Below are 55472 nucleotides of genomic sequence, written 5' to 3'. Positions count from 1 at the left end.
GCGGGACGCCGAAATGGCGCTGGAGCCCCGCGCCCAGGCGCGAGGCCATGGCCAGGTAGCTCAGCAGCCGCTGCTCCGCGCTGAGCCGGCTGCGCATGTTGGGCGCGTCCTGCGCCGTGGAGGTGGTAGCCGAGACGTAAAGCAGCGCGCAGAAGCGCAGGCGGCGTTGGGAGTCGTTGCTCATGCAAAACGGCCGGCGCCGGCATGCGGCCCCGGCCGGGCGCGGCGTGGCTGCAGCCGCCGGCCCCTTGGCGGGACGCGATTCGTGAAGGCGGAAAAGCCGTCGATTGTAGGCAAGGGGGCGTCCCGCACCCTCTTGCGGCAGCCTCAGGCTGCCAGCGTGGCGCGGAAGTAGGCGATGGTTTCCTGGAGCCCGTCCTCCAGGCTCACGCGGGGCTGCCACTGCAGCATGTCCTGCGCCACCGAGATGTCCGGCCGGCGCTGGCGCGGATCGTCCTGGGGCAGCGGCGCGAAGGCCAGCTTGGACTTGCCGCCCACGAGCTTGAGAACCAGCTCGGCCAGCTGCAGCATCGTGAACTCGCAGGGGTTGCCGATGTTCACCGGCCCGGCAAAGTCCGCCGGCGTGTCCATGAGCTTGAGCAGCCCGCCGATGAGGTCGTCCACGTAGCAGAAGCTGCGCGTCTGCTGGCCGTCGCCGTAGATGGTGAGGTCCTGGCCCCGCAGCGCCTGGACGATGAAGTTGCTCACCACGCGGCCGTCGTTGGGGTGCATGCGCGGGCCGTAGGTGTTGAAGATGCGCGCCACCTTCACCTCCAGCCGGTGCTGGCGGTGGTAGTCGAAGAACAGCGTCTCCGCGCAGCGCTTGCCCTCGTCGTAGCAGGAGCGCGGGCCGATCGGGTTGACGCGGCCCCAGTAGTCCTCGGTCTGCGGGTGCATCTCGGGGTCGCCGTAGACCTCGCTGGTGGAGGCCTGCAGGATGCGCGCCTTCACGCGCTTGGCCAGGCCCAGCATGTTGATCGCGCCGTGCACGCTGGTCTTGGTGGTCTGTACCGGGTCGTGCTGGTAGTGGATCGGGCTCGCCGGGCAGGCCAGGTTGTAGATGCGGGCCACCTCGACGTAGAGCGGGAAGGTCACGTCGTGGCGCATCAGCTCGAAGTGCGGGTTCGACAGCAGGTGGCGGATGTTCTGCTTGCTGCCGGTGAAGAAGTTGTCCACGCACAGCACGTCGTGGCCGGCTTCGAGCAGCCGGTCGCACAGGTGGGAACCCAGGAAGCCGGCACCGCCGGTGACGAGGATGCTTTGCATGCGAAGAAATCCTTGAGGGGGCTGATGCACCAGCAGGCGCAGTGCCGGGTTCCCCCGGGATTTCTTCTCAGTCAGGCTCGCCAGTGGTCGGCGATCCAGGGCGCCGGCCTGGCGTGGCGCCAGTTGCCGTTGCTGCGCCCGGCCAGGGCATCGGGCGGGTTCATCACGCCGTGGAAGATCAGGATGCGCGCGCCTTCGGGCTTGGCCGGCGCGCGGAAGTAGTTCAGCGGGAAGCGCGGGATGCAGTGGTACTTCCAGCTCGCGCACCAGGCGGCGGGCCAGTAGTCGAGCTTGCCCTGCTTGTGCAGCACGTCGGAGAGGTAGGCCTGCTCGTTGCGGAAGTTGGCGCGCGCCTCCTCGGGCCGGGCCCGGAACTGCGCCAGCACGTCCGCGTGCGCGCCCAGCTCGAAGCGGTAGACCGAGGAGTTGCCGGTAACGCGCCAGGGCCGCTTCCAGTCGTGAATGATCAGGAACTCCCCCGGCTGCTCGAAGAAGGGCGTGATGTCGTCCACGATCACCACGTCCAGGTCCAGGAACAGCGCCGTGCCGCGCAGGCCGTACAGGTCGGCCTCGAAGGTGGTGAGCTTCTTCCAGCCGCGCTCGGGAATGCCCGCGGGCAGCGCCAGGTCGGGAATCGGCAGGCAGCGCACGTCCGGGTGCACGCCGGCGCCGTCGTCGGTCAGGCACACGAAGGTGAAGTCGCCGCGCAGGTGGCGGCGCACCATGGCGTGGAGCCGGTTGACGTACTCGGGGCCGTACTTGGTGCCCCACTTCATGCAGAGGATGACGCGCTGCGGGCTGCTGCTGCTCATGGCGGTTCGGTTCAGGTGGTCGGGCAGGGCGCCGGCTCGGGTCAGAGGTCTTCGATGCGCCGCGGCGGGTAGGTGTCCCAGCTCTGGCAGCCCGGGCATTGCCAGAAGTAGTTGCGCGCCTCGAAGCCGCAGGCCGCGCAGCGGTAGCGCTGCAGGGGCTGCGCCGCGCGCGCCACGCTGGCCTGGACGCGGGTGCGGATGTCCTCGGCCCACTCCGCGGGCGGCAGCTCCAGCACCTGCGCCGCCACCGACAGCGCGGGCTGCTGGCGCAGGTGCGCCTGCAGGCGCTGCGCCGCCGTGGCGGGGTCGTCGAGCCGGCGCAGCGCGCCCAGCAGGTCGGTGTCGGGCTGCTGGTCGTAGAGCGCCTGGATCTGCTCGCGCGCCGGCGCGGCCTGGCCCAGGGACGATGCCGCCTGGGCGTAGGCCGGCGCCACCAGCGAGAACACGGCCGGGTGGCGCACGCGCAGGGCGTCCCAGCTCTGCAGCGCCTGCGCCGTGCGGCCGGCGCGCAGCTGGCGCTCGCCCTCCTGCAGCCAGGGACGCGGCGCGTTGGGCGCAGCCTCGCGCGCGCGCTGCAGCGCGGCCTCGGCGGCGTCGGCGTCGCCGCGCGCGTCCGCCTCCTGCGCCAGCTCGCACCAGTAGTGCGAGATGCGCGTGGCGAAGGAGCCGATGCCGCTCTTCTCCAGCCGCGCGGCCACCTCGGCGGCCGCGCGCCAGTCGCGCGAGCGCTCGTGCAGCGTCAGCAGCGCCAGCCGCGCCTCGGTGTCGAAGGGCGTGCCCTCCAGCGCGCGGAAGGCCTCCTCGGCGCGGTCGAACAGCCCCGCCTTCATGAAGTCCTGCGCCAGCGCGTGCTGCGCGCGCTCGCGCTCGGCGCCGGGCAGGTCGCCGCGCTGCAGCAGGTGCTGGTGCACGCGCACCGCGCGCTCGAACTCGCCGCGGCGGCGGAACAGGTTGCCCAGCGCGAAGTGCAGGTCGGCGCTGTGCGGGTCGTCCTGCACGGCCTCGATGAAGGCGTCGATGGCCTTGTCCTGCTGCTCGTTGAGCAGCAGGTTCAGTCCCTTGAAGTAGGCCTTGGGCGCGTCGCGCTGCTCGCGCACCCATTCCCGCATTTCCAGTCGCGAGCCCAGCCAGCCCAGCGCGAAGGCCACCGGCAGCGCCAGCAGCAGCCATAGCGGATCGAGCACCATGGCTTACAGCCCCTCGCGCGGCGGATGCTCGGGCAGCGGCTCGGCGCCCTCGGCCGCCGCCGGCGCAGCGGCCGTGGCGCCGGGCGCCGGGCGCGCGGCCTGGCGGCGGTGGTGCCACCATGCCGGCACCATCGCCAGCACGCCCACGGCGCAGCCCCCGGCAAAGGCGGCCAGCACCACGATCACCAATGGCGCGTTCCATGACTGGCCGAAGAACCAGTGCACGGTGGCGGTGTGGCGGTTGTTGAGCGCGAACGCGAACAGCGCGAAGAAGAGGAAGGCCCGCAGGAGCCAGACGAGGAAGCGCATGGGCGGGCGATTCTAGCGAGGGCACACCCCGGTCCCGGGGGCGCGCGGCCGGCGCGGCGCGGCTTTCACGCCCGCGCGGCGCCCAAAAGGAAGCGGCGCCACGAGGGCGCCGCTGCGGAGATCTCCACGGACCAGGACCGGGAGCTTCAGGAGGTGCCGAGCTCGGCGGGCTCCGGCGCGACGGGGACGTTGGCGTCCACCGCCTCGCGCAGCGCCTTGCCGGGCTTGAAGTGCGGCACCAGCTTCTCCGGGATCAGCACCGGCTCGCCGCTGCGGGGATTGCGCCCCATGCGCGGCGGACGGCGGTTGATGGAGAAGCTGCCGAAGCCCCGGATCTCGATGCGGTGCCCGCGCGCCAGGGCGTCGGACATCGCGTCGAGGATGGTCTTGACCGCGAACTCGGTGTCGCGGTGCGTGAGCTGGCCGAAACGCTCGGCCAGCTCGGCCACGAGGTCGGAACGGGTCATGACCGCCGGGCCCCTTCAGTCTCAGCCGTTGTCGCGGTTGTCCAGCTTGGCGCGCAGCAGGGCGCCCAGGCTGGTGGTACCGGCGGTCTCGCGCTCGTTGCTCTGCGACAGGCGCTGCATGGCTTCCTGCTGCTCGACGTTGTCCTTGGCCTTGATCGACAGCTGGATCGAACGCGTCTTGCGGTCGATGTTGATGATCATGGCGTTGACGTCGTCGCCTTCCTTGAGCACGTTGCGCGCGTCTTCGACGCGGTCGCGGCTGATCTCGGAAGCGCGCAGGTAGCCCGTCACGTCCTCGGTCAGCTGGATCTCGGCGCCGCGCGGGTCGACGGTCTTCACCTTGCCGCTGACCAGCGAGCCGCGGTCATTGAGCGTGGTGAAGGTGGCGAACGGGTCGCCGTCGAGCTGCTTGATGCCCAGGCTGATGCGCTCGCGCTCCACGTCCACGGCCAGCACGACCGCTTCGACTTCCTGGCCCTTCTTGAAGTTGCGCACGGCGGCTTCGCCGGGCTCGTTCCAGGACAGGTCGGACAGGTGCACCAGGCCGTCGATGCCCTGGGCCAGGCCCACGAACACGCCGAAGTCGGTGATCGACTTGACCGGGCCCTTGACCTTGTCGCCGCGCTTGACGGTCTCGGCGAACTCTTCCCAGGGGTTCGGCTTGCACTGCTTCATGCCCAGGGAGATGCGGCGCTTGTCCTCGTCGATCTCCAGGACCATGACTTCGACTTCCTCGCCCAGGGACACGACCTTGGCGGGAGCGACGTTCTTGTTGGTCCAGTCCATCTCGGAGACGTGCACCAGACCTTCGATGCCCGGCTCGATCTCGACGAACGCGCCGTAGTCGGCGATGTTCGTGACCTTGCCGAACAGGCGGGTGCCGGCCGGGTAGCGGCGGGCCACGCCGTGCCAGGGGTCATCGCCCAGCTGCTTCAGGCCCAGCGAGACGCGGTTCTTCTCGGCGTCGAACTTCAGGACCTTGGCGTCGAGCTCCTGGCCCACCTGGACCACTTCGCTCGGGTGACGCACACGGCGCCAGGCCATGTCGGTGATGTGCAGCAGGCCGTCGATGCCGCCCAGGTCCACGAAGGCGCCGTACTCGGTGATGTTCTTCACCACGCCGTGGACGATGGCGCCCTCGGTCAGCGTCTCCAGCAGCTTGGCGCGCTCTTCGCCCATCGAGGCTTCGACCACCGCGCGGCGGCTCAGCACCACGTTGTTGCGCTTGCGGTCCAGCTTGATGACCTTGAACTCCATCGTCTTGCCTTCGTAAGGAGTCAGGTCCTTGACGGGGCGAGTGTCGATGAGCGAGCCGGGCAGGAAGGCGCGGATGCCGTTGACCAGGACGGTCAGGCCGCCCTTGACCTTGCCGGAGACGGTGCCGGTGACGAAGTCGCCGGACTCCAGCGCGTTCTCCAGCGCCAGCCACGAGGCCAGGCGCTTGGCCTTGTCGCGCGACAGGATCGTGTCGCCGTAGCCGTTTTCCAGGGCGTCGATGGCCACCGACACGAAGTCGCCGACCTGCACTTCGACCTCGCCCTGGTCATTCTTGAATTCTTCGATGGGAACGTAGGCCTCGGACTTGAGGCCGGCATTGACCACCACGAAGCTGTGCTCGATGCGCACCACCTCGGCAGAGATCACCTCGCCGGCGCGCATGTCGCGCTGCTGCAGGCTTTCTTCGAACAGGGCGGCAAAAGACTCGCCGCCCTGGGTGGCGGTTTGGGTATCCATCATGTGGGTGTTTCCTGGCCGGCGGGCCGCAAGGAAGGCGGGGCCGGCGTTTCGTGCAACTGCCGTTGCTGGGTTAGGTTGCGAATCCGCTGCCCCGGCGCGCCTTGCGGTGCGGGGAAACTGCCCAGGCGGTGCGAAGGCAGCGGGACAGCGGTCCCGGGGTGCTCCGGCGTTCAGGACTGCGGCGTGCCGCCGTCCCCGAACGGTCCGCGCTGCGCCCACCACTTCAGCACGATGTCGGTCGATGCCTCCACCGTCTGTGCCGAGTTGTCCAGCAGCAGCGCGTCCTCGGCCGGCTTCAAGGGAGCGATCAAGCGGTTGCGATCCCGCTCGTCCCTGGACTCAAGGTCGGCCCGGAGCTCGTCGATGCTAGCAGAAATTCCTTTTGAAATCAATTGCTTATATCGGCGCTCGGCGCGCATGGCCGGACTGGCGGTGAGGAACACCTTCAGCGGCGCGTCCGGGAAGATGACGGTGCCCATGTCGCGCCCGTCGGCCACCAGCCCCGGGGCGCGGCGGAAGGCCAGCTGCACCGCGTACAGCGCCGCGCGCAGCTCCGGCAGCGCGGAGATGCGTGAGGCGGTGGTGCCCACCTCCTCGCGGCGCAGCTCGCCGCTGACGTCCCGGCCGTCCAGCCACAGCCGCTCGCCCTCGAAGCGCAGGTTCAGCCCGCGCGCCAGCGCAGCCATCGCCGGGCCGTCGGTGGTGTCCACGCCGCGGGTGAGGGCAGCCAGCGCCGTGACGCGGTAGAGCGAGCCCGAATCCAGCGTGTGGTAGCCCAGCGCCTGCGCCACCGAGCTCGCCAGCGTGCCCTTGCCCGAGGCGGTGGGGCCGTCGATGGTGATCACGGGCACCAGCGAGCGCTCGGTGGTGGAGAGGCTGAACAGCGTCTCGAAGTAGTCGGGGAAGGTCTTGGCCACGCAGCGCGGGTCCAGGATGCGCACCGGCACCACCGGGTCGGCCGAGGCCAGCGGGTTGAACGCCGCCAGCGACAGGCACATCGCCATGCGGTGGTCGTCGTAGGTGTGGATGGCGCCGGCCTTCCAGCCCGAGGCCGGCGGCGGCGACACCTCGATGAAGTCCTCGCCTTCCACCACCGTGGCGCCCACCTTGCGCAGCTCCGCGGCCATGGCGGCGATGCGGTCGGTCTCCTTGACGCGCCAGCTCGCGATGTTGGTCAGCCGCGTGCTGCCGCGCGCGTACAGCGCCATCACCGCCAGCGTCATGGCCGCGTCGGGAATGTGGTTGCAGTCCAGGTCGATGGCGCGCAGCGGCCATGCGCCGCGCTGCACCTCGATGTAGTTGGGCCCCAGGTGCACCGAGGCGCCCATGGCGCGCGCGGCGTCCACGAAGGCCACGTCGCCCTGGATCGACTCGCTGCCCACGCCCTCGATGCGCACCGGCGCGTCGGTGGCGGCGATCGCCCCCAGCGCCACGAAGTACGAGGCCGAGGAGGCGTCTCCCTCCACCCACACCTCGCCCGGCGAGCGGTAGGCGCTGCCCTGCGGGATGGTGAAGCGCTCCCAGCCCTCGCGCTGCACCTCGATGCCGAAGCGCGCCAGCAGCTTGAGCGTGATGTCGATGTAGGGCTTGGAGATGAGCTCGCCCTGCACCTCGACCGTGATCGCGCCGTCCGCGCTCACCAGCGGCAGCGCCAGCAGCAGCGCGGTGAGGAACTGGCTGGAGACGTCGCCGCGCACGCGGATGGGCGCGGCCGTGTCCACCCGGCCGCCGGCGGCGCCCGTGAGGCGCAGCGGCGGGTAGCCATCCTGGCCCAGGTACTCCACGCCGCAGCCGAGCTGGCGCAGCGCGTCCACCAGGTCGCCGATGGGGCGCTCGTGCATGCGCGGCACGCCCGAGAGCTCGAAGTTGCCGCCCTGCGTGGCGGCCAGCAGCGCCAGCGCCGCGGTGAGCGGGCGCATCGCGGTGCCGGCGTTGCCCAGGAAGAGCTGCGCTTCGTGCACCTGCAGCCGTCCGCCCAGGCCCGTGACGCGCAGCGGGCCGCCGGCGGTGCCGGGCTCCACGCCGCAGCCCAGGCGGCCCAGCGAGTCCAGCATCACGCGCGTGTCGTCGGAGTCGAGCAGGTCGTGCACCAGCGTCTGGCCTTCGCACAGGCCGGCCAGCAGCAGCACGCGGTTGGAGATGCTCTTGGAGCCCGGCAGGCGCACCGTGCCGGCGGCGCCGGTGAGCGGGGGCAGGTCGAGGAAGGGAAGGTCGTACATGCGTGGGTCGCGTGGGCCGCGCGCCGCACGGGAGCGGCACGCGAGGGTGTTCAGCGGGACTGTGAGGGCGGCGCGCCCAGATGCCAGCGCGCGCGCGCCTGCGCCACCTGGCGGATATGGTCTTCCAGCGGCGCGGCGTCGCCCGCGCGCAGCTGCTGCTCGAAGCCGTCCAGCGCCTGGCGGAAGTGCTGCAGCTGGCTCAGCACCTCGTCGCGGTTGAACAGCAGGATGTCGCGCCACATCACTGGGTCGCTGGCGGCGATGCGCGTGAAGTCGCGAAAGCCCGGTCCGGCCAGGGCCAGGAAGTCGGCGCCCTCGGCCTGGTGCGCCACGCCTTCGAAGTAGGCATAGGCCAGCAGGTGCGGCAGGTGGCTGACGGCGGCGAAGGCGGCGTCGTGCGCCTGCGGGTCCATGCAGCGCACGCGCGCGCCCAGGGCTTCCCACAGCGCCGTGGCGCGCTGCACCAGCTCGGCCGGGTTCTCCGGCAGCGGGGTGAGGATGGCGTGGCGGTTGACGTAGAGCGCCGCGTCGGCATGCGCCACGCCGGCCGTCTCCTTGCCGGCGATGGGGTGCGCGGGCACGAAGCGCGCCAGCCGCTCGCCCAGCACGCGCCGCGCCGCGGCCACGGCGTCGCGCTTGGTGCTGCCGACGTCCATCAGCAGCGCATCGGGGCCCAGCACCGGCGCCACCGCGGCCAGCACGCCCTCGGTGGCCGCCACCGGCACCGCCACCAGCACCAGGTCGGCGCCCTGGGCCGCCTGGGCCGCCGAGTCGGCGACCGCGTCGATGACGTTGAGCCGCAGCGCCTTGTCCAGGGCGGCGGCGTCGGGGCCGCAGCCCACGACCTGGTTCACCAGCCCGGCGCGGCGCAGCGCCAGGGCGAAGGAGCCGCCCATGAGGCCGCAGCCCACCAGCGCCAGCCGCTCGAAACGCATGGTCAGTGCCGGTCCAGCGGGTAGCCGCCCAGCAGCTTGAAGAAGCTGCAATGCGCGCGCAGCGTCTGCAGCGCCTGCGCGACGTGCGGCTCCTCGGGATGGCCCTGCAGGTCGACGTAGAAGTAGTACTCCCACTGGCCCGAGCGCGCCGGGCGCGACTCGAAGCGGGTCATCGACACGCCGGCGGCCTTGAGCGGCACCAGCAGGTCCACCATCGCGCCGGGGCGGTTGGCCACCGCCACCACCAGGCTGGTGCAGTCCATGCCCGACGGGGCGGGCAGGCTCTGGCACTGCGGGTCGGCCACCATCACGAAGCGGGTGCGGTTGCGCGGGTCGTCCTGCACGCCGGGGGCGACCAGGTGCAGCCCGAACTCGTTGCCCGCGCGCACGCTGGCCAGCGCGGCCAGCGACGGGTCCTGCGCCGCCAGGCGCGCGCCCTCGGCATTGCTGGCCACGGGGCGGCGCTCCACGCCCGGCAGATGCTGCGACAGCCACTCGTGGCACTGCCCCAGCGCCTGCGGATGCGCGCACACGGCCTGGATGCCGTCCAGGTCCTCGCGCAGGCGCAGCAGGTTGTGGCGCACCAGCAGGCTGGTCTCGCCGACGATGGACAGCGGCGTGGTGAGGAACAGGTCCATGGAGCGCGCCACGGCGCCCTCGGTGGAGTTCTCCACCGGCACCACGCCGAAGTCGGCCGAGCCGGCGCTGGTGGCGCGGAACACCTCGTCGATGCTGGCGCAGGGCACGCGCACGATGGAGCTGCCGAAGTAGTTGAGCGCCGCCTCCTCGCTGAAGGTGCCCGCCGGGCCCAGGAAGGCCACGCGCGTGGGCGTCTCCAGCGCGCGGCAGGCCGACATCAGCTCGCGCCAGATCGGCGCCAGGTTCTCGTTGCGCAGCGGCCCGGGGTTGACGGCCTTGAGGCCCTCGATCACCTGCTGCTCGCGCTCGGGGCGGAACACCGGCGAGCCTTCCTTCTTCTTGATCTCGCCCACCGCCTGCGCCAGCGCGGCGCGGCGGTTGATCAGCGCCAGCAGCTCGCGGTCCACCGCGTCGATGCACACGCGCAGGCCCGGCAGGTCCTGGGGCAGGGAGGTGTGGTCGTCAGCCATGGCGCGCCTGGAACTCGGTCATGTAGGACACCAGCGCCTGCACGCCTTCGAGCGGCATGGCGTTGTAGATGGAGGCGCGCAGGCCCCCGACGGACTTGTGGCCCTTGAGCTGCAGCAGCCCGCGCTCCACGGCACCCGCCAGGAAGAGCGCGTACAGCCGCTCGTCGGGCATGAAGAAGGGCACGTTCATGCGCGAGCGGCAGTCCGGCGCGACCTTGTTGCTGTAGAAGCCCGAGGCGTCGATGGCGCCGTAGAGCAGCTCGGCCTTCTGCACGGCGCGGCGCTCCAGCTCGGCCACGCCGCCCTGGCGCAGCAGCCACTGGAACACCAGCCCGGCGATGTAGATGGCGTACGTGGGCGGCGTGTTGAACATCGAGCCGTGCTCGGCCACCGTCTTGTAGTCGAAGGCCGAGGGGCACGCGGGCAGCGCGTGGCCCACCAGGTCCTCGCGCACGATGACGATGGTCAGCCCGGCCGGGCCGATGTTCTTCTGCGCGCCGGCGAAGGCCAGGCCCACGCGCGACCAGTCGATGCTGCGCGAGAGGATGTGCGAGGAGCAGTCGATCACCAGCGGCGCGTCGCTGCCCAGCGCCTTGAGGTCGGGCAGCTCTTGGAACTCGACGCCGTGGATGGTCTCGTTGCTGCACACGTGCAGGTAGCGCGCGCCGCGGCGCAGCTTCCAGCTGGCCGGGTCGGGCAGCGTGGTGTGGCTGCCGTCGTCGGCGGTGTTGGTCGCAGCGAGCTGCGCGTCGCAGTACTTCTTCGCTTCCTTGAACGACTTCTGCGACCAGCTGCCGGTGACCACGAAGTCCACCGCCGCGCCGCCCGAGAGGTTCAGCGGCACGATGGCGTTCTCGGCCAGGCCGCCGCCCTGCATGAACAGGATGTGGAAATTCGGCGGCACCGCCAGCAGGCGGCGCAGGTCGGCCTCGGCCTGGTGGGCGATGGAGATGAACTCCTTGCCGCGGTGGCTCATCTCCATGACGCTCATGCCGCTGCCGTGCCAGTCGAGCATCTCGGCGGCGGCCTGCTCCAGCACCTCGGCCGGCAGGGCCGCCGGGCCGGCGGAGAAGTTGTAGGGGCGCTGCTTCATGGCTTCACTTCTTGGCGGCGGGGGCGCTGGCGGCCGGCACGGGCACGCCGGCGGCTTCGAAGCGCTTGCGCATGGCCTGCTCCATGCGCTGGATCTTCGGGTCGAGCGTCGGGGCCAGATCCGCGCCCAGCTTCTGCGCCAGCGACTGCTCCATCTCGGGCATGAGCTGCTGGAACTTGCGGTTCACGGGCGATTCCATCCAGGCGATCACCTGCTTGAGCTCGTCCTCGCTGAACTTCTCCTCCAGCAGCGCGCCGACGGTGGAGGGCGCGAGCTTGACCACGCGCTCGCGCGCCGCCGGCACGGCCTCCTCGGCGTACTTCTTGGCCTCGGCCTGGAGGTCCTTGGCCAGCGCCTCGCGCTTCTCGGGCGCCACGCGGGCCTGCACCAGCTGGCCGGCCTGCTGCAGCATCAGCAGCGCCGGGCGCTCGGCCAGGCTGCGCGCCATGCCTTCGAGGCTGGGCTGCTGCAACTGCAGCACCTTCTGCACCAGCTCCTTCTTGGTCTGGGCGTGTGCACCGCCGGCCACGGCCAGCGCCGCGGCCAGCGCGATCGACTTCCACATGTCAGTTGTTCTCCTCGCCGGCCTCGGGTGCGACGGCGTTGTCGTTCGCTTCGCCAGCTTCGGGTGAAGCAGCGCTTTCCACGTTGGCATCGTTCTCGACGATGCGTTGCAGGCCGCCCAGGCGCGCGCCGTCGTCCAGCGCGATCAGCGTCACGCCCTGCGTGGCGCGGCCCATCTCGCGGATCTCGGAGACACGGGTGCGCACCAGCACGCCGCGGTCGGTGATGAGCATGATCTCGTCGGCCTCGCGCACCAGCGTGGCGGCCACGACCTTGCCGTTGCGCTCGCTTTGCTGGATGGCGATCATCCCCTTGGTGCCGCGCCCGTGGCGCGTGTACTCGGTGATGGGCGTGCGCTTGCCGAAGCCGTTCTCGGTGGCGGTGAGCACGCTCTGCGACTCGTCCTCGGCCACCAGCATCGCGATCACGCTCTGGCCCGGCTCCAGGTTCATGCCGCGGTTGCCGCGCGCGTTGCGGCCCATCGGGCGCAGATCGTCCTCGGGGAAGCGCACCGCCTTGCCGCCATCGGAGAACAGCATCACGTCGTGCTGGCCGTCGGTGAGCGCCGCGCCCACGAGGTAGTCGCCGTCATCGAGCGTGACGGCGATGATGCCGGCCTTGCGCGGGTTGCTGAACTCGTCCAGCGGCGTCTTCTTGACCGTGCCCAGGGCCGTGGCCATGAACACGTAGTGGTCGCCGGGGAAGGTGCGGAACTCGCCCGTGAGCGGCAGCACGACGGTGATCTTCTCGTCGGGCTGCAGCGGGAACATGTTGACGATGGGCTTGCCGCGCGAGGCGCGCCCGCCCTGCGGCACCTCCCAGACCTTGAGCCAGTACACGCGCCCGCGGTTGGAGAAGCACAGGATCCAGTCGTGCGTGTTGGCGATGAAGAGCTGGTCGATCCAGTCGTCTTCCTTGGTCTGCGCCGCCTGCTTGCCGCGCCCGCCGCGCTTCTGTGCGCGGTACTCGGCCAGCGGCTGGCTCTTGATGTAGCCCGTGTGCGAGAGCGTCACGACCATGTCGGTGGGCGTGATCAGGTCCTCGGTGCCGAGCTCCTGCACGTTGTGCTCGATGGTCGAGCGCCGCGCGCCGACCTTGGTCTGGCCGAACTCCGTGCGCAGCGCCTTGAGCTCGTCGCTGATGATGGTCGTCACGCGCTCGGGCCGCGCCAGGATGTCGAGCAGGTCGGCGATGGTGGCCATCACGTCGCGGTACTCGCCGATGATCTTGTCCTGCTCCAGGCCCGTGAGGCGTTGCAGCCGCATCTGCAGGATCTCGCCGGCCTGCTCGTCGGAGAGGCGGTACAGCCCGTCGGGCTGCAGCCCGTAGTGCGAGGGCAGGCCCTCGGGGCGGAAGGCCTCGCGGCCGCCGATGGCGCCGGTCTGGGCGCGGGCAAGCATCTCGCGCACCAGCGACGAGTCCCAGCTGCGCGCCATCAGCTCCGTGCGCGCCAGCGGCGGCGTGGGTGCCGCCTTGATGATGGCGATGAACTCGTCGATGTTGGCCAGCGCCACGGCCAGGCCTTCGAGCACGTGGCCGCGCTCGCGCGCGCGGCGCAGCTCGTACACGGTGCGGCGCGTGACGACCTCGCGCCGGTGCTCCAGGAAGATCTCCAGCAGCTGCTTGAGGTTGCACAGCTTGGGCTGGCCGTCCACCAGGGCGACCATGTTGATGCCGAAACTGTCCTGCAGCTGCGTCTGCTTGTAGAGGTTGTTGAGCACGACCTCCGGCACCTCGCCGCGCTTGAGCTCGATCACCACGCGCATGCCGGACTTGTCGGACTCGTCCTGGATGTGGCTGATGCCTTCGAGCTTCTTCTCGTTGACGAGCTCGGCGATGCGCTCCAGCAGCGTCTTCTTGTTGACTTGGTACGGAATCTCGTCAACGACGATGGCCTGGCGCTCACCGTTCTTGCCGATGTCCTCGAAGTGGCAGCGCGCGCGCATCACCACCTTGCCGCGGCCGCTGCGGTAGCCCTCGCGCACGCCGTTGAGGCCGTAGATGATGCCGGCGGTGGGGAAGTCCGGCGCCGGGATGATCTCCATGAGCTCGTCGAGCGTGGCCTCGGGCGCGCCCAGTAGGTGCAGGCACGCGTCCACGACCTCGTTGAGGTTGTGCGGCGGGATGTTGGTGGCCATGCCCACGGCGATGCCGGCGCTGCCGTTGACCAGCAGGTTGGGCAGCCGCGTGGGCAGCACCAGCGGCTCCTTCTCGGAGCCGTCGTAGTTGGGGCCGAAATCGACGGTTTCCTTGTCGATGTCGGCCAGCATCTCGTGGGCAACTTTCGACAGGCGGATCTCGGTGTAGCGCATGGCCGCGGCGTTGTCGCCGTCCACGGAGCCGAAGTTCCCCTGGCCGTCCACGAGCATGTGGCGCAGGCTGAAGTCCTGTGCCATGCGCACGATGGTGTCGTACACCGCGCTGTCGCCGTGCGGGTGGTATTTACCGATCACGTCGCCGACGATGCGGGCGGACTTCTTGTACGGGCGGTTCCAGTCGTTGTTGAGCTCGTGCATGGCGTACAGCACGCGCCGGTGCACAGGCTTGAGGCCGTCGCGCGCATCGGGCAGGGCGCGGCCCACGATCACGCTCATGGCGTAATCGAGATACGAGCGCCGCATCTCCTCTTCGAGGCTAATGGGCAGGGTTTCCTTGGCGAACTGGGTCATGAGACGACGGGCACGACCTTCGCGCGCGGGCGCGGAGCCGGCTCCGCGTAAAGCAGCGGATCGACCATTCTAAGCGGCACGGCCTGTAGCTCCGGCGCAACAGGGGAAGGCGCCACGCCGGGGCGTCCGGGCCAAAATGGGCGGGTCAAGAAACCCCCGATGGCACAATGGGTCGTCGGTGGTGATCGCTCGCGAGACCGGGTGTTTGCCGGGTTGTCTTGCTTCCGATTCGGACGTTTCGCAGAGTCCTGCGGCTTTCCTTGAGAGGAGAATCAATGAAGAAACTGAACGCCGTGGCGGTGCTGTTTGCATCCGCCGCGCTTGCTGCCCCGCTGTCGAGCGCGTTTGCCCAGACGGTCGACAACTGGCGTGCCACGGACGGCACGGTCGTCAAGAACGGTACCAACGAACTGTGCTGGCGCGATTCCTCCTGGACGCCGGCCACCGCCGACAAGGCCTGCGACGGCGCGCTGAAGCCGCCCGCGCCCGCCCCCGTGGCTCCGCCGGCCGCTGCCCCGGCCCCGGCTCCGGCGCCCGCCCCGGCCCCGGCCGTCGTGCCGCCCGCTCCGGTGAGCGAGAAGGTCACCTACGCCGCTGACGCGTTCTTCGACTTCGACAAGGCTGTGCTGAAGCCCGAAGCCCGCGCCAAGCTGGACGACCTGGTGGCCAAGACCGGTGGCGTGAACCTGGAAGTCATCATCGCCGTGGGTCACACCGACTCCGTCGGCACCGATGCCTACAACCAGCGTCTGTCGGTGCGCCGCGCCGAAGCCGTCAAGACCTACCTGGTGGGCAAGGGCGTCGAGAAGAACCGCGTGTACACCGAAGGCAAGGGCGAGAAGCAGCCCGTGGCCGACAACAAGACCGCCGACGGCCGTTCCAAGAACCGCCGCGTCGAGATCGAAGTGGTCGGTACGCGCGCCAAGTAAGCCGTCGGGTCTTCGGACCGATGCGTCAGCAAACCCCGCCCCGGCGGGGTTTGTGCTTTTCTGTAGGGCTACGATGGGCGCCATGATCAACGCCGACCCCCAGGAGCTGGCCAAGTTCAGCGAGCTCGCCCACCGCTGGTGGGACCCCGACAGTGAATTCCGTCCCTTGCACCAGATCAATCCGTTGCGGCTGCAGTGGATCGAGTCGCTGGTGCCTTTGGCCAACAAGCAGGTGCTCGACGTGGGCTGCGGCGGGGGCATCCTGGCCGAAGCCATGGCACAGCGCAGCGCGCAGGTGCTGGGCATCGACCTGGCCGTCAAGCCGCTGAAGGTCGCGCAGCTGCACGCGCTGGAGTCCGGCGTGCACAACGTGGACTACCGCGAGGTACCCGTGGAAGCGCTGGCGGCCGAGCAGCCGGCGCGCTTCGACGTGGTGACGTGCATGGAGATGCTGGAGCACGTGCCCGCGCCGGAGTCCGTGGTGGCCGCCTGTGCCGCGCTGGTCAAGCCCGGCGGCTGGGTCTTCTTCTCCACGCTCAACCGCAATCCCAAGGCCTTCCTGTTCGCCATCGTGGGCGCGGAGTACGTGCTCAAGCTGCTGCCGCGCGGCACGCACGAGTACGAGAAATTCATCCGTCCCAGCGAGCTGGCGCGCTGGTGCCGCGAGGCCGGGCTGGAGCTGCAGCGCACGCGAGGGCTGGAATACAACCCCTTCACGCGCCATTACTCGCTGACGCAAGACACCAGCGTCAACTACCTCTTCGCCCTGCGCAAGCCGGCCTGACGAACGTCCGGCGCCTGCGCGCCGGCTGCTGTTGCCCATGACCGCCTCTATCCGTTGCGTGCTCTTCGATCTTGACGGCACGCTCATCGACAGCGCCCCAGACCTGGCCGGTGCCGCCAATGCCATGCGCGTGGCGCGCGGCCTGCCCGAAGTGCCTTACGAGCGGCTGCGCCCGATGGTGGGTACGGGCGCACGCGGCATGGTTGGCGCGGCTTTCGGCAGCGCGCCCGGCGACGCCGGCTTCGAGGCGCTGCGCGACGAATTCCTGCAGCGCTATGCCCAGGGCCTGCTGCAGCGCACGGCCGTGTTCGAGGCCATGGTGCCGGTGCTGCAGGCGCTGGAGCGCGCGGCGCTGCGCTGGGGCATCGTGACCAACAAGCACGAGCGCTTCACGCTGCCGGTGGTGCAGGGGCTGGGCTTGCAGGAGCGCGCCGCCGCCCTCATCTGCGGCGACACCACGGCGCACTCCAAGCCGCATCCCGAGCCGCTGCTGGAGGCGGCTCGCCGCGTGGGCGTGGCGCCACAGGCCTGCGTCTACGTCGGCGACGACCTGCGCGACGTGCAGGCCGGGCGCGCCGCGGGCATGGCCACGCTGGCCGCCGCCTGGGGCTACTTGGGCGAGAGTGAGCCGATTCACGAGTGGGGCGCCGATGCCGTGATCGAAAATCCCCTTGGGCTCTTGAAGTGGCTTGAACTGGCTTAAAATAGATGCTTCCTCAGCAAAGGGGCCGACCCGGTTTCGACGTGGGTGCGGATCCGGCGCAGGGCATGTCGAGCACCAGTTCGCTCGTAAATCCACTGGAACAAAGTAACTGCGAACGACGAACGTTTCGCCCTCGCCGCTTAACACCGGTGAGCCTCTCAACGGCAGGCCGATGGGCCGGGCCCGCAAGGGCTGAGAGGTCATTCACATCGGCTGGTTGCTGACCGGGTCACTCGGTCGGTAGCGAGATCAAGTGACTGGCTCCACGGGTAGCGTGCTGCTGCGCGACCCGCGGGGTGAGACTCAAATCAGTCAGCTAAACATGTAGAACTGTCCGGTGATGGCTTGCGGACGGGGGTTCAATTCCCCCCGGCTCCACCAATCACAGCAAAAAGCCCTGTCGCGCAAGCGGCAGGGCTTTTTCATTGGTACGCCCGCTCAGCCCCGGCCCACGTAGGGCATGCCGGTGGCCATCACGGTCATGGTCAGCACGTTGGCTTCCAGCGGCAGCCGCGCCATGGCCAGAAAGGTGCTCACCACGGCGTCCATGCGCATGCGCGGCTCGGAGCGCACGCTGCCGTCGGCCTGCAGCGCGCCCTGCGCCATCAGCTCCGTCATGTCGGTGGCGACGTTGCCGATGTCGATCTGCCCCACGGCGATGTCGAAGGCCCGCCCTTCCAGCGCCGCGGCGCGCGTGAGGCCGCTGATGGCGTGCTTGGTGATGGTGTAGGCCGCCGACAGCGGCCGCGGCACGTGCGCCGAGATCGAGCCGTTGTTGATGATCCGCCCGCCCCGCGGCGACTGCTGCTTCATCAGCCGGAACGCCTGCTGCGTGCACAGGAAGGGCGCGTGCAGGTTCACGTCCACCGCCGACTGCCAGCGCTCCAGCGGCAACTCCTCCAGCGGCGTGGGCGCGGTGAAGGTGCCGGCGTTGTTGAACAGCAGGTCCAGCCGCCCGAAGCGCTGCTGCAGCGTGTCGAAGAGCCGCTGCACGGCCGCGGCGTCGGACACGTCCGCGCTCAGCGCCAGCGCGCGCTGCCCGATGTCGCCCCAGGGATCGCCCGCCGCCACGATGGCCTCTTCCAGCGGCTGCAGCCGCCGCCCGGCGAAGACCACGCGCCAGCCGTCGCGCAGCAGCGCCTGCGCGCACGCGCGCCCGATGCCGCTGCCCGCGCCGGTGACGAGGGCGACCTTGTCGTGAGGAGTGCTGCTGTTCATGGGGATGTCTCGTGGAAGAGTTGGTTGAGAAGTCGACGCCCGGGACGGCGGCCGCGCCGGCCCGGGCCGTGCCCGGGGACGCGCAGTATGTCGCAGCCCCATGCAGGCCTCCGGAGCAGGTTCGGGGCGCGGCCACAATCGCGCCATGAACACCTTTACCCAAGTCCAGCTCTTCACCGACGCCGACGGCCGTGCCCGCTTCCGCGAGGTGGAGATTGCCCTGTCCGAAGGCACGCCCGCGTCGCGGCTGTCGCAGCTCATGCCCGCGGCCGCGCTGCAGTTGCGCGAGAGCCCGGTGGGCTTCAAGAGCGACTTCCACTGCACGGGCAACCCGCAATGGCTGTTCGTGCTGCGCGGACGCATGGAGATCGGGCTGCAGGACGGCAGCACCCGCGTCTTCGGCCCGGGCGAGCATTTCTACTCCGCCGACACGCTGCCCGAAGGCGCGGTGTTCGACCCCGCGCTGCACGGCCACCGCAGCCGCCAGCTTGGCGACGAGCCGCTGGTGACGCTGTTCGTGCGCGCCTGAGCCAGACCGTTCCGCGAAGAACGATCGCGGCTCGCGGCGCGGGCCACGACCTGTACCGGGCACGTGCGTTGCCGACTCCTCAAGGCCAGGACGCGACGCCCGATGGCACGGAACTGCATGTTCCGCACCATCAGGCGCCGACGTCGGCTTAACTCATCAGGAGTCGATCACATGAGCATCGTTCGCAAGAGCCTTTTGGCCGCCGCCCTCTGTGCGGCCACGGCTTCCGGTCTGGTCTACGCGCAGTCCACCACCGGCTCGGGTACGACGGACAGCCCCAGCAGCACGGGCATGGGCGGCGCAACCCCGGGCGTGCCGGCGCCTACCGGCCCCAACTCGGCCACCAGCCCCAGCGTCACTGGCGCGGGCACGGGCAGCACCTCCGGTTCTTCCGCGACTGGCGCCACCGGCTCCAGCATGGGCAGCACCACCGGTGCGGGGACGGGCAGCACCAGCTCCGGCAGCATGGGCACCACCGGCTCGGGCACGGGCTCCAGCACCACTGGCGCCACTGGCAACAGCACGTCGGGCAACATGGGCACTACCCCGGGCACCATGGGCAACAACGCGCCCAGCAGCACCACCGGCAGCGGCTCGACCTCGTCGGGCATGAGTGGTTCCTCCTCGGGCACGGGCATGTCCGGCAGCAGCTCCACCGGCAGCAGCATGGGCACCGGCTCGACGGGCAGCAGCTACGGCAGCGGCAGCAGCACCCGCGCACCGCGCACCGACCGCAACTGAGTCCGCAGCGGGGCTTCCACGCGAAGCCCTTGTGCTGCAAGACAAAGGGACCGCCTCGGCGGTCCCTTTCTGCTTTGGCCTCCAGGGCGGGGTCGGGCTTAGGGCAGCAGGGGCTTGGTAGCGCTGCTGCGGCCGGCGCCGTTCGAGGCCTGGGCCAGCGCCGTCGCGTAGGGCGGCAGGCGCAGGAATACCTCGCGCAGCGGACGCACTTCCGGCAGGACGTACACCACGGGCGCGGCGCCGCTGCGGCTGACCGGCATCAGCACCTTCTCGAAGAAGGCCACCGGCACGTTGATGCAGCCGTAGGAGATGCGGTTGTCATCCGCGCGCGGCGTCGCCAGGCGCTGCAGCCGGCGCTCCTTCGGGTTGGTCGTGAGCACGCGGTGCATGGAGACCGCGGCCTCGTAGTCCACCCACAGCACGTCCTCGCCGCGCATGTTGTGGCCGATCTCGCCCTGGAAGCGCCCGGCCGGCGTGGTGCGCTCGTGCGGCAGCACCTGCGCCAGCGGCCGTTCGCCGATGCCGGGCACGGTGTCATCGCCGCGCGCCGAGCCCAGAAGCACCGGCGAGGCGCCGCGCAGCTTGCCGGCCGCATCGAACACGTACAGCCGCGCCTTGCGCTTGTCCACGAGCAGGAAGGGCTTCGACTGCGCGTCGTCCGTGGACACGACCCAGTCCGCCATGCGGCGCGTCTCGCTGGTGGGACGCTGCGTGCCGAAATCCGCCCGCGGCGCCCCCAGCGCCGCACCGGCGAGCGTCAGCCCCGCCAGCAGCATCGATAAACGCCTGCACCCGTTCAAGACCGTTCTCCCGTTGCCCTGGTTGCACGGCTGCAGGCAAGGCGAGTTCCCGGCGCCGCGCCCAGGCCTTTCACCGGGGGAGGGCCTGAGGCCGCCGTCCCGGCATCCCGATTGCGAAACGCCAGCCAGAGCGCCGGAGCGGCTGGCCGGCGGCGGAGCCTGTGCAGCGGGCACGTCGCGCAACGGCCTCAGCGGCTCCTGGTTTTGTCCAAAGCCCACATGCCCGGCGCCATGTCGCCGAAGGAGTCCCGTCATGGAAAGCCGCGCCCGCCTGCTGGGCCATCCCGTGCACCAGCAACTCATCGTCTTCCCGCTGGGGCTGCTGGCCACCGCGCTGCTGTTCGACCTGGTGTACCTGGTCGGCGGCAACGGCACGATGGCCTTCGTCTCCTATTGCCTGATCTCCGTGGGCCTGCTCACCGGGCTGGTGGCCGCGCCCTTCGGCACCATCGACTGGCTGGCCATCCCTGCCGGCACGCGCGCCAAGCGCATCGGGCTGCTGCACGGGGTGGGCAACCTGGTGGTGATGGGCGTCTTCCTGGGCAGCTGGCTGCTGCGCCGCGGCACGCCCGAGGCGCCCGAAGCCGGCGCCTTTGTGCTGTCCTTCGCCGCCGGGGCGCTGGCGCTGGTGACGGCGTGGCTGGGCGGCGAGCTGGTCAGCCGGCTGGGCGTGGGCGTCTCGGACAACGCCGGGCTGAATGCCGGAAGCTCGCTGCGCGACCACAGCTCCGAGAGCGGCCGCGCGCCGCTGAAAGGCCGCTGAGCGCCTGACCGAGGCCCGCCGGCAGCCCGCTTGAGGCGCCGGCCGCTTGCCGAAGGAATTACAGCCGCGCCGTCCGCCGGGCCGCTGCCCGGCGCCGCGGCTCAGCGCGGCTTGGTGTTGCGCAGCACCACCAGGCGCGACAGCCCGAACAGGTTGACCGACTGCACGGCCTGCAGCTGCCAGTCGTGCGCGAGGATGTGCTCCTCGAAACCGAAGTCGGAGCGAAAGCCCACCCGCTGCGCCATGGAGCGCACGGCGCGCTCCATGAGCCACCAGAAGCGGCTGCCGCTGAAGTGGTTCACCACCAGGATGGTGCCGTCGGCGCGGCACACGCGGCGCACCTCGGCCACCAGCCGCGACGGTTGCGGCGTCACCGACAGCACGTAGGGCATGGTCACGCAGTCGAAGCTGTCGTCCTCGAAGTCCATGGCCTCGGCGTTCATCAGGTGCAACGAGATGTCGCGGCCCGGCAGCGCTGCGGCGCGCTGGCGCGCGCGTTCCAGCATCTCGGCCGAGAGGTCCACGCCCACCACACGCGTGTGCGCCGGGTAGCCCGCCAGCGTCAGGCCCGTGCCCACGCCCACCTCCAGCACCGAGTCGGGCTGCAGCGCCGCGGCGGCCTGCGTCATGGCGCGTCTGCCTGGCTCCAGCACGCTGCCGAACACCAGGTCGTAGAGGGAGGAGAAGCGGTCGTAGGTGCGCTCGACGCTGTGCGCCGGCATGGCCGCCGGCGGCGCCGTGCCGTCGTGCCGGGAGGAGGGGGCATGCTTGCCGCGCCGGGCGGCTTCGGGCGTGGAGCTCATGAGCGGTGGGCCTCCTGCGGTTGTCCTGCGCGAGTGTTCGCGGTGAACGGACGGTGGTGCAACCGGGGTGCCCGAGTCCCGGGCCCCGGGGTTACAGCGCCGCCAGGAAGGCGCGGCGCACCTCGGAAGCGCCCGTCAGGCTGGGCTCGATGGTGCGGGTGAACCACGAAGGATCCCCGCGCAGGAAGTGCGCGTGCAGGTCCACCAGCCGTCCGTGGCGCGCGGCCAGGGCGCCGATCACCTCGTTGACGCGCCGGTGGTTGGCCCGCGCCAGGCGTGCCGGCACGCCCAGGAAGTTGCGTGCATCGTCGCCAAAGGTGGGGTCGTACACCGTGCCCAGCAGCACCGGGCGCACCGGCAGCGCGCGCAGGAAGGCCTCCAGCGCTCTTTCGAACGCGCGCAGGCCCGTGCCCGTGTCGGCCGCCAGGCCGCGCAGCAGGTCGTTGCCGCCCACGGTCAGCAATGCTGCCGCCGCACCGGCGGGCGGGCGCAGCCCGCGCGCCTGCGCGTCCAGGCCCGCCACCGTGGCGCCGTCCATCGCGCGGTGCTCCAGCGCCGCCGTGCCGTAACGCCGTGTCAGGTCCCGGCCCTGGAATTCGGGAAACAGCCTGTCGTCGTTGCGCACCAGCAGCGCCCCCGGCGTCACGCCGTGCGGGTTGTAGTGCCCGCAATCCAGGATCGAGTCGCCGAAGGTCAGCAACGTGAAGGGCGGTGGCGCGGCGCGGGCCGCCGTGCCCAGCAGCGCCGCGGAAGCCGCGCACAGCCAGCGCCGGCGCGCGCTCGGGAAATGGTCCATGCGCCCGGTGCGGCAGGTCGCATGCCCCGCGCCCGAATCATGTTGGTGCGCACTTCGCTTGCCCGCGCCGCGGCACCGGCAATGTTGCCGTTGCCCTTGAAAGGATCGCCATGACCCAGCAGAAGAGCGGCTCGAGCCAGCAAGGTCAGGACAAGCCGCCTCAGAAGCAGCAGGACCGGAAGAGCCAGCAGAAGCAGCAGAAGTAAGGGCTGCCGTCACTGGTTCCAGCGCGCCTTGAACCGGCCCGCACGGGTGCCGACGCTGGTACCCGGACGGGTTGGCCGGCGGTTGCCGGCTTCAGGCGTGCCGCGGCGGCGCCGCCGGTGCGGACGGCGGAGCGGCGCGGGCCCGCTCAGCGCGCAGGCTTGCCTGGATCCCGCGCCGGGCCGAAGGGCTGCCACCAGCCCGTGGCCAGGCTGGTGCCCAGCAGGATCACCGCCCCGCCGGCCAGCATCGACAGCGTCACTGCCTCCTGCAGTGCCAGCGCGCCCCACAGCACCGCGAACAGCGGGATCAGGTACGTCACCGTCGTCGCGTTGGCCGGTCCCACCCGCGCGATGAGCCGGAAATACAGCACGTAGGCCACGCCCGTGCTCAGCACCCCCAGCGCCAGCGCCGCGGTCCAGGCCGTGGCGCCAATGGGCTGCGCCGGCCAGGCCAGCGCAGCCGGCAGTGCCAAGGCCAGCGTGGCCACCATCTGGCTGCCGGTGGCCAGCGCCAGCGCCGGCACGCCCGTGAGCCAGCGCCGCGTGGCATTGGCCGCGATGCCGTACATCAGCGTGGCCGCCAGGCAGGCCAACACCGCCAGGCCCGTGTCCGTCGCGCCGCCCTTGAAGCTGGCCTTGTCCCAGGCCAGTCCTAGCACGCCGGCGAAGCCCAGCGCCAGGCCCAGCAGGCGCTGCCCGTTCAGCCGCTCGCCCAGCCACAGCCACGCCACCAGCGCGCCCCACAGCGGCGTGGTGGCGTTGAAGATGGAGGCCAGCCCGGCGCTGATGGACTGCGCCGCGTAGCTGTAGCAGAGGAAGGGCAAGGCCGAGTTCAGCAGCCCCACCACCGTGAGCGCCCTCCAGCGCCCGCTCCAGGCGGCCAGGGGCCGCGGCAAGGTGAACAGCAGCAGCGGCAGCAGCACCGCGCTGGCCACGGCCACGCGCAGCGCCGCCAGCGCCGAGGCGCCGAAGGCCGGCACCGCCAGCCGCATGAACAGGAACGAGCCGCCCCACAGCGCCGCGAGCAGCACCAGCTCCAGCCGGTCACGGCCCTTCATGCCGGCCTCCCCGCGCGCAGCGGGCCGGGCGGCACGGGCCGGGTATGGTGGGAGGCCCGGGAAGCGGCGCGGGGTGCGCGGGCACGGCAATGGCCCCTGGGGGCCGCGATCGATGTGAACTGCATCGTTCGATCATAGGCAGCCGCCGGCTGCGCTCCGGTGCGCGGGCACCGGCCGCACGGGCCGCGGGAGGCCCATGGGGGCTGCCTACAATCGCCCGCCAGGAGGACATCCATGCAAACAGCCGCATCCGCGTTCAAGGCCTACGACATCCGCGGCGTCGTGGGACAGACGATCGACGAGACCTTTGCCGAGCACCTGGGCCGGGCCTTCGGCACCGAGGCGCTGGCCGCCGGCGAGCGCGCCGTGGTGGTGGGCCGCGACGGCCGTGTCTCCGGCCCCGGCATGGCCGCGGCGCTGATGCGCGGCTTGGCCTCCACCGGCCTCGACGTGGTGGACATCGGTGCCGTCACCACGCCCATGCTCTATTACGTGGCCGCCACGCGCGGCAAGTTCGGCTGCCACAGCGGCATCCAGGTCACCGGCAGCCACAACCCCAAGGACTACAACGGCTTCAAGATGGTGCTGGCCGGCCGCGCCATCTACGGCGAGGAGATCCAGGGCCTGCGCAAGCGCATGGAGGCCGAGGACTACGCCCAGGGCAAGGGCCGCATCGCCGCCATGGACATCGTTCCCGAGTACACGCACCGCATCGTCAGCGACTGCCAGCTCGCGCGCCCGATGAAGATCGTGGTGGACTGCGGCAACGGCATCCCCGGCGCCACCGCCCCGGCCATCCTGCGCGCGCTGGGCTGCGAGGTGATCGACCTCTACAGCCGCGTGGACGGCGACTTCCCCAACCACCATCCCGACCCCAGCAAGCCCGAGAACCTGGCCGACCTGATCAAGGTCGTGAACGCCACCGAGGCCGAGCTGGGCCTGGCCTTCGACGGCGACGGCGACCGCCTGGGCGTGGTCACGCGCGACGGCCAGATCATCTACCCCGACCGCCAGCTCATGCTGTTCGCGCGCGACATCCTGCAGCGCCACCCCGGCGCGCAGATCATCTACGACGTCAAGTGCAGCCAGCGCCTGACCGAGATGGTGCGCGAGGCCGGCGGCGAGCCGCTGATGTGGAAGACCGGGCACTCGCTGGTCAAGGCCAAGCTCAAGGAGACCGGCGCGCCCATCGCCGGCGAGATGAGCGGCCACATCTTCTTCTCCGAGCGCTGGTACGGCTTCGACGACGGCATGTACACCGCCGCGCGGCTGCTGGAGATCCTCTCGCGCGAGCAGGACCCCAGCGCCGTGCTCAACGCGCTGCCGCAGAGCTTCAACACGCCCGAGCTCAACGTCGCCTGCGAGGAGGGCGAGCCGCACGCGCTGATCGAGAAGCTGCGCGAGACCGCGCAGTTCCCGGGCAGCGAGCTGGTCACCATCGACGGGCTGCGCGCGGACTATCCGGACGGCTTCGGCCTCATCCGCGCCTCCAACACCACGCCGGTGCTGGTGATGCGCTTCGAGGGCCACACCAGCGAGGCGCTGGAGCGCATCGAGGCGGACTTCATGGCCGCGCTGCGCGCCGTCAAGCCCGACGCCCGGATCGCCGCGGCGGCGCACTGAGCGCACGAAAGCCCGAACGGCAGTGGCTGCGCTCACGCGCTCGCTCTACGGCAGTCTGCTGTGGACGCTGACGCCGGCCTACCTGTTGCGCCTGTGGCGGCGCGGCGGCAAGGAGCCGGCCTACCGTGAACGCCTGGGCGAGCGCCTGGGCCGCTACGAGTACCCGGCGCCGCCGCCGCGGCGGCTGCTGTGGCTGCACGCGGTGTCGCTGGGCGAGACGCGCGCGGCCGCGCCGCTGATCGCTGCCTTGCGTGCGCTGCGCCCGGACCTGCGGTTGCTGCTGACCACCAGCACCGCCACCGGCTGGGCTGCCGGGCACCCGCTGCTGCATGCCGGCGACGTGCACACCTGGCTGCCCTACGACACCAAGGGCGCGGTGCGCCGCTTCCTGCGCCATCACCGCCCGGTCATGGGCGTGCTGATGGAGACCGAGGTCTGGCCCAACCTGCTGCACGTCGCCCAGCAGGAGGGCGTGCCCATGGTGCTGGCCAACGCGCGGCTGAGCGTCAAGAGCCAGCGCAAGGGAGAGCGCTACGCGTCGCTGATGCGCCCGGCCGCCGCAAGCTTCCTGCGCGTGCTGGCGCAGACGCAGGACGACGCGCAGCGCCTGCGCGACATGGGCGCGCCCTCGGTGGAGGTGTGCGGCAACCTGAAGTTCGACATCGCGCCCCCGCTGGCGCTGCTGGAGCGCGGGCAGCGCTGGCGCGCGCGGCTGCAGCGCCCGGTGGTGCTGGCCGCGAGCACGCGCGAGAACGAGGAGGCGCCGCTGCTGGCGGCCTGGCGCGAGCTGCCGCAGCCGCGCCCGCTGCTGGTGCTGGTGCCGCGCCATCCGCAGCGCTTCGACGAGGTGGCGGGCCTGGTGGCGCAGGCCGGCTTCAGCTGCGTGCGCCGCGGCAGCTGGGGCGAGGGCGATCCGCCGGAGGAAGCAGCGCAGGCCGACGTGTGGCTGGGCGACTCCATCGGCGAGATGGCGACCTACTACGCCTGCGCCGACGCCGGGCTGCTGGGCGGCAGCTTCGAGCCGCTGGGCGGGCAGAACCTGATCGAGGCCGCGGCCTGCGGCTGCCCGCTGGTGCTGGGGCCGCACACCTTCAACTTCGCCGAGGCCGCGGAGCTGGCGGTGCAGGCGCGCGCGGCGATGCGCGCGGCCGACATCCGGCAGGGCGTGGTCTATGCGGCCATGCTGGCCATCGACCCGCAGCGCAACGGCTGGGTCGAGCGGTCTCTCACGTTCGCCAGCCGCCACCGCGGCGCCACCGAGCGCATGGCCGAACGCATCGTGGGGCTGCTGCCGGCGGTGATCTGAGGGACGGCGTCCGCCCCGGCCGATCCGGTCAGGGCGCCGTCCCTTGCAGCATCCCCTCCACCGGCCGCAGGTCGCCCGGCTCCAGCAGGCCCGCGGCCTGGCGCAGCTTGAGCGCGCCCACCAGCAGGTCGTAGCGGGCGCGGTAGAGGTCGCGCTGCGTGGTGTAGAGCTGGGTCTGGGCGTTGAGCACGTCCAGGTTCACGCGCACGCCCACGCGGTAGCCCAGCTGCGTGGCCTCCAGCGCCAGGCGGCTGGAGTTCTCCGCCGCCTCCAGCGCGCCCACCTGCGCGCGGCCCGACTGCACCGCGCTCCAGAGCTGGCGCGTCTGCAGCGCGATGCTGCGTTGCGCGGCTTCGAGGTCGTTGCGCGCCTTCTCTTCCAGGCGCAGCGTCTCCTCGACACGGTTGCTGATCGAGCCGCCGGCGTACAGCGGCAGGTTGAGCTGCACGCCGACGCTGCGCGTCTGCAGCGTGCCGTCGCTGGTGGTGCCGGAAACGCCGGCGCCGTTGGTGTTTCCGCGCGCGACCGAGCCCACCAGGTCCACGGTGGGCAGTGCGCCGGCGCGGGCCTTCTCGGTCTCCAGCCGCGCGATCTCCAGCGCGGCCTGCGCGCGCTGCACCTGCGGATGCAGTGAGCGGCTGGCCTCGACCCAGCGCTCGACGTCTTCGGGCGCCAGCTCCGCCGGCAGCTGCACCGGCTGGCGCAGCGGCAGCGGCTGCACGCCGCTGCGGCCCACGAGCTGGTCCAGCGCGGTGCGCTTGGTGCGCAGGTCGTTGTCGGCCGCGATCTCCTGCGCCGTGGCCAGGTCGTAGCGCGCCTGCGCCTCGCGCGTGTCGGTGACGGTGGCGGTGCCGACCTCGAAGTTGCGCTTGGCCGAGGCCAGCTGCTCGGCGATGGCTTTCTTGCTCGCGCGCGTGGTGCCCAGCGTGTCCTGCGCCGACAGCACGTCGAAGTAGGCCTGCGCCACGCGCACGAGCAGGTCCTGCTCGGCCACCTGCAGCTCCGCCAGCGAGCCCTCCAGGCTGCGCTGGGACTGGGCGATGGTGGCGCTGTTGGCGCGGTTGAACAGCGGCTGGCGGGCGTTGATCGCCAGCTGCTTGGCGTTGGAGTCGCGCGAGCGGCTGAACGTGTCGCTGCTCAGGTGGCCGTCGGTGCGCGTGGTGCTGCCGGCCAGGCCGATGCTGGGATGGTTCAGCGCATTGCTCTGCGCCGCGCGGTAGGGGGCCGACTCGGCCAGCGCGCGCGCGCTGAGGTAGGTGGCATCGAAGCCGCGAGCGGCCTGGTACAGCTCGGTCAGCCCCTGCGCTTGCGCCGCGCCGGCCAGTGCCAGCAGCAGGCCAACCAGACGGCGGAGTTTCTTCGGAGACGGCATGTGGGGCAGGGGAGTATTGGCGGGCCGCCGCCGGGCGGCCCGGGAGTCTTGTTTCGTCAGCCAGGGCGCGGCACGGCCGCCCGGGATTTCAGTAGCGCGGCAGCGCGCGGTCCATCTCCAGCGACCAGGCGTCGATGCCGCCGACCACGTCCCAGACCTCGTCGAATCCGTTGCGCTCCAGCCAGGCCGCCACGTGGGCGCTGCGCACGCCGTGGTGGCACAGGCACACGATGGGCGCGTCGTCGGGCAGCTCGTTCAGGCGCGAGGTCAGCTCGCCCATGGGGATGTCCAGCGCGCGTGCGCCCGGCAGGCGCAGCGCGGCGCGCTCGATCTCCCAGGGCTCGCGCACGTCCAGCAGCACGGGCTCGCGCGCGGACTGCGCCTGCAGGAAGTCCTGCAGCTCGGTGACGCGAAGGCGCGGCATCGCTCGGCCCGTGGCTCAGAAGGCGAAGCGCGTCGGCTCGGGGAACTTGAGCAGGCGCGGCGCGACGGTGTCGAACAGGCGCACCTCGCCGAACTCGCGTTCGCCGGTGCGGGTGAAGAGCGTGGCGCGCATCACCGGCTCCTGGCCCACGACGGCCACCAGGCGGCCGCCGATCTTGAGCTGGTCCAGCAGCGCCTGCGGCACCGAGGCCACCGAGCCCGACAGCACGATGGCGTCGAAGGGCGCCTCGCCGGGCAGGCCCTGCGAGCCGTCGGCCTTGCGCACGGTGACGTTGCTCACGCCGGCACGCTTGAGGTTGGCCTGGGCCAGGTCCGCCAGCTCCGGCACGATCTCCAGCGTGAACACCTGCTGCGCGCGGTGCGCCAGCAGCGCAGCCATGTAGCCCGAGCCGGTGCCGACTTCCAGCACCTTCTCGTGGCGCTGCAGGCGAAGCTCCTGCAGCAGCCGGGCCTCGACCTTGGGCTCCAGCATGCACTGGCCGGCGGCGCCGCCTTCGCGCAGCGGCACCATCATGTCCACGAAGGCCAGGGCCCGCTGCGACGCGGGCACGAAATCCTCGCGCTTCATCACGCCCAGCAGCGTGAGCACTTCCGGATCCAGCACATCCCAGGGGCGGATCTGCTGCTCGATCATGTTGAAGCGGGCTTGTTCGACGTTCATGGTTGTGTGGGTGAGACGGCGTGAATCGACGGCGCGGATTCTAGGCGGCCCCCATGTCATGGGGCTTGCGGCGGCGCCATAAGGGTTGCGCGCGACTGCCTAGAATTTCTCCATGACCCTCTCGCGCCGCCGTCTGCTGCTCTCCGGCCTCGCGCCGCTGGGCTTCGCGCTGGCGGGCTGCGGCAGCCTCGGGCTGCCTTCGCAGCTCACCTTTTCGCAGTCCGACCTCGACGAGCGCCTGGCGCGCCGCTTCCCGCGCACGCAGCGGGTGCTGGAGGTGCTGGACCTCACGCTGAGCGCGCCGCACGTGGCGCTGCTGCCGGACCAGAACCGGCTGGCCTGCGACTTCGCGCTGCAGCTGCGCGAGCGGCTGTTCGACTCCAATCACGCCGGGCGCATCGGCTTCGACAGCGCGCTGCGCTGGGAGCCGCAGGACGCCACGCTGCGCCTGTCGCAGGTGCGTGTGCAGCGGCTGGACTTTGACACCCTGCCGCGCGGGCTGCCGGCCTCCTCGCAGCGCGTGGGCCGGCTGCTGGCGGAGCAGCTGCTCGAAGGCCTGGCGCTGTGGCAGATGCCCGAGGAGCAGCGCGGGCGGCTGCAGCGCGCGGGACGGGACGTGGGGCCCATCGACGTCACCGCGCAGGGGCTCGTGGTGCATTTCACGCCCGTGCCGGCACGCTGAGCGTTGCCGCGGCAACCGTCGCGGGCGCGCAACGAGCGGCGGCTAACATCACCGGCTTTGCGTTGAGCGGAGCTGACGTGGACTGGATGCTGCTGTTGAAGGCCGCCGTGATGGGCGTGGTCGAGGGTCTGACGGAGTTCCTGCCGATTTCCTCTACCGGACACCTGATCCTGGCCGGCTCGCTGCTGAATTTCGGCGGCGAGACGGCCAAGGTGTTCGAGATTGCAATCCAGACCGGCGCCATGTTCGCCGTGGTCTGGGAGTACCGGCAGCGGCTGCTGGGCACGGTGCGCGGGCTGGGCAGCGACCCCGTGGCGCGGCGTTTCGCGCTCAACGTGTTGGTGGCCTTCATCCCCGCGGTGGTGCTGGGCCTGGCGCTGGGCAAGACCATCAAGGCGCACCTGTTCAAGCCGGTGCCGGTGGCGATGGCCTTCATCGTGGGCGCGCTGCTGATCCTGTGGATCGAGCGCATCCACCGTGCCCGCTACGGCCAGTCCGATTCCGAGGGCCAGCGCCTGGCGCGCGTGGAGACGGTGGACCAGATGAGCGGGCTGGACGCGCTCAAGGTCGGGCTGCTGCAGTGCCTGGCGCTGATCCCCGGCACCAGCCGCTCCGGCGCCACCATCATGGGCGCGATGCTGCTGGGCTTCTCGCGCAAGGCCGCGACCGAGTTCAGCTTCTACCTGGGCATCCCGACGCTGATGGGCGCCGGCGCGTACTCGGTGTGGAAGCAGCGCGACGCGCTGCACCTGCACGACCTGCCGATGTTCGCGGTGGGCACGGTGGTGGCCTTCGTGAGCGCGCTGCTGTGCATCCGCTGGCTCATCCGCTACGTCTCCACGCACGACTTCGTGCCCTTCGCCTGGTACCGCATCGTCTTCGGTGCCATCGTGCTGGTCACGGCCTACACGGGCTGGGTCGAGTGGGTGGATTGACCAAAAAGCTTTCCAACACGAAGGAGTCCTGAAATGCGTCTGGTGATCGGCAACAAGAACTACTCCTCCTGGTCCATGCGGCCCTGGGTGCTGATGAAGCACTTCGGCATTGCGTTCGAGGAGGTGAAGCTGCGGCTCGACTTCACGCCGGGCTCGGACTTCTACCGGCAGCTCGCCGCGTTCTCGCCCGTGGGCAAGGTGCCGGTGCTGGTGGACGGTGACCTCGCGGTCTGGGACACGCTGGCGATCGCCGAGTACCTGGCCGACCGCTTCCCCGAGCACGCGATCTGGCCGCGCGACGCGAAGGCGCGTGCCCGGGCGCGCTCGATCTGCGCCGAGATGCACGCCGGCTTCGGCGCGCTGCGCAGCAAGTGCGGGATGAACATCGAGGCGCAGCTGGCCGAGGCGGGTGCGCAGGCGATGGCCGACGCGGCCGTGCAGCGCGACGTGGCGCGCATCGTGGCGCTGTGGCAGGACGCGCTGCGCACCAGCGGCGGCCCGTTCCTGTTCGGCGAGTTCTCGGCGGCCGACGCCTATTACGCGCCCGTGGTGAGCCGGCTGCGCACCTACGCGCTGCCGGTGCCACAGGACGCGGCCGACTACATGGCCCGCGTGTGGGCCTCGCCCGGCGTCGCGGCCTGGGTGCAGGACGCACTGGCCGAGCAGGACTTCATCGCCGAGGAAGAGCCCTACCGCGCCTCGCGCGGCTGAGGCCCGGTTTCAGGCCTGCAGGCCGCGCGCTCGCAGAGCTCGCGCCCTTCGCCGCCCGCGCGTCCGTGCACAGGCACGGACGCTGGTGGCGTCTCAGCGCTTCTTGAACACCAGGTCCCACACGCCGTGGCCCAGGCGCAGGCCGCGGGCCTCGAACTTGGTCAGCGGCCGGTAGTCGGGGCGCGGCGCGTAGCCTTCGGCGGTGTTCTGCAGGGTGGGCTCGGCCGACAGCACCTCCAGCATCTGCTCGGCGTAGGGCTGCCAGTCGGTGGCGCAATGCAGGTAGCCGCCGGGGGCCAGTCGCGTGACCAGCTTGGCCACGAAGGGCGACTGGATCAGGCGGCGCTTGTTGTGCTTCTTTTTGTGCCAGGGGTCGGGGAAGAAGATGTGCACGCCGGCCAGCGAGGCGGGCGCGATCATGTGTTCCAGCACCTGCACCGCGTCGTGCTGGACGATGCGAAGGTTCGTGAGCTCCTGCTCGCCGATGCGCTTGAGCAGCGCGCCCACGCCGGGGGTGTGCACCTCCACGCCGATGAAGTCGTGGTCCGGCAGCTTGGCGGCGATCTGCGCGGTGGCGTCGCCCATGCCGAAGCCGATCTCCAGCACCAGCGGCGCCTGGCGGTCGAACACGGCGCCGGGGTCCAGCGGCGTGTCCTGGTAGGGCAGCACGAAGCGCGGGCCCAGCTCGGCCAGCGCGCGCTGCTGGCCCGTGCCCATGCGGCCGGCGCGCAGCACGTAGCTGCGGATGGCGCGCTCGTGCGTGGGAGTGGAGGGCGTCGGGGCGGAGGCGTCGTCGGTCGTCATGGCGGAAAGCGGGGATGAAACGCGCCGCAGCCGGAAGGCGGCGCCGAAAGGGGCCGCATTGTGCCGTGCGCGCCACACGTGGCCGGCGCGGGACGAAAGAAGCGCCGGCCGGGGCGAAAGCCCCGATCCGAGTGCTTATAATAGGCGGCTGCGCGGGCGTCGTATAACGGCATTACCTTGGCTTCCCAAGCCAAAGACGAGGGTTCGACTCCCTTCGCCCGCTCCAGAGAACCACTCCTTCCAGGGCCGCCTCGTGCGGCCCTGGTCGTTTGTGCGGCGGTCGTACCATGCGGCGCATATGCCAGCGCCTGGAGGAGGCCGCCATGAATCCCTTGCGCGTGATCGTCGTCGGTGCGCAACCGACCGGGCTGGAAACCGCCGGCTGGGGTGACTTCCAGCTCCGGTCCTGCGGCGACCTGGACACCGCCGCCGCGCTGCTGCAGCAGTCGCCGGCCGATGCGCTGTGGGTGGCGCTGCCCGATGCGGCGGCGCTGCAGGCGCTGCTGAACTGGTCCTCGCTGTCGTCCACGGTGCTGGACTGCGCGCTGGTGGCGGGCCTCGCACGCCCCGAGGACGGCCTGGCGCTGGTGCGCCGCGGCGTGCAGGACCTGCTGCCGCTGGGCGCGCCGGCCGGCGAGGTGGCGCGCGCGCTGCGGCTGGGCGTGGAGCGCCAGCGGATCCAGCACGCCGAGCGCGGCGCCTGGACCACCGACGTCGCCACCGGGCTGCCCAACCATGCGCAGCTCATCGAGCACGTCAGCCACCTGCTGGCGCTGCGCGAGCGCGAGCCCGCGCCGATGGCGCTGCTGGCCGTGCGCGTGGAGGGCTTCGCCACCGTGCAGGCGCGGCTGGGCGGCGAGTCGGCCCACGTGCTGCGGCGCAAGGTGGCGGTGCGGCTGCGCGCCGGGCTGCGCGCCAGCGACGTGGTGGCCTCCATCGGCCCCGACAGCTTCGCCGTGCTGCTGGCCTGGATCGACGCCCCGGGCGACGCCCGCAAGGTGGCCGACAAGCTCATCGCCGCGCTGCAGCGTCCCTTCAGCCTGCAGGGCGAGGCGGTGGCGGTGGGCGTGGCCCTGGGCATCAGCCTGAGCCCGGAGGACGGCAAGGACGCCCACGAGCTGCTGCGCCGCTCGGTGGCGCTGGCCGCCGCGGCGCCCGCGCTGGGCCGCGCCGGCTACGCCAACTTCAGCGAGCGCGGCGCGGTGCCGGCGGCCAACGACGAGGAATAGCGCGGCGTCCGCCGCGCCATGAAAAAGGGCCGCGACTGCGGCCCTCGTCGTTCATGGCGGCTGAAGCTCACCAGAACAGCGCCCACAGCGCGCCCAGGATCAGCGCCCACTTACCCACGTAGTAGGTCGTGCGGCTGCGCGCCTTGAGGTCCTTGGCCTTCTTGCGCACGGCATAGAAGCCCTGGAAGAAGCGGTTCAGCGCGCCCACGTGCTCGCCGGGCACGTTCTGCGTCGCCGCGGCGGACATCACGTGGCGCGCGAAGAGGCGGTTGAACCAGCGTGCCGGCGCGAACCACAGCGGCCGCTCCACGTCGCAGAACAGGATCACCCGCTGCTGCTGCGTGGTGTTGGCGGCGTGGTGGATGTAGGTCTCGTCGAACATCACCGCCTCGCCGTCGCGCCAGTGGTAGCGCTGGCCGTCCACCTCGATGTAGCAGCCCGCGTCGTTGGGCGTGGCGAGGCCCAGGTGGTAGCGCAGCGAGCCGGCGTAGGGGTCGCGGTGGCGCACCAGCGTCGCGCCCGGCGGCAGCGAGGCGAACATCGCCGCCTTCACCGACGGGATGCTCTTGAGCAGCTTCACCGTCTGCGGGCACTGCTGCTGCGCCGAGGGCAGGTCCTGCCCGTACCAGCTCAGGTAGAAACGCTTCCAGCCGGTGCGGAAGAAGCTGTTGAAGCCCAGGTCGGTGTGCCCTTCGGCGGCGCGGATGGCGCCGCCCTCGTTCAGCCGCATCGCCTCCTCGCGGATCAGCGGCCAGTTGTCGGTCAGCACCTTCATCTCGGGAAACTCGCGCGGGTCGATGTAGGCCCCGCGCGGCGTGCGCGAGAACAGGTACATCAGCGCGTTCACCGGCGCCAGCAGCACCTGGAAGTCCAGCAGCGCGCGCACCATGCCAAAGCGCACGCGGCCACGGAAATGCGCATACAGCGCCGAGACGATGAAAACCAGCAGCACCCAGTGCCGCGTTTCAAGAGCAAGTTTCATGGGAGTCAAAGAGCAGACCGGCCGGGGGCCGCGCCGGGCGCGCGGCGACTCCCTCGGCCGGGGTCTGGGCGGGCGCGATTATTTCTGAATGTCCCCCAGGCAGAGGTATTTCATCTCCACGTAGTCGTCGATGCCGTGGTGCGAGCCCTCGCGTCCCAGGCCCGACTGCTTCACGCCGCCGAAGGGCACCTCGGCAGTGGAAATGAGCCCGGTGTTCACGCCCACCATGCCGTACTCCAGCGCCTCGCCGACGCGGAAGATGCGGCCGATGTCGCGGCTGAAGAAGTAGCTCGCCAGGCCGAACTCGGTGGCGTTGGCCAGCTCGATGGCCTCGGCCTCGGTGCTGAAGCGTTGCACCGGCGCCACGGGGCCGAAGGTCTCCTCGCGCGTGCACAGCATCTCGCGCGTGACGTCGGCCAGCACCGTGGGCGCGTAGAACAGGTTGCTGCCCAGGCCCTGCACGCGCGCGCCGCCGCCCATGAGCCGCGCGCCCTTGTCCAGCGCGTCGGCCACGTGCGCCTCCACCTTCTCCAGCGCCGCGGGCTCGATCAGCGGGCCCACCTGCACGCCGGGCTCGAAGCCGTTGCCCACCTTGAGCTGCGCCGCGCGCTCGGTGAGCTTGGACACGAAGGCCTCGTAGATGCCGTCCTGCGCGTACAGCCGGTTGGCGCAGACGCAGGTCTGGCCGGCGTTGCGGTACTTGCTCGCCAGGGCGCCCTCGACGGCGCTGTCCAGGTCCGCGTCGTCGAAGACGATGAAGGGCGCGTTGCCGCCCAGCTCCAGGCTGAGCTTCTTGACCGTGGGCGCGCACTGCTGCATCAGGATGCGGCCGACCTCGGTGGAGCCGGTGAAGCTCAGGTGGCGCACGGTGTCGCTGTCGCACAGCACCTTGCCGACCTCGATCGAGCGCTGCGCATCGGCGGTGACGATGTTGAGCACGCCTGCGGGCATGCCCGCGCGCTGCGCAAGCTCGGCCACCGCCAGCGCGGACAGCGGCGTGGCCTCGGCCGGCTTGATCACCACGGGACAACCGGCTGCCAAGGCGGGCGCGACCTTCCTCGTGATCATCGCAATGGGAAAATTCCACGGCGTGATGGCCGCGCACACGCCGATGGGCTGCTTGAGCACCAGGTAGCGCTTGTTGTTGTCGGTGGTGGGCACCGTCTCGCCGTAGACGCGCTTGGCCTCCTCGGCGAACCACTCGATGAAGCTGGCGCCGTAGGTCACCTCGCCGCGCGCTTCCGCCAGCGGCTTGCCCTGCTCGGCGGTCATGAGGCGCGCCAGGTCCTCGGCGTTCTGCAGCAGCAGCTGGTACCAGCGCATGAGGATGGCGGCACGCTCCTTGGCAGTCTTGGCACGCCACGCCGGCCAGGCCTTCTCGGCGGCCTGGATGGCCGAGCGCGCCTCGGCGGCGCCCAGGTTCGGCACCTCGGCCAGCACCAGGCCGGTGGCAGGGTCGCGCACCTCGAAGCGCGCCTCGGCGCCGACCCACTCGCCGCCGATGAGCGCGTCGGTCTTGAGCAGGCTCGGGTCCTGCAGCTGGGCCAGCGGGGTGGAGCTCGTGTCCATGGTTGTCGTCCTCTTGGTGATGGCGGTGGGCGGCGCGCCGGGTCGGCGCCGCCCGTGGGTCGATGACTCTAGCGTGCGGGGTTGGCCGGCGTCGCCGGCGCGGCTTGCGCTGGCGCAGGGGCGCGCCGATGAAGTCCGCGGCGCCTGCTCAGCCGCGCCGTCCGCGCAGCCACTCCAGCGCCAGCATCAGCGCGGTGGTGAAGAGCGTCAGCAGCGTGGCGACGGCGGCGATGGTCGGATTGATGTTCTCGCGGATGCCCGCGAACATCTGCCGCGGCAGCGTGACCTGCTCCGGACCGGCGATGAACAGCGTCACCACCACCTCGTCGAACGAGGTGGCGAAGGCGAAGAGGGCGCCCGAGATCACGCCCGGCGCGATCACCGGCAGCGTGACGCGGAAGAAGGTCTCCAGCGGCGAGGCGCCCAGGCTCAGGCTGGCGCGCACCAGGTTGTGGTTGAAGCCCTGCAGCGTCGCCAGCACCGTGGTCAGCACGAAGGGTGCGCCCAGCGCCGCGTGCACCACCACCAGGCCCAGGTAGCTGTCGGCCAGGCCGATGCGGGCGAAGAACAGGTAGCAGGCCACGCCCACCACGACGATGGGCACCACCATCGGCAGGATCAGCAGGCTCATCAAGAGGCCCTTGCCCGGGAACTGCACCCGCGCCAGGCCTACCGCCGCCAGCGTGCCCAGCACGGTGGCCACCACCGTGGCCGCGGGCGCGACGATGAAGCTGTTCTTGGCGGCGCGCGCCCAGTCCGAGCTGCTGAAGAGCTGCTCGTACCAGCGCAGGCTCCAGTCCGGCACCGGGTAGGCGAGGAAGGAGCTGGAGGAGAAGGACAGCGGCACGATCACCAGGATCGGCAGCAGCAGGAACAGCAGCAGCGCCACGCCGAAGGCGCGCAGCGCGAACCAGCCCAGCTTGTCCAGCAGCGTGTAGTGGGCCGGGAAGGCCGGCAGGGAGAGGGTGGACATCAGGAGTCTCCTTGCGGGTTCAGCCCAGGCTCAGCTCGGCGCTCGCCAGGCGCCGGTACACGCCGTAGAGCAGCAGCGTGGCGGCCAGCAGCACCGCGCCCAGCGCGCAGGCCATGCCCCAGTTCACGTCCACGTTGGTGTACTGGGCGATGTAGTAGGACAGCATCTGGTCGTCGGCACCGCCCAGCAGCGCGGGCGTGACGTAGTAGCCCAGGGCCAGGATGAACACCAGCAGCCCGCCCGCGCCCACGCCCGGCAGCGTCTGCGGCAGCACCACGCGGAAGAAGGCCGCCAGCGGCGGGCTGCCCAGCGAGATCGCGGCGCGCAGGTAGCTCGGCGGCACGGTGCGCATCACGCTGTAGAGCGGCAGGATCATGAAGGGCAGCAGGATGTGCACCATCGCGATCACGACGCCGGTGCGGTTGAACAGCAGCTCCAGCGGGTCGTTCACCACGCCCAGCCCCATCAGCGCGCTGTTGACCAGGCCCTCGCGCTGCAGCAGCACGATCCAGGCAGCCACGCGCACCAGGATGGACGTCCAGAACGGCACCAGCACCAGGATCATCAGCATGTTGGCCCGGCGCGCCGGCAGCGTGGACAGCCACCAGGCCAGCGGGTAGGCCAGCAGCGCGCACAGCAGCGTCACCACCGCGCCGATGCCCAGCGTGCGCGCCAGGATGCGGCCGAACACGCGCTGCTCGGGCTCCACGCGCGCGATGCCGCCCTCGGGATCGCGCCGCAGGTCCACGGCGGTGAGCAGGTAGTCGGGCGTCCAGCGCGCGGCGTTCTTGGCGATGGCCTGCCAGTAGCGCTCCTCGTTCCAGCGCGTGTCCAGCGTCAGGAGCTTCTCGCGCACCGCGGCGGCGTCGGCGGGCTGGCCCCATTCCTCGCGGTCGTGCACGGCGCGGTAGGCGCCCATGATCAGCGAGCGCGAGCCCGAGGCCTCGCTGTTGAGGCGCCGGGCCAGGGCGCCGGCTTGCGAGCGGTCCTCGATGGCGGCCAGGTCCTGCGCCAGCGCGGCGTAGGCCGCGGCCGGCGGCTCGCCATGGCGCCAGCCCTGCAGCGCCTCGCCGGTGCGCTGCAGCGTGGTGGCGACCTCGGGGTTCTCCACCGCGCGCAGCAGCAGCGCGCCGATGGGCACCAGCAGCGTCGCCAGCAGGAACAGCAGCAGCGGCAGCGTGAGCGCCAGCGCGCCCAGGCGCCGGCGCGCGCCGGCACGGCGCAGCTGCGCGCGCAATGCGGCGGAGCCCGGCGGCGGCGGGGAACCGTAGGAGTGGGCCGCGTCCAGCGTGGCGCTTGGGCTGGTGGTCATGGGGTCAGGTGATGAGGGTGAAGGTCGTCTTGCGTTTCCCGAGGACGACCCGAACGACTCCGTCACACCCGCGCAGGCGGGTGTCCACGAACACCGGGCGGCATCCCGGCCGGCGTGGATGCCCGCCTGCGCGGGCATGACGGGGTTCTTTCAGCGGCAGTCGCGAGCTGGAATCACTGCGCCGCCCAGGCCGCGAAGCGCTTCTCCAGCTCCTCGCCGGCGTCGGCCCAGAACTTCACGTTGAACTGCAGCGCGTCCTTGGCGTTGGCCGGGGCGGTGGGCAGCTGGTCCAGCGTCTTGGGATCGACCTTGGGCATGGCCTTCACGTTGGTCGGGCCGTAGTTGATGTGCCGCGTGTACTCGGCCTGCGCGTCGGGCGAGGAGGCGTGCGCGATGAACTTGTAGGCCGCCTCCTTGTTGGGCGAGCCCTTGACGATGGTCCAGTAGTCCAGGTCGTAGATGCCGCCGGTCCAGGTGATCTTGAGGTTCTTGCCCTCGCGCTGCGCGGCGTCGATGCGGCCGTTGAAGGCGGTGGCCATCACCACGTCGCCGGCCACCAGGAACTGCGGCGGCTGCGCGCCGGCCTCCCACCACTGGATGCTGGAGCGCAGCTCGGTGAGCTTCTTGAACGCGCGGTCGGCGCCTTCCTTGGTCGCCAGCAGCTTGTACACGTCGGCGGACTTCACGCCGTCGGCCATGAGCGCGAACTCCAGGTTGTAGCGCGCGCCCTTGCGCAGGGCCCGCTTGCCCGGGTACTTCTTGGTGTCCCAGAAGTCGGCCCAGGTCTTCGGGGCGTCCTTGATCTTGTCGGCGTTGTAGGCCATGACCGTGGACCAGATGAAGATGCCCACGCCGCACTCGTGCACGGCCGCCGGCTGGAAGTCGGCCTTGGGCGCGATCTTCGAGTAGTCCAGCTTCTCGAACAGCCCTTCGTCGCAGCCGCGGGCCACGTCCGGGCTCTCGACCTCGACCACGTCCCAGGTGACCTTCTTGGTCTCGACCATGGCCTTCACCTTGGCCTGCTCGCCGTTGTATTCGACGCCCTGGATCCGGATGCCGCTGCTCTTCTCGAAGGGCTCCACGAAGGCCTTCTTCTGCGCCGCGCCGTTGGCGCCGCCGAAGTTGACGACGGTGAGCTGGCTCTGCGCCAGCGCCGGCAGGGCCAGCGCGGTCAGGGTCGAGGCAAGGGACTTCTTCATGCGGCGCTCCTTTGGTGGAGTTGTGGTGCTGCCCAGGGGGCGGTCGGGGCCGTTGCGGCCGCGGTGGCCGCAGGCGGCGAGGGGAATCGTTTCAGGCGTAGACGCGCAGGTACGGCGTGGGGAAGTGCAGCCAGACGGTCTGCCCGGCCACCGGCTGCTCGTTGCGCGACAGCGGCAGCTTGACGGTGGCCTGCGCCTGGCCCGGCAGCGCGCAGCGCAGGCGCAGGTGGTCGCCGAAGTAGATGACGTCGTTGACGGCGGCCTTGAGCGTGTTGGACTCGTTCGCGGGCGGCGTGAACAGCGCCTCGATGCGCTCGGGCCGCACCGAGGCCATCACCGCGTCGCCGGGCAGCGCGCCGTTGACGTTGATGCCCGCCAGCCGCTCGCCGCCGGGCAAGACCAGCTCGCAGCTCTCGCCGCTGGCGGCGCCCACCACGCCCTGCAGCAGCGTGCTGTCGCCCACGAAGCCGGCGACGAAGCGGTTCGCGGGCGTCTCGTACAGCCGCTCCACGGGGTCGATCTGCTGGATCGCGCCGTCGTTGAACACCGCCACGCGGTCGCTCATGGTCAGCGCCTCGCCCTGGTCGTGCGTGACGTACACGAAGGTCACGCCCAGCTGGCGGTGCAGCTCCTTGAGCTCGATCTGCATGTGCTCGCGCAACTGCTTGTCCAGCGCGCCCAGCGGCTCGTCCATGAGCACCAGCTGTGGCTCGAACACCATGGCGCGCGCCAGCGCCACGCGCTGCTGCTGGCCGCCGGAGAGCTGCTGCGGGTAGGCCTTGTCGCGGCCGTCCAGCCGCACCATGGCCAGCGCCCGGGCCACGCGGGCCGCGATCTCGGCCTTGGGCACGCGGCGCACGGTCAGCGGGTAGGCCACGTTCTGGGCCACGGTCAGGTGCGGGAACAGCGCGTAGTTCTGGAACACCATGCCGAAGTTGCGCTTGTGCGGCGGGGTGCGCGTGATCGGCTGGCCGTCGAGGAGGATCTCGCCGGCGGTGGGCGACTCGAAGCCGGCGAGCATCATCAGGCAGGTGGTCTTGCCCGAGCCCGAGGGGCCCAGCAGCGAGAGGAACTCGCCGCGGCGGATGTCGAGGTCGAGGTTGCGCACCACCAGCGCGTCCCCGTCGTAGGTCTTCTGCACGCCGCGGAAGCGCACCAGCACGTCGTTGGGGGCCGCCGCGCCGGCGGGAGCGCCGGCGGCCGCGGGATGCGGCAGCACGGTGGCGGAGAAGCGTTGGGCTTTCTGTACGGCAGCGAGCATGGGCGGGCCTCGTGTTCGGTCGGTGGCGACTCTATCGGCGGGGGTGGCCGCGGGACCATGTACAGACAGCGGGCGCTGCTCGCTCGCTGTATCGGCCTGAACCCCGGTACAGCCGGCCGCGCTGGTGCGGGGTGGGGAGCGATGCGGTGCACGGGATGCACCAGGCAGGGGCGTGGGGGAGGACGCCGTGCTCGACCCGTGCCGGCCGAAAAAAAGCCGCCATGCCGCTTTCGCGCGCATGACGGCGTTTCGTCGTGGGGCCGGTGCTTCAGTACGCCGATTAGCCCCTGCCGTCCCGCCCCGGCCACCCCCGGCCCGCGGCCAGCGCGGCGCGCACCGCGTCGCCGTGCTCGTCTAGGGCCGGCGGCGGCAGCGGCGCCGTGGGGCGCTCGCCGTCGATGCGCATGGGCGTGCCCACCATCGGCACGCCATCCACCGCCACCTGCATTCCGCGGTGCAGCACCTGCGGGTGCGTGAACACCTCCGGCACCTCCAGGATCGGCGCGCAAGGCACCGCGTGCGGCTCCAGCAGCGCCATCCAGCCCGCGGTGTCGCGCTCCAGCATCCAGCCGGTGATCTGCACCACCAGCGCCGCGCGGTGCGCGTTGCGGGCCTCGTTGGTGGCGTAGCGCGCGTCGCGCGCCACCTCCGGGTGGCCGGCGAGCTCGCAGAAGCGCGCGAACTGGCCGTCGTTGCCCACGGCCAGCACGATGTGGCCGTCACGGGTGGCGAACACCTGGTAGGGCACGATGTTCGGGTGCGCGTTGCCCATGCGCTTGGGGCGCAGGCCGCCCACCAGCCAGTTGCTGGCCTGGTTGGCGAGCATCGCCACCTGCGTGTCCAGCAGCGCCGCGTCGATGTGGCAGCCCAGCCCCGTGGCGTCGCGCCGGTGCAGCGCCGCCAGCACCGCGGTGGCGGCGCAGGCGCCGGTGAAGAGGTCGGCCACCGCCACGCCCACCTTCTGCGGCTGCGTGCCCGGCGTGCCGTCGCGCTCGCCGGTGATGCTCATCAGCCCGCCGGTGGCCTGGATCGCGAAGTCGTAGCCCGCGGCCTGCGCATAGGGCCCGTCCTGGCCGTAGCCGGTGATGGAGCAGTAGATCAGCCGCGGGTTGAGCGCCGAGAGGCTGGCGTGGTCCAGCCCGTACTTGGCGAGCTGGCCGACCTTGTAGTTCTCCAGCAGCACGTCGGCCTCGGCGGCGAGCTGCCGCACCATCGCCGCGCCCTCGGCGCTGGCCAGGTCGATGGCCACCGAGCGCTTGCCGCGGTTGGCGCTGAGGTAGTAGGCCGCCGTGCGCCGCTCGCCCTCGCCCCACCAGGGCGGGCCCCAGCCGCGCGTGTCGTCGCCGGCGCCGGGGCGCTCGACCTTGATCACGTCGGCGCCGTAGTCGGCCAGCAGCTGGCCGCACCACGGGCCGGCGAGCACGCGCGAGAGGTCCAGCACGCGCACGCCGTCGAGCAGGGCAGGGCTGCTCACGAGAAGGCCTGCAGCCCGGTTTGCGCGCGGCCCAGGATCAGCGCGTGGATGTCGTGCGTGCCCTCGTAGGTGTTGACCACCTCCAGGTTCACCAGGTGGCGCGCCACGCCGAACTCGTCGCTGATGCCGTTGCCGCCCATCATGTCGCGCGCCAGGCGGGCGACGTCCAGCGCCTTGCCGCAGCTGTTGCGCTTCATGAGGCTGGTGATCTCCACCGCGGCCGTGCCCTCGTCCTTCATGCGGCCCAGCCGCAGCACGCCCTGCAGGCCCAGCGTGATCTCGGTCTGCATGTCGGCCAGCTTCTTCTGGATCAGCTGGTTGGCCGCCAGCGGCTTGCCGAACTGCCGGCGGTCCAGCACGTACTGGCGCGCGCGCATCCAGCAGTCCTCGGCCGCGCCCAGGGCGCCCCAGGCGATGCCGTAGCGTGCGGAGTTCAGGCAGGTGAACGGGCCCTTGAGGCCGCGCACCTCCGGAAAGGCGTTCTCCTCGGGGCAGAACACGCGGTCCATCACGATCTCGCCGGTGATGCTGGCGCGCAGCCCCACCTTGCCGTGGATGGCCGGGGCCGACAGCCCCTTGAAGTCCTTCTCCAGCACGAAGCCGCGGATGGCGCCGTCGTCGTCCTTGGCCCAGACCACGAACACGTCGGCGATCGGCGAATTGGTGATCCACATCTTCGAGCCCGTGAGCTCGTAGCCGCCCGGCACCTTGCGCGCGCGGGTGGCCATGCTGCCGGGGTCGGAGCCGTGGTCGGGCTCGGTCAGGCCGAAGCAGCCGATCCACTCGCCGCTGGCGAGCCTAGGCAGGTACTTCTGCTTCTGCGCCTCGGTGCCGAAGGCGTTGATGGGCACCATCACCAGCGAGGACTGCACGCTCATCATCGAGCGGTAGCCGCTGTCCACGCGCTCGACCTCGCGCGCGATCAGGCCGTAGGCGACGTAGTTCAGCCCGGCGCCGCCGTATTGCTCGGGGATGGTCGGGCCCAGCAGGCCGATCTCGCCCATCTCGCGAAAGATGGCCGGGTCGGTGCGCTCGTGGCGGAAGGCTTCGAGCACGCGCGGCGCGAGGCGCCCCTGCGCGTAGGCGCGCGCGGCGTCGCGGATCGCGCGCTCGTCCTCGGAGAGCTGCTGCTCCAGCAGCAGCGGGTCGTCCCAGTGGAACTTGGCGTGGGCGTTGGGCATCGGCGGGTCCTTTCTCAGGCTTGGGCCAGGTGGTCGAAGACGCTGCCGATGATTGTCAGCCCCTCGTCCAGCACCGCGTCCGAAGCGGTCAAGGGCACCAGGATGCGCACGACGTTGGCGTGGGTGCCGCAGGACAGCAGGATCAGCCCTGCCTCGGCCGCGGCCTTCACCACCTTCTGCGTCAGCGCGGCGGCCGGGCGTTTCACATTGCCGTCCTCGAACAGCTCGACGGCCACCATCGCGCCCAGGCCGCGCACCTCGCCGATGACGCTGTGGCGCGCGGCGATGGCCTGCAGGCCGGCCACCAGGCGCTCGCCCACGGCGCGGCTGCGCGCGAGCAGGTCCTCGCGCTCGAAGGCGTCCAGCACCGCCAGCGCGGCGGCGCAGGCCAGGGGGTTGCCGGCGTAGGTGCCGCCCAGGCCGCCGGGGCCGGGGGCATCCATGATCTCGGCGCGGCCGATCACCGCCGACAGCGGCATGCCGCCGCCCAGCGACTTGGCCATGGTGATGAGGTCCGGCACCACGCCGTCCCACTGCTCGCAGGCCAGGAAGGTGCCGGTGCGCCCGGCGCCGGTCTGCACCTCGTCGGCGATCAGCACGATGCCGTGGCGGTCGCAGATGTCGCGCAGCGCGCGCACGAAGGCCGGCGGCGCGACGTAGAAGCCGCCTTCGCCCTGCACCGGCTCCAGGATGATCGCCGCCACGCGGGCGGGCTCCACGTCGTACTTGAACAGCGCCTCGACCGAGGCGACGGCGTCCTCCACGCTCACGCCGTGCAGCGGGCAGGGGAACTTGGCGTGGAAGATCTCCGCCGGCATCGGCCCGAAGCCCACCTTGTAGGGCACGACCTTGCCGGTGAGCGCCATGCCCAGCAGCGTGCGGCCGTGGAAGGCGCCGCCGAAGGCGATCACGGCCGAGCGCTTGGTGTAGGCGCGGGCGATCTTGACTGCGTTCTCCACGGCCTCGGCGCCGGTGGTGAGGAAGAAGCTCTTCTTGGCGAAGTCGCCCGGCGCCATCGCGTTGAGCCGCTCGGCCAGCTCGACGTAGGGCTCGTAGGCCAGGACCTGGAAGCAGGTGTGGGTGAAGCGCTGCAGCTGCTCCTGCACCGCCGCGACCAGGGCGGGGTGGCGGTGGCCGGTGTTGAGCACGGCGATGCCGCCGGCGAAGTCGATGTAGCGGCGGCCTTCGACGTCCCAGACTTCGGCGTTCTCGGCGCGCTGCACGAAGATTTCATGCGCCTGGCCCATGCCGGCGGGCAGCGCGGCGCGGCGGCGGGCCATCAGGTGGGCGTTGGTGTTGAGGTGCGGGTCGCGGTGCATGCGGCTTCTCCAGGAGAGCGTTCGGACGGGGTGAGGGGCCGGCCTGCCGCGCGGGACGTCGGCGCGGCGGCGGCACGATGAGGAATGGCCCACTCTAGGCAGCCACCGCCGACGCAGCCATGTACAGCCCCGCCACCGCGCCGGGTGCACTGTGCAGGCCCGGGCACCGGTACAGCACGGGTTTGCCTCTTTCAAAGCCCCGCCGAAGCGTCTGCGGCGCCCGCCGGCGCGGTACGCTCGCCGCCGCCGTCAATCCCCCTTTCCCAGGCCGTCCGCGATGTTTGCTCTCCATCCCCAATCGTCCACGCCGCTGGTGGTGCAGATCGTCGAGGGCATGCGCCGGCTGATCGAGGAGGGCTCGCTGCGCGCGGGCGCCAAGGTGCCGTCGATACGGCAGTTCGCGCAGGCGCACGAGGTCAGCGTCTTCACCGTGGTGGAGGCCTACGACCGCCTGGTGGCCCAGGGCTGGCTGGTGTCGCGCCCGCACTCGGGCTTCTTCGTGCGCCGCCGCGTGGTGGATGCGCAGCGCCAGCCCGCCGGCGCGGCCGGGCCCGGCTCGGCGGCCTTCGACGCCATGTGGTACCTGCGCAAGATCTTCGAGAACCGGCACCTGTCGATGAAGCCCGGCTGCGGCTGGCTGCCGCACGACTGGCTGTTCGAGGACGGCCTCAAGCGCAGCGTGCGCGCGCTGGCCGTGGGCGAGGTGGACCTGGCCGGCTACGGCGACCCCAAGGGCTTCGTGCCGCTGCGCCAGCTCATCCGCGACATGCTGGCCGAGCAGGAGGTGGCGGTCACGCCGGAGCAGGTGCTGCTCACCCACGGCTCCAGCCAGGCGCTGGATCTCGCGGCGCGGCGCCTGGTGCGCCCGGGCGACGTGGTGCTGGTGGACGACCCCGGCTACGCCAACCTGCTGTTCAGCCTGCGCTACCTGGGCGCGCAGCTCGTGGGCGTGCCGCGCACCCCCACCGGCTGGGACCTCGCGGCGCTGGAGGCGCTGCTGGCCGAGCACCGGCCGCGCGTGTTCTTCACCCAGCCGCGGCTGCAGAGCCCGACCGGCTCGGTGGCGACGCTGTCGCAGCTGCACCGCGTGCTGCAGCTCGCGGAGCGGCACGACCTGGTGATCGTGGAGAACGACCTCTACGCCGACCTCGATCCCGACCCGCGCCCCTCGCTGGCCGGGCTGGACCAGCTCGCGCGCGTGGTGCACATCGGCAGCTTCTCCAAGACCGTCTCGCCCAACCTGCGCGTGGGCTACCTGGTGGCGGACCCGGAGCTGGTGGAGGACCTGGCGCAGCTCAAGATGATCGCGGGGCTGACCTCCTCGGAGTTCAGCGAGCGGCTGGTGTATGGCGCGCTGACGGAAGGGCGCTGGCGCAAGCACCTGAAGGCGCTGCGCGAGCGGCTGGCGCAGGCGCACGAGCGCGTGGCCGGGCGGCTGGACGACCTGGGCTTCGAGCTCTTCGCCGAGCCCAAGGCCGGCATGTTCCTGTGGGCGCGGCACCCGGACATGCCCGACCCGGCGCTCACCGCCAACAAGGCCACCGAGCAGGACATCCTGCTGGGCCCCGGGCACCTGTTCTCGCCCGGGATGCTGGCTTCGCCGTGGATGCGCTTCAACGTCGCGCACTGCAGCGACGAGCGGCTGTTCGCCTTCCTGGACGCACAGCGCTTCGCGGCCTGAGCACGGTCTTCCTCTACCGCACAAGCAGAAGCGCCGCGCTCAAGAGCTTAAGCGCGGCGCTTCTATAATCGAAAGTTTCGGCCGGGCAAGGACTTACGCAAGTTCAGGCAGCGCGCTCACCGCGCGCAGCGCCCCGGTTCGAGACCCCAACACCTTCGAGAAAGCCGCCGGGATGAAAGCCGCCGAGATCCGCCAGTCCTTCCTGAAGTTCTTCGAGTCCAAGGGCCACGCCATCGTGGCGTCCAGCCCGGTGGTGCCCGGCGACGACCCCACGCTGCTGTTCACCAACGCGGGGATGAACCAGTTCAAGGACGTGTTCCTGGGCTTTGACAAGCGCCCCTACAGCCGCGCCACCACGGCCCAGAAGTGCATCCGCGCCGGCGGCAAGCACAACGACCTCGACAACGTGGGCTACACCGCGCGGCACCACACCTTCTTCGAGATGCTGGGCAACTTCAGCTTCGGCGACTACTTCAAGCACGACGCCATCAGCTACGCCTGGGAGCTGCTGACCAAGGTGTTCAAGCTGCCCGAGGACAAGCTGTGGGTGACGGTCTACGCCGAGGACGACGAGGCCTACGAGATCTGGAACAAGACGGTGGGCGTGCCGGCCGAGCGCATCGTGCGCATCGGCGACAACAAGGGCGCGCGCTACGCCAGCGACAACTTCTGGATGATGGGCGACACCGGCCCCTGCGGCCCGTGCACCGAGATCTTCTATGACCACGGTCCCGAGATCGCCGGCGGCCCCCCGGGCAGCCCGGACGAGGACGGCGACCGCTACATCGAGATCTGGAACAACGTGTTCATGCAGTTCAACCGCGACGAAGCGGGCGTGATGCACAAGCTCCCCAAGCCCAGCGTCGACACCGGCATGGGCCTGGAGCGCATCGCGGCGGTGCTGCAGCACGTGCACTCCAACTACGAGATCGACCTGTTCGTCAGCCTGCTGCAGGCGGCCAAGAAGATCGTGGACGCGGCCGGTGCCGGCGACTGCGACCAGGACTCGCCCTCGCTGAAGGTCATCGCCGACCACATCCGCGCCTGCGCCTTCACCGTCACCGACGGCGTGATCCCCGGCAACGCCGGCCGCGGCTACGTGCTGCGCCGCATCACCCGCCGCGCCATCCGCCACGGCTACAAGCTGGGCGCGCGCACCCCGTTCTTCCACAAGCTGGTGGAAGAGCTGGTGTTCCAGATGGGCGACGCCTATCCCGAGCTGCGCCAGGCGCAGCTGCGCGTGACGGAAGTGCTCAAGCAGGAGGAGGAGCGCTTCTTCCAGACCATCGCCAACGGCATGGAGATCCTGGAAAGCGCGCTGGCCCAGAAGCCCGCCGTGCTCGACGGCGAGCTGGCCTTCAAGCTGCACGATACCTACGGCTTCCCGCTCGACCTCACGGCCGACGTGTGCCGCGAGCGCGGCCTGACCGTCGATGAGGCCGGCTTCAACGCCGCCATGGCGCGCCAGCGCGAGCAGGCGCGCGCCGCGGGCAAGTTCAAGATGGCCCAGGGCCTGGAGTACAGCGGCGCCGAGACCACCTTCCGCGGCTACGAGCAGCTGCTGGTCGAGGAGAGCCGCGTGGTGGCGCTGTACGTCGACGGCAGCCCGGTGCAGCGCGCCGCGGCCGGCGACGACGTAGTGGTGGTGCTGGACCACACGCCCTTCTACGCCGAGAGCGGCGGCCAGGTCGGCGACCGCGGCGAGCTGCGCAACGCGCGCTCGCACGTGATCGTGGACGACACGCTCAAGATCCAGGCCGCCGTGTTCGGCCACCACGGCCGCATCGTCGAGGGCGAGGTGGAGGTGGGCGACGTGTTCACCGCCCGCGTGGATGCCGAAGTGCGCGCGCGCACCGTGCGCAACCACAGCGCCACGCACCTGATGCACAAGGCGCTGCGCGAGGTGCTGGGCGCGCACGTGCAGCAGAAGGGCTCGCTGGTCAACGCCGAGCGCACGCGCTTCGACTTCACGCACAACGCGCCGCTGACGGCCGAGCAGATCCGCAAGGTCGAGGCGATCGTGAACGCCGAGGTGCTGGCCAACCAGGCCACCGACGCCGCCGTGATGGCGCTGGAGGACGCGCAGAAGACCGGCGCGATGATGCTGTTCGGCGAGAAGTACGGCGAGAAGGTGCGCGTGCTGACCATCGGCTCCACCCGGGAGCTGTGCGGCGGCACGCACGTGCAGCGCACGGGCGACATCGGCCTGTTCAAGATCGTGGCCGAGGGCGGCGTGGCGGCGGGCATCCGCCGCGTGGAGGCCGTCACGGGCGAGAGCGCGCTGGCCTATGTGCAGTCGCTGGAAAACACGGTCAGCAGCGTGGCCGGCACGCTCAAGGTCACGCCGGCCGACGTGCCCGCCCGCCTGGCGCAGACGCTGGAGCAGGTGCGCGCGCTGGAGAAGGAAATTGCCGCGCTCAAGGGCAAGCTCGCCTCGTCCAAGGGCGACGAGCTGCTGGCGCAGGCGGTGGACGTCAAGGGCCTGAAGGTGCTGGCCGCCACGCTGGACGGCGCCGATGCCAAGACGCTGCGCGACACCATGGACAAGCTCAAGGACAAGCTCAAGAGCGCGGCCATCGTGCTGGCGGCGGTGGACGGCGCCAAGGTGCAGCTGGCCGCGGGCGTGACGGCCGACGCGATGGCCAAGGTCAAGGCCGGCGAGCTGGTGAACTTCGTGGCCCAGCAGGTGGGCGGCAAGGGCGGCGGCAAGCCCGACATGGCCATGGCCGGCGGCACCGACGCCGCCAAGCTGCCCCAGGCGCTGGCCTCGGTGCAGGGCTTCGTGGCCGAGCGGGTGTGAACTGACTTGAGCCGCGGGCGCCGGTGACGGCGCCCAAGCATTGAAAAGCCCGTTGCGTGGATGCGCGACGGGCTTTTTGTTTGGGGCGCTGTGGAGCGGCGCAGGTAGGCGGCAGAGAGCAAGGGCTTTGGGATGTTCGTGCTCGCCGAAGCTGACCCGCTCCGCCCACTACCTCGTCATTCCCGCGAAGGCGGGAATCCAGGCGGCCCCACGTCAGCGCGGAGCCTGGGTGCCGCGAACCAGGATCCGAGCCCCGGCGTTCAACCCGATCTGCTGGCGGTGGCTTGGGGGCCGCCTGGACTCCCGCCTGCGCGGGAGTGACGAATCAGGGTGCGAAGCGGCTCGGCTTACGAGATGCCATGACCTGGAAATTTCCCCAGGCAGCACGGCGCCTACTTCTTCCTCAGCTGCTCGCACGGATCCGGCCCCGGCGAGAACGCCGCCGCCAGGGTGCGGTCGGCCGGCAGCGTGGTGTCGGTGGGCGCCTCGCCGAACATGGTCACGTGCAGCTCCTCGGGCTTGAAGCCCAGCTGCTGCAGGTGCAGCGGCACGCCGCGGTCGCGCGCGGCGTGCTGCGCGCCGGCCAGCAGCAGCACCTGCCGCCCCGGCGTCGCGCTCTCCAGCGCCTGCGCCACGGTGCGCGCCATGCTCTGGTCGCGCGCGAGCTGGATGCGCAGCATGCCGCCCTCGTGCTCGCGCGGCAGCAGCCCGCAGTGGCCTTCGCGGATGGCGGTCTTGAGCTGGTCGTTGACGGCCGGCGGCAGCAGGCCGTCCAGGGACGCGTTCTGCATCGCCTCGCGCATGTCGCGGCGCGGCAGGTTGCCGCCCAGCACCGGCACCTCGGCGCGCACGGCGGACATCACGACGTCTTTGTAGGTGTCCCAGGGCCAGGCCGCGGCGCTCCAGCGCAGCGCCTCCTTCACCGTGGCCTCGTCGGCCGTCACCGGCAGCCGCGCGGTGCTGCCGCCTTGCTCGGCCATCTCCAGCACCACGGCGGCCAGCCGCTGGTGCGAGGCCAGATCGCGCACCGCCTGCGCCACCTGGCGCTGCTGGTCGGGCTGGTCGTGCTGCTCGCCGTAGAGCAGCACGCGCGGCGAGGAGGGCGCGATGCCGGCCCAGGCGGCCAGCGACAACGACAGCAACAGCGGGGGCAGGCACAGCGGCAGCTTCATCGGGACCTCTCCTGGAGACACCGCCGGCGCCTGAAAAACCCGCCGGCGAAGCCAGCATAGCGAGCGGCGTGCCCCTGATAGAGTGCGCGCCTTATGACGCAACCCCCCGATCTCGCCGGCCGGCACATCGTGCTCGGCCTCTCCGGCGGCATCGCTTGCTACAAGTCGGCCGAGCTCGTGCGCGAGCTCACCCGCGCCGGCGCCAGCGTGCAGGTGGTGATGACGCCGGCGGCCGAGCAGTTCATCACCGCGGTGACGATGCAGGCCCTCTCCGGACGCCCCGTGGTGCGCAGCCAGTGGGACGAGCGCCAGCCCAACGCGATGGCGCACATCAACCTCAGCCGCGAGGCCGACGCGATCCTTATCGCCCCCGCCAGCGCCGACCTGATCGCGCAGCTCGCGCAGGGCCGCGCCGACGAGTTGCTGAGCCTGCTGTGCCTGGCGCGCCCCTTCGCCTCCGGCCACGAGCGCGTGCCGCTGCTGCTCGCCCCGGCCATGAACCGCGAGATGTGGGCGCACCCGGCCACGCAGCGCAACGCCGCCCAGGTGGTGGCCGACGGCGCGCTGCTGCTGGGCCCGGGCCACGGCGACCAAGCCTGCGGCGAGATCGGCGACGGCCGCATGCTGGAGGCGGTGGAGCTGCGCGACGCGCTGATCGCCTTTTTCACCCCGAAGCTGCTGCAGGGCCGCAAGCTCCTGATCACCGCCGGCCCGACCTTCGAGCCCATCGACCCGGTGCGCGGCCTCACGAACCTCTCCAGCGGCAAGATGGGTTTCGCCATCGCGCGTGCGGCGCAGGAGGCGGGGGCCGAGGTCACGCTGGTGGCCGGCCCGGTGCACCTGGACACGCCGGCCGGCGTGCGCCGCATCGACGTGCGCACGGCGCAGCAGATGTTCGACGCCGTGCTGCCGCTGGCCGGGCAGCACGAGGTCTTCGTCGCCACGGCCGCCGTGGCCGACTGGCGCCCGGCGGGGGTGTCGGACGCCAAGATCAAGAAGCAGGCCGACCGCGCCGTGCCGGGGCTGGACCTGGTCGAGAACCCCGACATCCTGGCCGCGGTGGCGCGGCTGCCGCGTCCGCCGTACTGCGTGGGCTTCGCCGCCGAGAGCCACGACCTGGCCAGACACGCGCGAGAAAAACTCCACCGCAAGAATGTGCCGCTGGTGGTGGGCAACCTGGGGCCCGCGACCTTCGGCCGCGACGACAACGCGCTGCTGCTGGTGGATGCGCAGGGCGACCGCGAAGTGCCCGCCGCCTCCAAGCGCACGCTGGCGCAGGAACTGGTGCGGGAGATCGCGCAGCGGCTGTCGGCTCGCGGCTGACGCGACGTTTCACCATGCCGTCATGCCTGCCGGGTGCGGGCATGGCGGCTTTGCTTTTCGAGCCGGAAAAAAACCATGACCACCATCGATTTGAAAGTTCTCGACCCCCGCGTGGCCGAGCGTTATGACGAGCTGGCGCCGAGCTACGCCACGCCGGGCAGCGCCGGGCTGGACCTGCGCGCCTGCGTGGATGCGCCGCTGGTGCTGCAGCCCGGCGACGCGGCGCTGATCCCCACCGGCATCGCCATCCACATCGGCGACCCCGGCCTCGCCGCGATGCTGCTGCCGCGCTCGGGCCTGGGGCACAAGCACGGCCTGGTGCTGGGCAACCTCGTGGGCCTCATCGACGCCGACTACCAGGGCCCGCTGATGGTGAGCTGCTGGAACCGCGGCAAGGAGCCCTTCACCGTGCAGCCGCTGGAGCGCATCGCGCAGATGGTGATCGTGCCGGTGGTGCAGGCGCGCTTCCGCCGCGTGGAGGAATTCGGCGCCTCCGAGCGCGGCCAGGGCGGCTTCGGTTCCACAGGGCGGGCCTGAACGCCAACTCCTGACGGTCCGTCGCGGGATGGCCCGCATCAATCCGCCGACCGGACGGCCGATAAATGCCCCTCGCCAGCCACAGGCTGACGGCTTGCTGAATCCCCCGCGAGCCGGCAATTTCTTCCCTCCAGACGTCGGACCGTAGTCTTTCCATGTCCAAGCCCAAAGCGGCTGCCCTGGCGGCGGTCCTCATCGTTGCCGGCCTGTCCGGCGCCTGGTGGTTCAACAGCCGCAAGGAGGCGCCGCCGGCTGCTGCCTCGGCCAGCGCGCCGGGCGCCGGCGCCTCGGCGCCGGCGGTGAGCATCACCAGCGTGGTGGCGCAGCAGCGCGACGTGCCGGTGCAGCTGCAGGCGCCGGGCACCGTCACGGCGCTGCGCAGCGTCGAAGTCAAGCCGCAGGTCGCCAGCGTGGTGACGCAGGTGCACGTGCGCGAGGGCCAGAACGTCAAGCGCGGCGAGCTGCTGTTCACGCTGGACGCGCGCAACGACGAGGCCAACGTGGCGCGCGCGCAGGCGCAGCTGCTGCGCGACCAGGCCACTGCCGCCGACGCCCAGCGCCAGCTCGCGCGCAGCCTGGAGCTGGTGGAAAAGGGCTTCGTCTCGCAGGGCGCGGTGGACACCGCGCGCGCCCAGGCCGAGGCGCAGGCGGCGCTGGTGGCGGCCGACCGCGCCGCGCTGGAGGCGGCCAAGGTGGCGCTGTCCTACAGCCGCATCGTGGCGCCGGGGGACGGGCGCATCGGCGCCGTCAACGTCTATCCGGGCACGACCGTGTCGCCCACCGGCACGGCGCTGCTCACGCTCACGCAGATCGATCCCATCGCCGTGTCCTTCAGCCTGCCGCAGCGCGAGCTGCCGGCGCTGCTGGAGCTGCTGGGACAGGGCGGCGGCCAGGTGCAGGCGGCGCTGCCGGAAGGGCGCAAGCCGCGCGTCGGCAAGCTGCAGTTCGTCGACAACGCGGTGGACCTGGCCTCGGGCACCGTGCGCGTGAAGGCGATGTTCGACAACCCCGACCAGGCGCTGTGGCCCGGCGCCTTCGTGGACGTCAGCCTGACGGTGCGCACGCTGCGGGGCGGGGTCGTCGTGCCCCAGGCGGCCGTCATCCAGGGTCCGCGCGGCGCCACGCTGTTCGTGGTCGAGGCCGAGGGCCAGGCGGCGCAGCGGCCGGTGCGCGTCATTCACTCCGCCGGCACCGATGCCGTGGTGGAGGGCGTGCGCGCCGGTGAGCGCGTGGTGGTGGATGGCAAGCAGAACCTGCGTCCCGGCACCCGCGTGACCGAGCGCAGCGCCGGCGCGCCCGCGGGCCGCGGCGGCGAAGGCGGCGCGGGCGGCGCCGGCACCCAGCCCGGTGGCGGCAACGGCCAGGGCGGCGGCAACGGGGCCGGCGGTGGCGGCGGCGCGGCCGGCGGCAGCGGCGCGGGCAACGGTGCCGGCGCGGCGGCCGCGGGCAGCCAGGAGCCCGGGCGCGGGCTGCGGGTGGCCGCAGCGGCCTCGAAGGCGGAAGCACTGCGATGAACCTCTCGGAACTGTTCATCCGCCGTCCGGTGATGACGGTGCTGCTGAACCTGGCCATCGTCGTGGCCGGCGTGCTGGCCTTCAGCCGTATCCCGGTGGCGGCGCTGCCCAGCTACAACACGCCGGTCATCAACGTCTCGGCCGCGCTGCCCGGCGCCAGCCCCGAGACCATGGCCACCTCGGTGGCGCTGCCGCTGGAGAAGCAGTTCCAGACCATTCCCGGGCTGGCCGTCATCAGCTCCACCAGCCAGCTCGGCAGCACCTCGGTGACGCTGGAGTTCGACGAGGGCCGCGATATCGACGCCGCGGCGGTGGACGTGCAGGCCGCGCTGCTGCGAGCGCAGCGCCAGCTGCCGCAGGACATGACGCAGCCGCCCTCGTACCGCAAGGTCAACCCGGCCGACGCGCCGGTGCTGCTGCTGTCGCTGACCACGCCGGCCATGAGCCTGTCGGAGCTCAACGACTACGCCGAGCACCTGATCGCGCCCACGCTGTCCACGCTGCCGGGCGTGGCGCAGGTCAACATCTACGGCCAGAAGCGCTTCGCGGTGCGGGTGCGCGTGCTGCCCGATCAGCTCGCGTCGCGCAACATCGGGCTGGACGAGGTGGCCAACGCGCTGCGCGCGGCCAACGCCAATACCCCCGTGGGCACGCTGGAGGGGCCGAGCCAGACGCTCACGCTGCAGGCCAACCGCCAGCTGCGCAACGCGGCGGAGTTCGCGGAAGTGATCGTAGCCACGCGCAACGGCAACCCCGTGCGGCTGCGCGACGTGGCGCAGGTCGAGGACAGCTTCGAGACGCTCAAGACCTACGCCAACTTCAACGGCGAGCGCTCCATCACGCTGGCGATCCAGCGCCAGCCCGACGCCAACACCGTGCGCGTGGTGGACTCGGTGCGCGCGGCGCTGCCGTCCTTCCAGGAGCAGCTGCCGCAGTCGGTGAAGGTCAACCTGGTCAACGACCGCTCGGTGTCGATCCGCGAGGCGCTGCACGACGTGAACCTGACGCTGCTGGGCACCGTGGCGCTGGTGGTGCTGGTGATCTTCCTGTTCCTGCGCCGCTTCGTCGCCACCGTCATCCCCTCGCTGTCGCTGCCGGTGTCGCTGGTGGGCGCGCTGTCGCTGCTGTGGGGCCTGGGCTACTCGCTGGACAACATCTCGCTGCTGGGCCTGACGCTGGCGGTGGGCCTGGTGGTGGACGACGCCATCGTGATGCTGGAGAACATCATCCGCCACGTGGAGGAGGGCGTGCCGCCGTTCCAGGCCGCGCTGCGCGGCTCGCGCGAGGTGGGCTTCACCATCATCTCGATCTCCACCTCGCTGATCGCGGTGTTCATCCCGATCTTCTTCATGCCCGGCGTCATCGGGCTGCTGTTCCACGAGTTCGCCGTGGTGGTGTCGCTGGCGATCGTGGTGTCGGCCTTCGTGTCGCTGACGCTGGTGCCGATGCTGGCCAGCCGCTTCCTCAGCGACGAGGCGCACAAGAAGCCGCCGGGACTGCTGGTGCGCGGCTTCGAGCACGCCTTCGACGCGGTGCTGCGCCTCTACACCCGCACGCTGGACCTGGCGCTGCGCCACCGCGGCGTGGTGATGCTGGTGGCGGCGGGCACCTTTGCCGCCACGGCGTGGCTGTTCGTCACCATCCCCAAGGGCTTCTTCCCCGAGGAGGACATCGGGCAGATCAGCATCACCACCGAAGCGTCGGAAGACAT

At 71.1% G+C, this 55472-nt stretch carries 51 protein-coding genes, 1 tRNA gene and 1 other RNA gene (2 of these 53 running past the window's edge); 20 read left to right on the top strand and 33 right to left on the bottom strand.

The annotated features are described in order from the left end of the window. The 13 genes from H537_RS0120275 to gyrA all read right to left on the bottom strand — a co-directional run. Nucleotides 1-184 carry the start of a hypothetical protein gene (locus H537_RS0120275; RefSeq protein WP_028999293.1) on the bottom strand. It extends 797 nt beyond the left edge of the window, so only the first 184 of its 981 coding nucleotides appear in the window; the start codon lies at nt 182-184; its stop codon lies off the left edge, out of view. 143 nt (nt 185-327) lie between these two features. Further along, on the bottom strand, nt 328-1266 hold the full coding sequence (locus tag H537_RS0120270; protein ID WP_028999292.1) for a UDP-glucuronic acid decarboxylase family protein: 939 nt from the start codon (nt 1264-1266) through the stop codon (nt 328-330). Between the two features lie 71 nt (nt 1267-1337). Further along, nucleotides 1338-2078, bottom strand: coding sequence for a hypothetical protein (locus H537_RS0120265; RefSeq protein WP_043459344.1), 741 nt, complete (start codon nt 2076-2078; stop codon nt 1338-1340). 41 nt (nt 2079-2119) lie between these two features. Next, nucleotides 2120-3265, bottom strand: coding sequence for a lipopolysaccharide assembly protein LapB (gene lapB / locus H537_RS0120260; RefSeq protein ID WP_028999290.1), 1146 nt, complete (start codon nt 3263-3265; stop codon nt 2120-2122). A 3-nt stretch (nt 3266-3268) separates the two neighbouring features. Beyond that, the gene (locus H537_RS0120255) at nt 3269-3574 is read right to left on the bottom strand and encodes a LapA family protein (RefSeq protein WP_028999289.1); all 306 of its coding nucleotides are present in this window, start codon (nt 3572-3574) and stop codon (nt 3269-3271) included. 146 nt (nt 3575-3720) lie between these two features. Continuing rightward, nucleotides 3721-4041, bottom strand: coding sequence for an integration host factor subunit beta (locus H537_RS0120250; RefSeq protein WP_028999288.1), 321 nt, complete (start codon nt 4039-4041; stop codon nt 3721-3723). A 21-nt stretch (nt 4042-4062) separates the two neighbouring features. Further along, nucleotides 4063-5778 (bottom strand): 30S ribosomal protein S1, encoded by a 1716-nt coding sequence (rpsA, locus tag H537_RS0120245; RefSeq protein ID WP_028999287.1) that lies wholly within the window; start codon nt 5776-5778, stop codon nt 4063-4065. A gap of 170 nt (nt 5779-5948) precedes the next feature. Beyond that, complete coding sequence (locus tag H537_RS0120240; RefSeq protein ID WP_028999286.1) at nt 5949-7997, bottom strand: bifunctional 3-phosphoshikimate 1-carboxyvinyltransferase/cytidylate kinase; 2049 nt, start codon at nt 7995-7997, stop codon at nt 5949-5951. 50 nt (nt 7998-8047) lie between these two features. Continuing rightward, nucleotides 8048-8932: a prephenate dehydrogenase gene (locus H537_RS0120235; protein WP_043459342.1), complete on the bottom strand. Its 885-nt coding sequence runs from the start codon at nt 8930-8932 to the stop codon at nt 8048-8050. A 2-nt stretch (nt 8933-8934) separates the two neighbouring features. Further along, nucleotides 8935-10041: a prephenate dehydratase gene (gene pheA / locus H537_RS0120230; protein WP_043459340.1), complete on the bottom strand. Its 1107-nt coding sequence runs from the start codon at nt 10039-10041 to the stop codon at nt 8935-8937. Beyond that, nucleotides 10034-11134, bottom strand: a complete 1101-nt coding sequence (serC, locus tag H537_RS0120225) for a 3-phosphoserine/phosphohydroxythreonine transaminase (protein ID WP_028999283.1) — start codon at nt 11132-11134, stop codon at nt 10034-10036. The genes pheA and serC overlap by 8 nt, the downstream gene beginning before the upstream one ends. Nucleotides 11135-11138: 4 nt before the next feature. After that, the gene (locus H537_RS0120220) at nt 11139-11699 is read right to left on the bottom strand and encodes a DUF2059 domain-containing protein (protein ID WP_028999282.1); all 561 of its coding nucleotides are present in this window, start codon (nt 11697-11699) and stop codon (nt 11139-11141) included. A gap of 1 nt (nt 11700) precedes the next feature. Further along, nucleotides 11701-14367, bottom strand: coding sequence for a DNA gyrase subunit A (gene gyrA, locus H537_RS0120215; RefSeq protein ID WP_028999281.1), 2667 nt, complete (start codon nt 14365-14367; stop codon nt 11701-11703). Between the two features lie 275 nt (nt 14368-14642). Between gyrA and ompA the strand changes: the two genes are divergently transcribed. The 4 genes from ompA to ssrA all read left to right on the top strand — a co-directional run bounded on the left by ompA (nt 14643) and on the right by ssrA (nt 17164). After that, nucleotides 14643-15296 carry an outer membrane protein OmpA gene (gene ompA / locus H537_RS0120210; RefSeq protein ID WP_028999280.1) on the top strand — a complete coding sequence of 218 codons (654 nt, stop codon included), beginning with the start codon at nt 14643-14645 and terminating at the stop codon, nt 15294-15296. A gap of 82 nt (nt 15297-15378) precedes the next feature. Then, on the top strand, nt 15379-16080 hold the full coding sequence (ubiG, locus tag H537_RS0120205; protein ID WP_028999279.1) for a bifunctional 2-polyprenyl-6-hydroxyphenol methylase/3-demethylubiquinol 3-O-methyltransferase UbiG: 702 nt from the start codon (nt 15379-15381) through the stop codon (nt 16078-16080). Nucleotides 16081-16117: 37 nt separating this feature from the next. Continuing rightward, on the top strand, nt 16118-16783 hold the full coding sequence (gene gph, locus H537_RS0120200; protein WP_043459336.1) for a phosphoglycolate phosphatase: 666 nt from the start codon (nt 16118-16120) through the stop codon (nt 16781-16783). Between the two features lie 21 nt (nt 16784-16804). Beyond that, nucleotides 16805-17164: a transfer-messenger RNA gene (ssrA, locus tag H537_RS50375) on the top strand. Nucleotides 17165-17221: 57 nt separating this feature from the next. Here the strand turns inward: ssrA and H537_RS0120195 are convergent. Next, nucleotides 17222-18001 (bottom strand): SDR family oxidoreductase, encoded by a 780-nt coding sequence (locus H537_RS0120195; RefSeq protein WP_028999277.1) that lies wholly within the window; start codon nt 17999-18001, stop codon nt 17222-17224. A 145-nt stretch (nt 18002-18146) separates the two neighbouring features. Between H537_RS0120195 and H537_RS0120190 the strand changes: the two genes are divergently transcribed. After that, nucleotides 18147-18530 (top strand): cupin domain-containing protein, encoded by a 384-nt coding sequence (locus H537_RS0120190; protein WP_028999276.1) that lies wholly within the window; start codon nt 18147-18149, stop codon nt 18528-18530. 236 nt (nt 18531-18766) lie between these two features. Here H537_RS0120190 and H537_RS56560 read toward each other — a convergent pair whose 3' ends face one another. Further along, nucleotides 18767-19141, bottom strand: coding sequence for a hypothetical protein (locus tag H537_RS56560; protein ID WP_051243020.1), 375 nt, complete (start codon nt 19139-19141; stop codon nt 18767-18769). On the opposite strand from H537_RS56560, the gene H537_RS56305 reads away from it, so the two are divergent. After that, complete coding sequence (locus H537_RS56305) at nt 19140-19271, top strand: hypothetical protein (RefSeq protein ID WP_259375240.1); 132 nt, start codon at nt 19140-19142, stop codon at nt 19269-19271. The two genes, H537_RS56560 and H537_RS56305, sit on opposite strands and share 2 nt — an antisense overlap. 98 nt (nt 19272-19369) lie before the next feature. Here the strand turns inward: H537_RS56305 and H537_RS44385 are convergent, their stop codons facing one another. After that, nucleotides 19370-20047 carry a L,D-transpeptidase gene (locus H537_RS44385; RefSeq protein WP_064736007.1) on the bottom strand — a complete coding sequence of 226 codons (678 nt, stop codon included), beginning with the start codon at nt 20045-20047 and terminating at the stop codon, nt 19370-19372. Nucleotides 20048-20324: 277 nt separating this feature from the next. Here H537_RS44385 and H537_RS0120170 point away from each other — a divergent pair, with 277 nt between their 5' ends. Beyond that, nucleotides 20325-20834 (top strand): DUF2231 domain-containing protein, encoded by a 510-nt coding sequence (locus H537_RS0120170; protein ID WP_028999275.1) that lies wholly within the window; start codon nt 20325-20327, stop codon nt 20832-20834. Nucleotides 20835-20935: 101 nt separating this feature from the next. Here H537_RS0120170 and H537_RS0120165 read toward each other — a convergent pair whose 3' ends face one another. From H537_RS0120165 to H537_RS44380, 3 genes are all read right to left on the bottom strand, one after another. Then, nucleotides 20936-21637: a class I SAM-dependent methyltransferase gene (locus H537_RS0120165; protein ID WP_084150836.1), complete on the bottom strand. Its 702-nt coding sequence runs from the start codon at nt 21635-21637 to the stop codon at nt 20936-20938. A 91-nt stretch (nt 21638-21728) separates the two neighbouring features. Then, nucleotides 21729-22433: an SGNH/GDSL hydrolase family protein gene (locus H537_RS0120160; RefSeq protein ID WP_028999273.1), complete on the bottom strand. Its 705-nt coding sequence runs from the start codon at nt 22431-22433 to the stop codon at nt 21729-21731. Between the two features lie 352 nt (nt 22434-22785). Further along, nucleotides 22786-23697: a DMT family transporter gene (locus H537_RS44380; RefSeq protein WP_051243019.1), complete on the bottom strand. Its 912-nt coding sequence runs from the start codon at nt 23695-23697 to the stop codon at nt 22786-22788. Between the two features lie 234 nt (nt 23698-23931). Here H537_RS44380 and H537_RS0120145 point away from each other — a divergent pair, with 234 nt between their 5' ends. Together H537_RS0120145 and H537_RS0120140 are read left to right on the top strand one after the other, a co-directional pair. Further along, nucleotides 23932-25320 carry a phosphomannomutase/phosphoglucomutase gene (locus tag H537_RS0120145; protein WP_028999272.1) on the top strand — a complete coding sequence of 463 codons (1389 nt, stop codon included), beginning with the start codon at nt 23932-23934 and terminating at the stop codon, nt 25318-25320. A gap of 22 nt (nt 25321-25342) precedes the next feature. Further along, nucleotides 25343-26626 carry a 3-deoxy-D-manno-octulosonic acid transferase gene (locus tag H537_RS0120140; RefSeq protein WP_028999271.1) on the top strand — a complete coding sequence of 428 codons (1284 nt, stop codon included), beginning with the start codon at nt 25343-25345 and terminating at the stop codon, nt 26624-26626. 28 nt (nt 26627-26654) lie between these two features. Here H537_RS0120140 and H537_RS0120135 read toward each other — a convergent pair whose 3' ends face one another. The 3 genes from H537_RS0120135 to H537_RS0120125 form a co-directional block, all read right to left on the bottom strand. Further along, the gene (locus H537_RS0120135) at nt 26655-27998 is read right to left on the bottom strand and encodes a TolC family outer membrane protein (protein ID WP_043459334.1); all 1344 of its coding nucleotides are present in this window, start codon (nt 27996-27998) and stop codon (nt 26655-26657) included. 88 nt (nt 27999-28086) lie between these two features. Next, nucleotides 28087-28422, bottom strand: a complete 336-nt coding sequence (locus tag H537_RS0120130) for a rhodanese-like domain-containing protein (RefSeq protein ID WP_028999269.1) — start codon at nt 28420-28422, stop codon at nt 28087-28089. 15 nt (nt 28423-28437) lie between these two features. Next, on the bottom strand, nt 28438-29103 hold the full coding sequence (locus H537_RS0120125) for a protein-L-isoaspartate O-methyltransferase family protein (protein ID WP_028999268.1): 666 nt from the start codon (nt 29101-29103) through the stop codon (nt 28438-28440). 112 nt (nt 29104-29215) lie between these two features. Here H537_RS0120125 and H537_RS44375 point away from each other — a divergent pair, with 112 nt between their 5' ends. From H537_RS44375 to H537_RS0120110, 3 genes are all read left to right on the top strand, one after another. Then, on the top strand, nt 29216-29785 hold the full coding sequence (locus H537_RS44375) for a hypothetical protein (protein WP_051243018.1): 570 nt from the start codon (nt 29216-29218) through the stop codon (nt 29783-29785). 77 nt (nt 29786-29862) lie between these two features. After that, complete coding sequence (locus H537_RS0120115) at nt 29863-30720, top strand: undecaprenyl-diphosphate phosphatase (RefSeq protein WP_028999267.1); 858 nt, start codon at nt 29863-29865, stop codon at nt 30718-30720. Between the two features lie 33 nt (nt 30721-30753). Then, the gene (locus H537_RS0120110; protein ID WP_028999266.1) at nt 30754-31431 is read left to right on the top strand and encodes a glutathione S-transferase family protein; all 678 of its coding nucleotides are present in this window, start codon (nt 30754-30756) and stop codon (nt 31429-31431) included. Nucleotides 31432-31524: 93 nt separating this feature from the next. On the opposite strand, the gene trmB is transcribed toward H537_RS0120110, so the two are convergent. Next, nucleotides 31525-32235, bottom strand: a complete 711-nt coding sequence (trmB, locus tag H537_RS0120105; protein WP_043459332.1) for a tRNA (guanosine(46)-N7)-methyltransferase TrmB — start codon at nt 32233-32235, stop codon at nt 31525-31527. Between the two features lie 152 nt (nt 32236-32387). On the opposite strand from trmB, the gene H537_RS0120100 reads away from it, so the two are divergent. Further along, nucleotides 32388-32461 (top strand) — tRNA-Gly (locus tag H537_RS0120100). A gap of 97 nt (nt 32462-32558) precedes the next feature. Next, on the top strand, nt 32559-33464 hold the full coding sequence (locus tag H537_RS0120095; RefSeq protein WP_051243017.1) for a GGDEF domain-containing protein: 906 nt from the start codon (nt 32559-32561) through the stop codon (nt 33462-33464). Between the two features lie 67 nt (nt 33465-33531). Here the strand turns inward: H537_RS0120095 and H537_RS0120090 are convergent, their stop codons facing one another. The 9 genes from H537_RS0120090 to gabT form a co-directional block, all read right to left on the bottom strand. Then, entirely contained in the window at nt 33532-34446 is a 915-nt protein-coding gene (locus H537_RS0120090) for an aspartyl/asparaginyl beta-hydroxylase domain-containing protein (protein ID WP_028999263.1), read from the bottom strand. A 78-nt stretch (nt 34447-34524) separates the two neighbouring features. Then, a complete protein-coding gene (locus tag H537_RS0120085; RefSeq protein WP_028999262.1) occupies nt 34525-36015 on the bottom strand; it encodes an NAD-dependent succinate-semialdehyde dehydrogenase in 1491 nt (496 codons plus the stop codon). 148 nt (nt 36016-36163) lie between these two features. Further along, nucleotides 36164-36988 carry an ABC transporter permease gene (locus tag H537_RS0120080; RefSeq protein WP_028999261.1) on the bottom strand — a complete coding sequence of 275 codons (825 nt, stop codon included), beginning with the start codon at nt 36986-36988 and terminating at the stop codon, nt 36164-36166. A gap of 19 nt (nt 36989-37007) precedes the next feature. Next, nucleotides 37008-38300, bottom strand: coding sequence for an ABC transporter permease (locus tag H537_RS0120075; RefSeq protein ID WP_043459330.1), 1293 nt, complete (start codon nt 38298-38300; stop codon nt 37008-37010). Nucleotides 38301-38473: 173 nt separating this feature from the next. Next, nucleotides 38474-39499, bottom strand: a complete 1026-nt coding sequence (locus tag H537_RS0120070) for an ABC transporter substrate-binding protein (protein WP_028999259.1) — start codon at nt 39497-39499, stop codon at nt 38474-38476. A 91-nt stretch (nt 39500-39590) separates the two neighbouring features. Beyond that, nucleotides 39591-40760 (bottom strand): ABC transporter ATP-binding protein, encoded by a 1170-nt coding sequence (locus H537_RS0120065; RefSeq protein ID WP_084150835.1) that lies wholly within the window; start codon nt 40758-40760, stop codon nt 39591-39593. A 280-nt stretch (nt 40761-41040) separates the two neighbouring features. After that, on the bottom strand, nt 41041-42234 hold the full coding sequence (locus H537_RS44370) for a CaiB/BaiF CoA transferase family protein (protein WP_084150834.1): 1194 nt from the start codon (nt 42232-42234) through the stop codon (nt 41041-41043). Next, on the bottom strand, nt 42231-43415 hold the full coding sequence (locus H537_RS0120055) for an acyl-CoA dehydrogenase (protein WP_028999257.1): 1185 nt from the start codon (nt 43413-43415) through the stop codon (nt 42231-42233). Before H537_RS0120055 ends, H537_RS44370 begins: the two co-directional genes overlap by 4 nt. Nucleotides 43416-43429: 14 nt before the next feature. Next, entirely contained in the window at nt 43430-44734 is a 1305-nt protein-coding gene (gene gabT, locus H537_RS0120050; protein WP_028999256.1) for a 4-aminobutyrate--2-oxoglutarate transaminase, read from the bottom strand. Nucleotides 44735-45011: 277 nt separating this feature from the next. Between gabT and H537_RS0120045 the strand changes: the two genes are divergently transcribed. Both H537_RS0120045 and alaS read left to right on the top strand, forming a co-directional pair. Beyond that, nucleotides 45012-46415: an aminotransferase-like domain-containing protein gene (locus H537_RS0120045; protein WP_028999255.1), complete on the top strand. Its 1404-nt coding sequence runs from the start codon at nt 45012-45014 to the stop codon at nt 46413-46415. 172 nt (nt 46416-46587) lie between these two features. Then, nucleotides 46588-49215, top strand: a complete 2628-nt coding sequence (gene alaS / locus H537_RS0120040) for an alanine--tRNA ligase (protein WP_028999254.1) — start codon at nt 46588-46590, stop codon at nt 49213-49215. 392 nt (nt 49216-49607) lie between these two features. On the opposite strand, the gene H537_RS44365 is transcribed toward alaS, so the two are convergent. Further along, complete coding sequence (locus H537_RS44365; RefSeq protein ID WP_051243016.1) at nt 49608-50387, bottom strand: ChaN family lipoprotein; 780 nt, start codon at nt 50385-50387, stop codon at nt 49608-49610. Nucleotides 50388-50480: 93 nt separating this feature from the next. On the opposite strand from H537_RS44365, the gene coaBC reads away from it, so the two are divergent. From coaBC to H537_RS0120015, 4 genes are all read left to right on the top strand, one after another. Continuing rightward, nucleotides 50481-51710 (top strand): bifunctional phosphopantothenoylcysteine decarboxylase/phosphopantothenate--cysteine ligase CoaBC, encoded by a 1230-nt coding sequence (gene coaBC / locus H537_RS0120030; RefSeq protein WP_028999253.1) that lies wholly within the window; start codon nt 50481-50483, stop codon nt 51708-51710. Nucleotides 51711-51785: 75 nt separating this feature from the next. Continuing rightward, entirely contained in the window at nt 51786-52247 is a 462-nt protein-coding gene (gene dut, locus H537_RS0120025; RefSeq protein ID WP_028999252.1) for a dUTP diphosphatase, read from the top strand. A gap of 155 nt (nt 52248-52402) precedes the next feature. Continuing rightward, complete coding sequence (locus tag H537_RS44360) at nt 52403-53761, top strand: efflux RND transporter periplasmic adaptor subunit (RefSeq protein WP_064736006.1); 1359 nt, start codon at nt 52403-52405, stop codon at nt 53759-53761. Beyond that, nucleotides 53758-55472: the 5' portion of an efflux RND transporter permease subunit gene (locus H537_RS0120015; protein WP_028999251.1), read on the top strand. The gene runs 1387 nt beyond the window's last position; only the first 1715 of its 3102 coding nucleotides appear in the window; the start codon lies at nt 53758-53760; its stop codon lies beyond the right edge, outside the window. Before H537_RS44360 ends, H537_RS0120015 begins: the two co-directional genes overlap by 4 nt.

It is taken from the genome of Azohydromonas australica DSM 1124, assembly GCF_000430725.1.
Lineage (GTDB): Bacteria > Pseudomonadota > Gammaproteobacteria > Burkholderiales > Burkholderiaceae_C > Azohydromonas > Azohydromonas australica.
The sequence above is the reverse complement of the archived record's forward strand: the minus strand, read 5'-3'. Positions and strand labels throughout refer to the sequence as shown.

Bases quoted from the DNA above. Each gene is read 5' to 3' on its own strand.
- H537_RS0120160 (WP_028999273.1), bottom strand. From the start codon at position 22,433: ATGGACCATTTCCCGAGCGCGCGCCGGCGCTGGCTGTGCGCGGCTTCC.
- dut (WP_028999252.1), top strand. From the start codon at position 51,786: ATGACCACCATCGATTTGAAAGTTCTCGACCCCCGCGTGGCCGAGCGT.
- H537_RS0120065 (WP_084150835.1), bottom strand. From the start codon at position 40,760: ATGCTCGCTGCCGTACAGAAAGCCCAACGCTTCTCCGCCACCGTGCTG.
- gabT (WP_028999256.1), bottom strand. From the start codon at position 44,734: ATGCACCGCGACCCGCACCTCAACACCAACGCCCACCTGATGGCCCGC.
- H537_RS0120085 (WP_028999262.1), bottom strand. From the start codon at position 36,015: ATGGACACGAGCTCCACCCCGCTGGCCCAGCTGCAGGACCCGAGCCTG.
- alaS (WP_028999254.1), top strand. From the start codon at position 46,588: ATGAAAGCCGCCGAGATCCGCCAGTCCTTCCTGAAGTTCTTCGAGTCC.
- coaBC (WP_028999253.1), top strand. From the start codon at position 50,481: ATGACGCAACCCCCCGATCTCGCCGGCCGGCACATCGTGCTCGGCCTC.
- H537_RS0120110 (WP_028999266.1), top strand. From the start codon at position 30,754: ATGCGTCTGGTGATCGGCAACAAGAACTACTCCTCCTGGTCCATGCGG.
- serC (WP_028999283.1), bottom strand. From the start codon at position 11,134: ATGAAGCAGCGCCCCTACAACTTCTCCGCCGGCCCGGCGGCCCTGCCG.
- H537_RS44365 (WP_051243016.1), bottom strand. From the start codon at position 50,387: ATGAAGCTGCCGCTGTGCCTGCCCCCGCTGTTGCTGTCGTTGTCGCTG.
- lapB (WP_028999290.1), bottom strand. From the start codon at position 3,265: ATGGTGCTCGATCCGCTATGGCTGCTGCTGGCGCTGCCGGTGGCCTTC.
- H537_RS56305 (WP_259375240.1), top strand. From the start codon at position 19,140: ATGAGTGGTTCCTCCTCGGGCACGGGCATGTCCGGCAGCAGCTCCACC.
- H537_RS0120195 (WP_028999277.1), bottom strand. From the start codon at position 18,001: ATGAACAGCAGCACTCCTCACGACAAGGTCGCCCTCGTCACCGGCGCG.
- H537_RS44385 (WP_064736007.1), bottom strand. From the start codon at position 20,047: ATGCTGCTGGCGGGGCTGACGCTCGCCGGTGCGGCGCTGGGGGCGCCG.
- H537_RS0120135 (WP_043459334.1), bottom strand. From the start codon at position 27,998: ATGCCGTCTCCGAAGAAACTCCGCCGTCTGGTTGGCCTGCTGCTGGCA.
- H537_RS44380 (WP_051243019.1), bottom strand. From the start codon at position 23,697: ATGAAGGGCCGTGACCGGCTGGAGCTGGTGCTGCTCGCGGCGCTGTGG.
- H537_RS0120090 (WP_028999263.1), bottom strand. From the start codon at position 34,446: ATGAAACTTGCTCTTGAAACGCGGCACTGGGTGCTGCTGGTTTTCATC.
- H537_RS0120270 (WP_028999292.1), bottom strand. From the start codon at position 1,266: ATGCAAAGCATCCTCGTCACCGGCGGTGCCGGCTTCCTGGGTTCCCAC.
- trmB (WP_043459332.1), bottom strand. From the start codon at position 32,235: ATGACGACCGACGACGCCTCCGCCCCGACGCCCTCCACTCCCACGCAC.
- H537_RS0120255 (WP_028999289.1), bottom strand. From the start codon at position 3,574: ATGCGCTTCCTCGTCTGGCTCCTGCGGGCCTTCCTCTTCTTCGCGCTG.
- H537_RS0120235 (WP_043459342.1), bottom strand. From the start codon at position 8,932: ATGCGTTTCGAGCGGCTGGCGCTGGTGGGCTGCGGCCTCATGGGCGGC.
- rpsA (WP_028999287.1), bottom strand. From the start codon at position 5,778: ATGATGGATACCCAAACCGCCACCCAGGGCGGCGAGTCTTTTGCCGCC.
- H537_RS0120220 (WP_028999282.1), bottom strand. From the start codon at position 11,699: ATGTGGAAGTCGATCGCGCTGGCCGCGGCGCTGGCCGTGGCCGGCGGT.
- ompA (WP_028999280.1), top strand. From the start codon at position 14,643: ATGAAGAAACTGAACGCCGTGGCGGTGCTGTTTGCATCCGCCGCGCTT.
- H537_RS0120240 (WP_028999286.1), bottom strand. From the start codon at position 7,997: ATGTACGACCTTCCCTTCCTCGACCTGCCCCCGCTCACCGGCGCCGCC.
- H537_RS0120170 (WP_028999275.1), top strand. From the start codon at position 20,325: ATGGAAAGCCGCGCCCGCCTGCTGGGCCATCCCGTGCACCAGCAACTC.
- H537_RS0120125 (WP_028999268.1), bottom strand. From the start codon at position 29,103: ATGAACGTCGAACAAGCCCGCTTCAACATGATCGAGCAGCAGATCCGC.
- H537_RS0120265 (WP_043459344.1), bottom strand. From the start codon at position 2,078: ATGAGCAGCAGCAGCCCGCAGCGCGTCATCCTCTGCATGAAGTGGGGC.
- gyrA (WP_028999281.1), bottom strand. From the start codon at position 14,367: ATGACCCAGTTCGCCAAGGAAACCCTGCCCATTAGCCTCGAAGAGGAG.
- H537_RS44360 (WP_064736006.1), top strand. From the start codon at position 52,403: ATGTCCAAGCCCAAAGCGGCTGCCCTGGCGGCGGTCCTCATCGTTGCC.
- H537_RS0120075 (WP_043459330.1), bottom strand. From the start codon at position 38,300: ATGACCACCAGCCCAAGCGCCACGCTGGACGCGGCCCACTCCTACGGT.
- H537_RS0120070 (WP_028999259.1), bottom strand. From the start codon at position 39,499: ATGAAGAAGTCCCTTGCCTCGACCCTGACCGCGCTGGCCCTGCCGGCG.
- H537_RS0120165 (WP_084150836.1), bottom strand. From the start codon at position 21,637: ATGAGCTCCACGCCCGAAGCCGCCCGGCGCGGCAAGCATGCCCCCTCC.
- pheA (WP_043459340.1), bottom strand. From the start codon at position 10,041: ATGGCTGACGACCACACCTCCCTGCCCCAGGACCTGCCGGGCCTGCGC.
- H537_RS56560 (WP_051243020.1), bottom strand. From the start codon at position 19,141: ATGCCCGACGAGGTCGAGCCGCTGCCGGTGGTGCTGCTGGGCGCGTTG.
- H537_RS44375 (WP_051243018.1), top strand. From the start codon at position 29,216: ATGACCCTCTCGCGCCGCCGTCTGCTGCTCTCCGGCCTCGCGCCGCTG.
- H537_RS0120250 (WP_028999288.1), bottom strand. From the start codon at position 4,041: ATGACCCGTTCCGACCTCGTGGCCGAGCTGGCCGAGCGTTTCGGCCAG.
- H537_RS0120145 (WP_028999272.1), top strand. From the start codon at position 23,932: ATGCAAACAGCCGCATCCGCGTTCAAGGCCTACGACATCCGCGGCGTC.
- H537_RS0120095 (WP_051243017.1), top strand. From the start codon at position 32,559: ATGAATCCCTTGCGCGTGATCGTCGTCGGTGCGCAACCGACCGGGCTG.
- H537_RS0120045 (WP_028999255.1), top strand. From the start codon at position 45,012: ATGTTTGCTCTCCATCCCCAATCGTCCACGCCGCTGGTGGTGCAGATC.
- H537_RS0120130 (WP_028999269.1), bottom strand. From the start codon at position 28,422: ATGCCGCGCCTTCGCGTCACCGAGCTGCAGGACTTCCTGCAGGCGCAG.
- H537_RS0120190 (WP_028999276.1), top strand. From the start codon at position 18,147: ATGAACACCTTTACCCAAGTCCAGCTCTTCACCGACGCCGACGGCCGT.
- H537_RS0120080 (WP_028999261.1), bottom strand. From the start codon at position 36,988: ATGTCCACCCTCTCCCTGCCGGCCTTCCCGGCCCACTACACGCTGCTG.
- gph (WP_043459336.1), top strand. From the start codon at position 16,118: ATGACCGCCTCTATCCGTTGCGTGCTCTTCGATCTTGACGGCACGCTC.
- ubiG (WP_028999279.1), top strand. From the start codon at position 15,379: ATGATCAACGCCGACCCCCAGGAGCTGGCCAAGTTCAGCGAGCTCGCC.
- H537_RS0120055 (WP_028999257.1), bottom strand. From the start codon at position 43,415: ATGCCCAACGCCCACGCCAAGTTCCACTGGGACGACCCGCTGCTGCTG.